Source organism: Streptomyces sp. NPDC001194, from assembly GCF_042896985.1.
Classification (GTDB): domain Bacteria; phylum Actinomycetota; class Actinomycetes; order Streptomycetales; family Streptomycetaceae; genus Streptomyces.
Genome location: NZ_JBIAXU010000022.1, coordinates 79,653 through 130,810, shown reverse-complemented (window position 1 = coordinate 130,810; position 51,158 = coordinate 79,653). Strand labels below are relative to the sequence as shown.

General features: G+C 72.5%; 43 protein-coding genes (1 of these 43 only partly in view). 15 read left to right on the top strand and 28 right to left on the bottom strand.

Annotation, left to right across the window (positions count from 1 at the left end; translation table 11 throughout):
- Window positions 1-191: hypothetical protein (locus tag ACFY1T_RS31510; RefSeq protein WP_390791183.1), on the top strand; the 191-nt coding region annotated here is incomplete at its 5' end.
- Window positions 192-375: 184 nt separating this feature from the next.
- Here ACFY1T_RS31510 and ACFY1T_RS31505 read toward each other — a convergent pair.
- Entirely contained in the window at window positions 376-1,383 is a 1,008-nt protein-coding gene (locus tag ACFY1T_RS31505) for a stage II sporulation protein M (RefSeq protein ID WP_390791182.1), read from the bottom strand.
- A gap of 115 nt (window positions 1,384-1,498) precedes the next feature.
- Here ACFY1T_RS31505 and ACFY1T_RS31500 point away from each other — a divergent pair, with 115 nt between their 5' ends.
- On the top strand, window positions 1,499-2,464 hold the full coding sequence (locus tag ACFY1T_RS31500; protein ID WP_390791181.1) for an RDD family protein: 966 nt from the start codon (window positions 1,499-1,501) through the stop codon (window positions 2,462-2,464).
- Between the two features lie 18 nt (window positions 2,465-2,482).
- The gene (locus ACFY1T_RS31495) at window positions 2,483-2,788 is read left to right on the top strand and encodes a hypothetical protein (protein WP_390791180.1); all 306 of its coding nucleotides are present in this window, start codon (window positions 2,483-2,485) and stop codon (window positions 2,786-2,788) included.
- 27 nt (window positions 2,789-2,815) lie between these two features.
- Here the strand turns inward: ACFY1T_RS31495 and ACFY1T_RS31490 are convergent, their stop codons facing one another.
- Window positions 2,816-3,436 carry a hypothetical protein gene (locus ACFY1T_RS31490; protein WP_390791179.1) on the bottom strand — a complete coding sequence of 207 codons (621 nt, stop codon included), beginning with the start codon at window positions 3,434-3,436 and terminating at the stop codon, window positions 2,816-2,818.
- 158 nt (window positions 3,437-3,594) lie between these two features.
- Window positions 3,595-5,049 (bottom strand): adenosylhomocysteinase, encoded by a 1,455-nt coding sequence (ahcY, locus tag ACFY1T_RS31485; RefSeq protein ID WP_390791178.1) that lies wholly within the window; start codon window positions 5,047-5,049, stop codon window positions 3,595-3,597.
- Window positions 5,050-5,362: 313 nt separating this feature from the next.
- On the opposite strand from ahcY, the gene ACFY1T_RS31480 reads away from it, so the two are divergent.
- Window positions 5,363-7,420 carry a fructose-specific PTS transporter subunit EIIC gene (locus ACFY1T_RS31480; protein ID WP_390791177.1) on the top strand — a complete coding sequence of 686 codons (2,058 nt, stop codon included), beginning with the start codon at window positions 5,363-5,365 and terminating at the stop codon, window positions 7,418-7,420.
- A gap of 143 nt (window positions 7,421-7,563) precedes the next feature.
- On the opposite strand, the gene ACFY1T_RS31475 is transcribed toward ACFY1T_RS31480, so the two are convergent.
- The 6 genes from ACFY1T_RS31475 to ACFY1T_RS31450 form a co-directional block, all read right to left on the bottom strand.
- Window positions 7,564-8,493, bottom strand: a complete 930-nt coding sequence (locus ACFY1T_RS31475; RefSeq protein ID WP_390791176.1) for a cation diffusion facilitator family transporter — start codon at window positions 8,491-8,493, stop codon at window positions 7,564-7,566.
- A gap of 94 nt (window positions 8,494-8,587) precedes the next feature.
- Window positions 8,588-9,745, bottom strand: a complete 1,158-nt coding sequence (manA, locus tag ACFY1T_RS31470) for a mannose-6-phosphate isomerase, class I (RefSeq protein ID WP_390791175.1) — start codon at window positions 9,743-9,745, stop codon at window positions 8,588-8,590.
- Between the two features lie 43 nt (window positions 9,746-9,788).
- Entirely contained in the window at window positions 9,789-10,922 is a 1,134-nt protein-coding gene (locus tag ACFY1T_RS31465) for an SIS domain-containing protein (protein WP_390791174.1), read from the bottom strand.
- 116 nt (window positions 10,923-11,038) lie between these two features.
- Window positions 11,039-11,224 (bottom strand): Trm112 family protein, encoded by a 186-nt coding sequence (locus tag ACFY1T_RS31460; protein WP_030156407.1) that lies wholly within the window; start codon window positions 11,222-11,224, stop codon window positions 11,039-11,041.
- Window positions 11,225-11,310: 86 nt separating this feature from the next.
- Window positions 11,311-12,681 (bottom strand): phosphomannomutase/phosphoglucomutase, encoded by a 1,371-nt coding sequence (locus ACFY1T_RS31455; protein WP_390791173.1) that lies wholly within the window; start codon window positions 12,679-12,681, stop codon window positions 11,311-11,313.
- Window positions 12,682-12,756: 75 nt separating this feature from the next.
- A complete protein-coding gene (locus ACFY1T_RS31450) occupies window positions 12,757-13,137 on the bottom strand; it encodes a DUF3499 domain-containing protein (RefSeq protein WP_390791172.1) in 381 nt (126 codons plus the stop codon).
- Between the two features lie 138 nt (window positions 13,138-13,275).
- On the opposite strand from ACFY1T_RS31450, the gene ACFY1T_RS31445 reads away from it, so the two are divergent.
- Window positions 13,276-13,755, top strand: coding sequence for a metallopeptidase family protein (locus ACFY1T_RS31445; RefSeq protein ID WP_051805611.1), 480 nt, complete (start codon window positions 13,276-13,278; stop codon window positions 13,753-13,755).
- 73 nt (window positions 13,756-13,828) lie between these two features.
- On the opposite strand, the gene ACFY1T_RS31440 is transcribed toward ACFY1T_RS31445, so the two are convergent.
- The 3 genes from ACFY1T_RS31440 to ACFY1T_RS31430 form a co-directional block, all read right to left on the bottom strand.
- A complete protein-coding gene (locus ACFY1T_RS31440; protein WP_390791171.1) occupies window positions 13,829-15,307 on the bottom strand; it encodes a DUF5719 family protein in 1,479 nt (492 codons plus the stop codon).
- Window positions 15,304-18,948, bottom strand: a complete 3,645-nt coding sequence (locus ACFY1T_RS31435; RefSeq protein ID WP_390791170.1) for a glycosyltransferase family 2 protein — start codon at window positions 18,946-18,948, stop codon at window positions 15,304-15,306. Before ACFY1T_RS31435 ends, ACFY1T_RS31440 begins: the two co-directional genes overlap by 4 nt.
- Window positions 18,949-19,237: 289 nt before the next feature.
- Complete coding sequence (locus ACFY1T_RS31430) at window positions 19,238-19,501, bottom strand: WhiB family transcriptional regulator (protein ID WP_003983763.1); 264 nt, start codon at window positions 19,499-19,501, stop codon at window positions 19,238-19,240.
- A gap of 695 nt (window positions 19,502-20,196) precedes the next feature.
- Here ACFY1T_RS31430 and ACFY1T_RS31425 point away from each other — a divergent pair.
- The 3 genes from ACFY1T_RS31425 (at window position 20,197) to ACFY1T_RS31415 (ending at window position 23,066) form a co-directional block, all read left to right on the top strand.
- Window positions 20,197-20,691 (top strand): cysteine dioxygenase family protein, encoded by a 495-nt coding sequence (locus ACFY1T_RS31425; RefSeq protein ID WP_030866024.1) that lies wholly within the window; start codon window positions 20,197-20,199, stop codon window positions 20,689-20,691.
- A 93-nt stretch (window positions 20,692-20,784) separates the two neighbouring features.
- Window positions 20,785-21,744, top strand: coding sequence for a 2-phospho-L-lactate transferase (gene cofD, locus ACFY1T_RS31420; RefSeq protein WP_390791169.1), 960 nt, complete (start codon window positions 20,785-20,787; stop codon window positions 21,742-21,744).
- A 2-nt stretch (window positions 21,745-21,746) separates the two neighbouring features.
- Window positions 21,747-23,066, top strand: a complete 1,320-nt coding sequence (locus ACFY1T_RS31415; protein ID WP_390791195.1) for a coenzyme F420-0:L-glutamate ligase — start codon at window positions 21,747-21,749, stop codon at window positions 23,064-23,066.
- Window positions 23,067-23,072: 6 nt separating this feature from the next.
- On the opposite strand, the gene ACFY1T_RS31410 is transcribed toward ACFY1T_RS31415, so the two are convergent.
- Window positions 23,073-24,098 carry a DNA-3-methyladenine glycosylase family protein gene (locus ACFY1T_RS31410; RefSeq protein ID WP_390791168.1) on the bottom strand — a complete coding sequence of 342 codons (1,026 nt, stop codon included), beginning with the start codon at window positions 24,096-24,098 and terminating at the stop codon, window positions 23,073-23,075.
- A gap of 28 nt (window positions 24,099-24,126) precedes the next feature.
- Window positions 24,127-25,554 (bottom strand): peptidoglycan recognition protein, encoded by a 1,428-nt coding sequence (locus tag ACFY1T_RS31405; protein ID WP_390791167.1) that lies wholly within the window; start codon window positions 25,552-25,554, stop codon window positions 24,127-24,129.
- A 139-nt stretch (window positions 25,555-25,693) separates the two neighbouring features.
- Here ACFY1T_RS31405 and ACFY1T_RS31400 point away from each other — a divergent pair, with 139 nt between their 5' ends.
- Both ACFY1T_RS31400 and ACFY1T_RS31395 read left to right on the top strand, forming a co-directional pair.
- On the top strand, window positions 25,694-26,446 hold the full coding sequence (locus ACFY1T_RS31400; protein ID WP_390791194.1) for a TIGR03089 family protein: 753 nt from the start codon (window positions 25,694-25,696) through the stop codon (window positions 26,444-26,446).
- Between the two features lie 120 nt (window positions 26,447-26,566).
- A complete protein-coding gene (locus ACFY1T_RS31395) occupies window positions 26,567-27,649 on the top strand; it encodes a sugar phosphate nucleotidyltransferase (protein WP_390791193.1) in 1,083 nt (360 codons plus the stop codon).
- A gap of 93 nt (window positions 27,650-27,742) precedes the next feature.
- Here the strand turns inward: ACFY1T_RS31395 and ACFY1T_RS31390 are convergent, their stop codons facing one another.
- Complete coding sequence (locus tag ACFY1T_RS31390; protein ID WP_390791166.1) at window positions 27,743-29,098, bottom strand: LCP family protein; 1,356 nt, start codon at window positions 29,096-29,098, stop codon at window positions 27,743-27,745.
- A gap of 106 nt (window positions 29,099-29,204) precedes the next feature.
- Between ACFY1T_RS31390 and ACFY1T_RS31385 the strand changes: the two genes are divergently transcribed.
- Window positions 29,205-29,756, top strand: a complete 552-nt coding sequence (locus tag ACFY1T_RS31385) for an acyl-CoA thioesterase (RefSeq protein WP_390791165.1) — start codon at window positions 29,205-29,207, stop codon at window positions 29,754-29,756.
- A gap of 16 nt (window positions 29,757-29,772) precedes the next feature.
- Here the strand turns inward: ACFY1T_RS31385 and ACFY1T_RS31380 are convergent, their stop codons facing one another.
- Window positions 29,773-31,275 carry an LCP family protein gene (locus ACFY1T_RS31380; RefSeq protein WP_390791164.1) on the bottom strand — a complete coding sequence of 501 codons (1,503 nt, stop codon included), beginning with the start codon at window positions 31,273-31,275 and terminating at the stop codon, window positions 29,773-29,775.
- 204 nt (window positions 31,276-31,479) lie between these two features.
- On the opposite strand from ACFY1T_RS31380, the gene ACFY1T_RS31375 reads away from it, so the two are divergent.
- On the top strand, window positions 31,480-32,508 hold the full coding sequence (locus tag ACFY1T_RS31375; protein WP_030865993.1) for a glycosyltransferase family 2 protein: 1,029 nt from the start codon (window positions 31,480-31,482) through the stop codon (window positions 32,506-32,508).
- A 73-nt stretch (window positions 32,509-32,581) separates the two neighbouring features.
- On the opposite strand, the gene ACFY1T_RS31370 is transcribed toward ACFY1T_RS31375, so the two are convergent.
- From ACFY1T_RS31370 to ACFY1T_RS31355, 4 genes are all read right to left on the bottom strand, one after another.
- The gene (locus ACFY1T_RS31370; protein ID WP_390791163.1) at window positions 32,582-34,252 is read right to left on the bottom strand and encodes an LCP family protein; all 1,671 of its coding nucleotides are present in this window, start codon (window positions 34,250-34,252) and stop codon (window positions 32,582-32,584) included.
- Window positions 34,253-34,460: 208 nt separating this feature from the next.
- Window positions 34,461-36,203 carry an LCP family protein gene (locus ACFY1T_RS31365; protein ID WP_390791162.1) on the bottom strand — a complete coding sequence of 581 codons (1,743 nt, stop codon included), beginning with the start codon at window positions 36,201-36,203 and terminating at the stop codon, window positions 34,461-34,463.
- A 225-nt stretch (window positions 36,204-36,428) separates the two neighbouring features.
- Window positions 36,429-37,646, bottom strand: coding sequence for an LCP family protein (locus tag ACFY1T_RS31360; protein WP_390791161.1), 1,218 nt, complete (start codon window positions 37,644-37,646; stop codon window positions 36,429-36,431).
- A gap of 221 nt (window positions 37,647-37,867) precedes the next feature.
- Window positions 37,868-39,025, bottom strand: coding sequence for an acyl-CoA dehydrogenase family protein (locus ACFY1T_RS31355; RefSeq protein WP_390791160.1), 1,158 nt, complete (start codon window positions 39,023-39,025; stop codon window positions 37,868-37,870).
- 194 nt (window positions 39,026-39,219) lie between these two features.
- On the opposite strand from ACFY1T_RS31355, the gene ACFY1T_RS31350 reads away from it, so the two are divergent.
- A complete protein-coding gene (locus ACFY1T_RS31350) occupies window positions 39,220-40,563 on the top strand; it encodes a UDP-glucose/GDP-mannose dehydrogenase family protein (RefSeq protein ID WP_030865979.1) in 1,344 nt (447 codons plus the stop codon).
- A 30-nt stretch (window positions 40,564-40,593) separates the two neighbouring features.
- Here the strand turns inward: ACFY1T_RS31350 and ACFY1T_RS31345 are convergent, their stop codons facing one another.
- From ACFY1T_RS31345 to ACFY1T_RS31330, 4 genes are all read right to left on the bottom strand, one after another.
- Entirely contained in the window at window positions 40,594-41,745 is a 1,152-nt protein-coding gene (locus tag ACFY1T_RS31345) for a membrane dipeptidase (protein ID WP_390791159.1), read from the bottom strand.
- A 103-nt stretch (window positions 41,746-41,848) separates the two neighbouring features.
- Window positions 41,849-43,027 carry a dipeptidase gene (locus ACFY1T_RS31340; RefSeq protein ID WP_390791158.1) on the bottom strand — a complete coding sequence of 393 codons (1,179 nt, stop codon included), beginning with the start codon at window positions 43,025-43,027 and terminating at the stop codon, window positions 41,849-41,851.
- Window positions 43,024-43,560 carry a 5-(carboxyamino)imidazole ribonucleotide mutase gene (gene purE / locus ACFY1T_RS31335; protein ID WP_390791157.1) on the bottom strand — a complete coding sequence of 179 codons (537 nt, stop codon included), beginning with the start codon at window positions 43,558-43,560 and terminating at the stop codon, window positions 43,024-43,026. Before purE ends, ACFY1T_RS31340 begins: the two co-directional genes overlap by 4 nt.
- A complete protein-coding gene (locus ACFY1T_RS31330; protein WP_390791156.1) occupies window positions 43,557-44,696 on the bottom strand; it encodes a 5-(carboxyamino)imidazole ribonucleotide synthase in 1,140 nt (379 codons plus the stop codon). The genes purE and ACFY1T_RS31330 overlap by 4 nt, the downstream gene beginning before the upstream one ends.
- Window positions 44,697-44,919: 223 nt before the next feature.
- Between ACFY1T_RS31330 and ACFY1T_RS31325 the strand changes: the two genes are divergently transcribed.
- Entirely contained in the window at window positions 44,920-45,456 is a 537-nt protein-coding gene (locus ACFY1T_RS31325) for a GtrA family protein (RefSeq protein WP_051805607.1), read from the top strand.
- A gap of 51 nt (window positions 45,457-45,507) precedes the next feature.
- Here ACFY1T_RS31325 and ACFY1T_RS31320 read toward each other — a convergent pair whose 3' ends face one another.
- Together ACFY1T_RS31320 and ACFY1T_RS31315 are read right to left on the bottom strand one after the other, a co-directional pair.
- Complete coding sequence (locus ACFY1T_RS31320; RefSeq protein ID WP_030865959.1) at window positions 45,508-46,773, bottom strand: ATP-binding protein; 1,266 nt, start codon at window positions 46,771-46,773, stop codon at window positions 45,508-45,510.
- A 15-nt stretch (window positions 46,774-46,788) separates the two neighbouring features.
- Window positions 46,789-47,466 (bottom strand): response regulator transcription factor, encoded by a 678-nt coding sequence (locus ACFY1T_RS31315; protein WP_030865957.1) that lies wholly within the window; start codon window positions 47,464-47,466, stop codon window positions 46,789-46,791.
- Between the two features lie 476 nt (window positions 47,467-47,942).
- Here ACFY1T_RS31315 and ACFY1T_RS31310 point away from each other — a divergent pair, with 476 nt between their 5' ends.
- Window positions 47,943-49,460, top strand: coding sequence for a peptide MFS transporter (locus ACFY1T_RS31310; RefSeq protein ID WP_390791155.1), 1,518 nt, complete (start codon window positions 47,943-47,945; stop codon window positions 49,458-49,460).
- Window positions 49,461-49,537: 77 nt separating this feature from the next.
- Here the strand turns inward: ACFY1T_RS31310 and ACFY1T_RS31305 are convergent, their stop codons facing one another.
- Window positions 49,538-50,836 (bottom strand): hypothetical protein, encoded by a 1,299-nt coding sequence (locus ACFY1T_RS31305; protein WP_390791154.1) that lies wholly within the window; start codon window positions 50,834-50,836, stop codon window positions 49,538-49,540.
- 14 nt (window positions 50,837-50,850) lie between these two features.
- Window positions 50,851-51,158, bottom strand: the end of a protein-coding gene (locus tag ACFY1T_RS31300; protein ID WP_390791192.1) for a neocarzinostatin apoprotein domain-containing protein. Its footprint extends 745 nt past the window's final position; only the last 308 of its 1,053 coding nucleotides appear in the window; its start codon lies beyond the right edge, outside the window; its stop codon occupies window positions 50,851-50,853.

Genomic DNA, 51,158 nt, shown 5'->3' with positions numbered 1-51,158 from the left:
GAACGGACGCTTCCTTTGTACTCACCCTCTCGGGCTTTCCTCCGGGCTTTCGTTCTTCGTTCTTGCGTTTCCGACTCTATCAGAGTCAGTTCCGCCTGCTTTCCGGGGTCTTCGCTTTCGCGTTTTCCCTTTCCGGCGAGTCCGACTCTATCAGAAGTTTTCCACCGGATTTCCCGGCTTCGGATTCCTGAATGAGGAGTCGATTGTGCCCCACGGGAATTCAATTCCTGTTGGGGGCGAGAGAGACTTTAAACCATCGCTGCCGAACTTGTCCAGTTCGAGGCAACCGTTCGAATCTACCTCCCCACCGCGACGGTGTCAACAGTCGCTGCGGGACGACGAGGAGACTAGCAGCTGAACGGGGTCCGACGCACATCAGGCCGCCGTGGGCAGGGTGGCCGTCTGGTCCGCGGCTTCCACGTCGCCCGCCTCGCCGGCGCGCGCGGCCCGGCCGCCGAGGACGTAGACGTACGTCAGGAACAGGGCCTCGGCGGCGACGCCGATCGAGATGCGGGCCCAGGTCGGGAGGCCGGACGGGGTCACGAAGCCCTCGATCAGGCCCGATGCGAACAGCACCACCGCCAGGCCGATCGCCATGCCCAGCGCGGCGCGGCCCTGCTCCGCGAGGGCAGCCCGCCGGGTGCGCGGGCCCGGGTCGACGACCGTCCAGCCGAGGCGCAGGCCCGTGCCCGCGGCCACGAAGACCGCGGTCAGTTCGAGCAGGCCGTGCGGCAGGATCAGCCCGAGGAAGACGTCGAGGCGGCCGGCCGAGGCCATCAGGCCGATGCCCGTGCCGAGGTTGAGCATGTTCACGAAGAGGATCCAGAGCACCGGTATGCCCAGGAACGCGCCCAGGACCAGGCAGACCGCGGCCGCCTGGGCGTTGTTCGTCCAGACCTGGGCGGCGAAGGATCCCGCCGGGTTGCTGGAGTAGTACGTCTCGTACCCGCCGCCCGGCTTCGTGAGCGCCTTGAGGTCGTCCGGGGCCCCGATGGCGCCCTGGACCTCGGGATGCGTGGCTATCCACCATCCGAGCAGGACGCCGACCGCCGTGGAGATCAGGGCCGTCGGTATCCACCAGCGGCGGCTGCGGTAGACGGCGGCCGGGAAGCCCTCGGTGAAGAAGCGGGCGGCGTCGCGCCAGCCGGCCTTGCGGGCACCCGTCACCGTGGCGCGGGCGCGGGCGACGAGCTGCGTCAGGCGGCCCGTGAGCATCGGGTCCGGGGTGCTGGACTGGATCAGCGAGAGGTGGGTGGAGGCCCGCTGGTAGAGCGCGACGAGTTCGTCCGCCTCGGCTCCCGTCAGCCGGCGGCCGCGGCCGAGGAGCTGTTCCAGGCGGTCCCATTCCGCCCGGTGGGCCGTCACGAAGACGTCGAGATCCATCCGGTTACCGCTCCCCTGCCCCAGGACCTGCCTGCTTCTGCTTACTTCTACCGTGGTCAGCTTGGCAGACTGGATGAACCAAGGGGCGGGTCCGGTCACGGGAAAGGTGTGCAGGGTGAGCGATCTGGTGACGGGGGACGCGGTCGTCCTGGGGTTGCGGCCGGCGAGGCTGCCGAGCCGGGCGCTGGCGATCCTTCTCGACCTGCTCGTCTACCTCACCGGGTACCTGCTCATCTCGATCGGGCTGACCCTGGCGACCGCCTCGCTGGATCCGGCCGCGCAGGCCGCGGTGTCGGTGGCGAGCTTCCTCCTGGTGCTGGTCGGCATACCGATCGCGGTGGAGACGCTGTCCCACGGGCGATCGCTCGGCAAGCTCGCCTGCGGGCTGCGCGTCGTACGCGACGACGGGGGGCCGATCCGGTTCCGGCACGCGCTGGTGCGCGGCGCGATGGGGGTCGTGGAACTGCTGGCCACCTTCGGTGCCATCGCCTGCATCGCCTCGCTGGTCTCCGCGCGGGGCCGGCGGCTGGGTGACGTGTTCGCCGGGGCACTGGTCGTACGGGAGCGGGTGCCGGGGGCGCGGGTGATGCCGGTGCCGCCTCCGCCGCCGTGGCTGGCCGGGCGGTTCTCGGGGCTGGACCTGTCGGCCGTACCGGACGGGCTGTGGCTGGCGATACGGCAGTACCTGACGCGGATGAACCAGCTGGACCCGCAGGTCGGCGCCGCGATGGCGGTGCGGCTCGCCGATGATCTGGTCGCGCGTACGGGGACTCCGCCGCCGGTGGGGGTCCCGGCTCCCGCGTTCCTGATGGCGGTGGTGCACGAGCGGCAGTCCCGGGATGCGGCCCGCGCCTTCGGCCAGGGCGCGCCCGCGTACGCTCCGCCCGCCGCGCCCGTTGCGTACGCGCCGCCCGTCATGCCCGCCGCGTGGGGGCACCCGAGCCCAGGGGCGTACGCACCGCAGGCCGCACGGCCCGCGGCCACGCCGGTCCCGGTCGCGGTCCCGGTCGCGGTCCCGGGCGAGCTGCCCGCGACTCCCGAGCCGCCGCGGCCCGCGACGGGGTTCGCACCCCCGGCGTGATCGCCTAACCTGCGCGGCATGTCAGCCAACGTCGCATTCACCTTCCGCGTCACGGGCATCGAGGACGAGGCCCGGGCGCGAGCCGTCGCCGAGGAACTCCGGGAACTGATGCGGGACGAGAGCATCGGCCGCCAGGTCACGATCGGCGTCCGGGAGGAGGACGGCGTGCACGTCGTCACCGGCGGGACCGACTTCCCGGTCTCCGTCAGCCGCGCCCACCTGTGGTGCCCGGACTTCGAGAAGTCCGTCGCCTGGTACGCGAAGGAAGCCGCACCCTCGGCGATCTGCGCCGTCGAGTGGAGCCACCCCGACGAGCGGCGCTGATCCGGGGCCGGGGAGCCGCTCGAGGCCTCAGTCCTCGGGGAAGGCCGAGGGCGGGGTCTCCAGGTGCTCCAGCTCGATGCCCGGGGCCGCGAGGACCACGTCCCCCGCGATGTGGACCGTGTGGACCTCGCCCGTGTCCAGGGCGGTGACCTGGTACTCGTCCACCACGAGCGGTCCGCTGTCCGTCGCGTGCCCGGCCCGGTCCCGCAGCGCCCAGGCCTGGTCGACCGTACGGGGCGCCAGCACCGGGTCGGTGAGCGCGACGAGCCGGACCCGGGTCGCGGGGGCGCCGGGGGTCAGCCGCAGCAGGCGGGCCGTCGCGACGAGGAAGGCCGGCGAGGTGCCGGTGAAGCCCGCGGCGGGGACGTTGCCCTCGGTGGCCTCGGTCCCGGCGGGGTCGGAGCGCACCCAGGTCACCCCGTCGATGGCGGCGCCGCGGACCTGCCAGCTCGAAGCGTTGGCTTCGAGGCGGATGGGGCGGCCGAGTTCGTCGATCGCGAGGTCGACCGAGCCGCGGTGGCCGCCGTCCGGGCCGGTGAGCTGGGAGACGTAGCGCCAGCCGGAGGGGCCGGGCGCGCAGTGGAAGTGCTCCTCGCCGAGGGGCGTGTGGTCGTGCGGATCGTGGAGCGAGTAGCGGCCGCGGGGCATGGGGTGCCGTCCTTGCGTGCGTGGTGCCGGGTCGTGCGGGTCGTACCGGTCGTGCGGGTCGTACCGGTCGTGCGGGTCGTGCTCATGGGGCAGGCCCCCGGCGACGTACGTGCCGGGGGCCTGCTCGGTGCTGCGGATCCGCGGGGACCGGTGCGGGATCAGTAGCGGTAGTGGTCCGGCTTGTACGGGCCCTCGACCTTGACGCCGATGTAGTCGGCCTGCTCCTGGCGGAGCGTCGTGAGCTTGACGCCGAGGGCGTCAAGGTGGAGGCGGGCGACCTTCTCGTCGAGGTGCTTGGGCAACACGTAGACGTCGGTCGGGTACTCCGAGGGCTTGGTGAAGAGCTCGATCTGGGCCAGCGTCTGGTCCGCGAAGGAGTTCGACATCACGAACGACGGGTGGCCGGTCGCGTTGCCCAGGTTCAGCAGACGGCCCTCGGAGAGGACGATCAGGACCTTGCCGTCGGGGAACTTCCAGGTGTGGACCTGCGGCTTGACCTCGTCCTTGACGATGCCCTCGACCTTGGCCAGGCCGGCCATGTCGATCTCGTTGTCGAAGTGGCCGATGTTGCCCACGATCGCCTGGTGCTTCATCTTGGCCATGTCGGCGGCCATGATGATGTCCTTGTTGCCCGTGGTGGTGATGAAGATGTCGGCGGTCTCGACGACGTCGTCCAGCGTCGCGACCTGGAAGCCGTCCATGGCCGCCTGGAGCGCGCAGATCGGGTCGATCTCGGTGACGATGACGCGGGCGCCCTGGCCGCGGAGCGACTCGGCGCAGCCCTTGCCGACGTCGCCGTAGCCGAAGACGACGGCGACCTTGCCGCCGATGAGGACGTCGGTGGCGCGGTTGATGCCGTCGATGAGGGAGTGGCGGCAGCCGTACTTGTTGTCGAACTTCGACTTGGTGACCGCGTCGTTCACGTTGATCGCCGGGAAGAGCAGGGTGCCCTCGGCCATCATCTCGTACAGGCGGTGGACGCCGGTGGTGGTCTCCTCGGTGACGCCGCGGATCTCGGACGCGAGCTGCGTCCACTTCTGCGGGGTCTCGCCGAGGGTGCGGTTCAGCAGGGTGAGGATGTGGCCGTACTCCTCGGAGTCCGCCGTGGACGGGTCCGGGGCGGAGCCGGCCTTCTCGAACTCGACGCCCTTGTGGACGAGCAGGGTGGCGTCACCACCGTCGTCGAGGATCATGTTCGGGCCGCCGGTGGGGGTGTTCGGCCAGGTCAGCGCCTGCTCCGTGCACCACCAGTACTCCTCCAGCGTCTCGCCCTTCCAGGCGAAGACGGGTACGCCCTGCGGGTTCTCCGGGGTGCCGTTCGGGCCGACCGCGATGGCGGCGGCCGCGTGGTCCTGGGTGGAGAAGATGTTGCAGGAGGCCCAGCGGACGTCGGCGCCGAGGGCGACGAGGGTCTCGATCAGGACGGCGGTCTGCACGGTCATGTGCAGCGAGCCGGTGATGCGGGCGCCGGCCAGCGGCTGGGCCGCGGCGTACTCGCGGCGGATCGACATCAGGCCGGGCATCTCGTGCTCGGCGAGGGTGATCTCCTTGCGGCCGAAGGCGGCGAGGGAAAGGTCGGCGACCTTGAAGTCCATGGGTGCTGCTCTCCTCATGGGTCGAGAGGGTGGGTACGGCTGAGCCGCGCATCGCCTGTGCGGGCGGTGCACCGGGCACTCAGTCCGTCGGGGGTCCTCTCTCCCCTCGGCCGGTCGCGGAGACCGCCCGACCGCCATCAGCAGCGACGCCTGACACTGATGACGAATCTACACCGATCGGCCGAGCGCGCCCCAGTGGGCCGGGGAAGAAGTCGCCCTCCGAAGGGGCCGTCCGGCGGGGCGCATTCAGGCCTTTTGGACTTTTGATCGGGCCCTTGCGTGGTGGACGATTTTCCGGAGGATCGTTCGTACGCGCGTGAAGGAGATTGCAGTGACCACTCCGGCCGACTCTCCCGGTGGCGGGAGCGCGAACGGCGGCGAGCGCCCGAAGCTGCTCGCCGTGACCGCGTGCCCCACCGGGATCGCGCACACGTACATGGCCGCGGAGAAGCTCCAGCAGGCCGCCGCCCGCCTCGGCATCGACATGAAGGTGGAGACGCAGGGCTCCATCGGGGCCGAGAACGTGCTCACTGACAACGATGTCAGAGAGGCGGACGGCATCATCATCGCCGCCGACAAGGAGGTCGACCGCGCGCGGTTCGCCGGAAAGCGGGTGCTGTCCACCGGAGTCGCCGACGGCGTCCACCGGCCGGAGGAGCTGATCGAGCGCGTGCGGAGCGCGCCGGTGCAGACCGGGAGCGCGGCGGCCCCGGGCGGCGGCGGTGGTGGCGGTGGCGGCAAGGAGCGCAGCCTCGCGTACAAGGCGCTGATGAACGGCGTCTCGTACATGATCCCGTTCGTGGTGGTCGGCGGTCTGCTGATCGCCATCTCGCTGGCCCTCGGCGGGCACGCGACGCCCGAGGGCTACGTCATCCCCGAGGGCACCTTCTGGGCCCATGTGAACGCCATCGGCGGCATCGGTTTCCAGCTGATGATCCCGATCCTGTCCGGCTACATCGCGTACGCCATCGGCGACCGGCCGGCCCTCGTGCCCGGCATGATCGGCGGCTTCATCGCGAACACCGGGGCGTTGTACGACTCGAAGGCGGGCGCGGGCTTCATCGGCGCCATCGTGACCGGCTTCCTGGCCGGCTACCTGGTCCTGTGGATCAAGAAGGCCGAGGTCCCCAAGGCCGTGCAGCCGATCATGCCGATCATCGTGATCCCGATCGTCGCGACGACGGCGCTGGGCCTGTTCTTCGTCTACGTCATCGGCAAGCCGATCTCCTGGGTGTTCGAGAACCTGACGAGCTGGCTGTCCGGCATGACCGGCACCAGCACGATCCTGCTCGGCGCGATCCTCGGCCTCATGATCGCCTTCGACATGGGCGGTCCGGTCAACAAGACGGCGTTCCTCTTCGGTACGGGACTCATCGCGTCCGGGAACCACGCGGTCATGGGCATGTGCGCGGCGGCCATCCCGGTCATGCCGCTGGGCCAGGGCCTGGCGACGCTGCTGCGCCGCAGGCTGTACTCCGACCAGGAGCGCGAGACGGGCATGGCGGCGCTCTTCATGGGGATGTTCGGCATCTCGGAGGGCGCGATCCCGTTCGCGGCGGCGCGGCCGGCGATCGTCATCCCGGCGAACATGCTCGGTGGTGCGGTGGCCGGTGCGATCGCCGGTGTGGCGGGCGTGGGCGACCACGTGCCGCACGGCGGTCCGGTCGTGGCCGCGCTGGGCGCCGTCAGCGGCTGGGCCGGGTTCCTGATCGCCATCGCGGCCGGCACCGTGGTGACCGCCCTGGCCACCAACGCGCTCATCGGCCTCAAGGCGCGCCGGGGCCGGGTCGCCGCCGTGGTGCCCGTGACCGTCCGCGTCCCCGACCCCGAGCCCGAGCCCGCGCTCGCGGGGGTCGCCGCGGCCGCCGGTTCGGGTGCGGGTGCGGATGCGGGTGCGGATGCGGATGCGGGTGCGGGTGCGGCCGGTGCGCCCGAGGTGCTCTGCGGATACCTGACCGCGCAGACCGTGAAGACCGAGCTGGCCTCGGACTCCAAGGAGGCGGCCATCCGCGAGATGGCCGCGATGCTGGCCGCGACCGGCAACGTACGGGACGTGGACGAGCTCGTACGGGTCGCCCTGGCCCGCGAGGCCCGGGGCACGACGGGCCTCGGCGAGTCCATCGCGATCCCGCACGCCAAGACGGACGCGGTGTCCCGGCCGACGGTGGGCTTCGCCCGCTCCGACACGGGCATCGAGTGGGGCTCGCCGGACGGGACGAGGGCCCGGCTGGTCTTCATGATCTCGGTGCCGGAGGCCGCCGCCGGCGACGAGCACCTGCGCATCCTCGCGCTGCTGTCGCGCCGGCTCATGGACGCGGACTTCCGGGACCGGCTGCAGTCGGCCCCGGACGTCCCGGCGGTCCTGGACCTGCTCGGCGAGATCCGGTAGCCGGCGCGACCGTCACGGGGAAGGCCCCGTGACGGAGAAGGCCCCCGCCGCGCGCGGTCTGCGCTCGGCGGGGGCCTTCGTGCGTGGTGCGGGGGCATTCCCGCGCGGCGGGGGCGGCCTTCGTGCGTGGTGCGGGAACCGCGTCAGCCCTGCGCGGCGGCTTCCGCCTTGTAGATGTCGGGCTCCAGGTAGATCACGCGGGCGATCGGGACCGCCTCTCGGATCCGGGCCTCGGCGGCGTTGATCGCGTCCGCCACCTGGGTCGCCGTGTCGTCGCCCTCGACGGCGATCTTCGCGGCGACCAGGAGCTCCTCGGGGCCGAGGTGCAGGGTGCGCATGTGGATGACGCGGGTGACGACGTCCCCGTCGACGAGCGCGGCCTTGATCTTCTCGACGTCCTCCGTGCCGGCGGCCTCGCCGAGCAGCAGGGACTTGGTCTCGGCGGCCAGCACGATCGCGATGAGGATCAGCAGGGTGCCGATGCACAGGGTGCCGATGCCGTCCCAGACGCCGTCGCCGGTCGCGAGCGCGAGGCCGACGCCGCCGAGGGCGAGGACCAGGCCGACGAGCGCGCCGAAGTCCTCCAGCAGGACCACGGGCAGCTCGGGGGCCTTGGCGCGCCGGATGAACTGGCTCCAGGAGAGGGCGCCGCGGATCTCGTTCGACTCCTTGATCGCCGTCTTGAAGGAGAAGCCCTCGGCGATGATCGCGAACAGGAGCACGCCGATCGGCCAGTACCAGTCCTCGATGGGATGCGGGTGCTGGACCTTCTCGACGCCCTCGTAGATGGCGAACATGCCACCGACGGTGAAGAGCACGATGGATACGAGGAAGGCGTAGATGTAGCGTTCGCGCCCGTACCCGAAGGGGTGTTGCGGCGTCGCCTCCCGCTGGGCCTTCTTCCCGCCCAGCAGCAGCAGCCCCTGGTTCCCGGAGTCGGCCAGCGAGTGGACGCTTTCCGCGAGCATCGACGACGAGCCGCTGAAGACGAAGGCCACGAACTTGGCTACAGCGATGGCGAGGTTGGCGGCGAGTGCCGCCACGATCGCCCTGGTACCGCCCGACGCGCTCATGGGTTTTCGGAGTCCCTTCCTCGGTACGGCGCCCCTGCCCGGGGCGCCGCGCTACGGCGGCACATTGTTGCAGTCGTAGCGGCGGACGCCATGTTCACACCGACACGGTGGCCCGGAAAACGGTGCCGATACCGGACAGTTCGACCTTTTCGCCGGCAGGTACGAAGACCGACTCCCCGGGGGACAGGGTCAGTTCCCCGGCCTTCGGGCGGCCGGCCGTGCAGAGCAGGATCTGCGGGGCGGCGTCCGGGAGGAGGTGGGGGGCGGCGCCGGGGGCCAGGGCGAAGCGGGAGAGCCTGAATTCGTCGACGGGACTCTCGTAGACCTCCTCGCCGTTGCCCTCGGGACGCTGTACGGCCGGGTCGCCGGGCTCGAAGCGCACGATCTTCAGGAGTTCGGGCACGTCCACGTGTTTGGGGGTGAGCCCGGCGCGCAGCACGTTGTCGGAGTTGGCCAGCAGCTCCACGCCGAGGCCGTCGAGGTAGGCGTGCGGCACTCCGGCGCCGAGGAACATCGCCTCGCCGGGCTGGAGTCGCACGTGGTTGAGCAGCATGGCCGCGATCACGCCCGGGTCGCCCGGGTAGTGGTGGACGAGCGAGGCGTACGGGGCGTACGGGCCCGCGAGGCGCTCGATCGCGGCACCCGCCTCGGCGACCGTACGGGCCATCTCGGCACGGTCCGCGGTCAGTACGGCGGTGAGCATCTCGCGCAGGGCCGCCTCCTGCGGGTGGGCCCGCAGCAGGTCGGCGTACGGCTTGAGCGAGTCCACCCCGAGGCCTTCGAGGAGTTCGGCGGCGTCCAGCGGCGGGCGGAAGCCGCACAGGCCGTCGAAGGGGGTGAGCGCGCAGATCATCTCGGGCTTGTGGTTGGGGTCCTTGTAGTTGCGGTGGGGCGCGTCGGCCGGGATCCGGCGGTGCTCCTCGTCGGCGTAGCCCGCCTCGGCCTGCTCCAGGTCGGGGTGGACCTGGAGGGAGAGCGGGGCGCCGGCCGCGAGGAGTTTGAGGAGGAAGGGCAGCCGGGGGCCGAACTTGGTGACGGCGGCCGCGCCGAGCTCGCGCTCGGGGTCGGCGGCGATGACGTCCGCGAGCGTGGTCACGCCGGCGCCGCGGTCGAGACGGGAGGGGGCGCCGGGGTGGGCGCCCATCCACATCTCGGCCTGGGGCTCCCCGGTGGGTTCGACTCCGAGGAGCCCGGGGATCGCGGTGGTCGATCCCCAGGCGTAGGGGCGGATCGTATTCGTCAGGCGGTCCATCTTCGTCCGTCTTCCTGGATGAAGGGCCGGCACGGTGGTGTGCTCAGCCGTGTCCCCTGGTCGCCAGCGCCAGGTAGGCGGTGGCGAAGTCCGTGACGGCGAGGAGTTCGGCGAGCTGTTCCAGTTCGCTGCCCTCCTCCGGTTCGAGCTCGCTGATGGCCGTGTCGTGGCTGAGGGCGAGCTCGCGCGCGGCCGGGGCGGCGGTGAGGCCGCCCGCGGGCCGGTCGCGCAGCAGGACGATGCGGGCACGGAGGGCCTGGGGCTCCTCCACCCGGTCACGGAAGAAGCCTTCGGGGTCGGCGCCGGCGGCGAAGGAGCCGGCGAGCAGGACCCCGTGGGCGGGCAGCGCCTCGGGCAGGTCGGCGGCCAGTGCGGGCCGGCCGGCGAGCTCGGCGAGGGTGGCGGCGAAGCGGCGGCCGGCCGGTCCGGCGCCCGCGCCCTCGCTCCAGATGAGCGGGAGGGAGTCGGCGAGCTCGGCGGCGAGGGTCTTGGCCGGGTTGGAGTACGTGGCGATGGCCGGCCCGCAGCGCTCGGCGGTGCGGTCGAGGCGGTCGGCGACGCCCTGGAGGGTCTCGGGGGCGGCGGTGATCAGCCCGACCTTGTCGAGGAGTACGAGCAGCGGGGTCAGCAGGGCCCACAGGGCGCCGGGTCCGGCCGCGGCGGACTCGTCGTACTCCTGGTACGGGGCCTTCGCCATCGGCACGAGGAGCCCGTGGGCGCCGTCCACGGCCTCGCTCAGCGGCGACCGCTCGGGCGCGACGGCGACGACGGTGCAGCCGCGCCGGTAGGCCTGCTCGACGAGGAGACCGAGCCCGGGCTCGCTGCCGTCGGTGGTGGCGAGGAGCAGCAGGTCGACGGAGCCGGCCCAGCCGGGCAGCGACCAGCGCAGGGCGCCGGCGGCGTGGGCGACGCCGGTGGGGTGCAGGCGGGTGACCGGTGCGGAGGCGCCGGCGAGGGCGCCGAGCAGGTCGGCGACGCCGGTGGCGGCGGTGCCGGACCCGGCGATGAGGACGGCTCGGGGCCGGCCGTCGGGGCGCAGGTCGGCGAGGCCGGCGTCGGTCGCGTGCCGGGCCGCGGTGCGGACTCTGGCTCCGGCCTCGGCGGCGCCGCGGAGCAGTCCGCGGCGGTCGGCGCGGGCGAGCTCGTCCGGTGCGTCGAGGAGCGACTCGTCGAGCATTGCGGCCTCCGGCTGATTCAAAAGGGCGGGCGACTCGGTTGCTCGGGCGCCCGGCGCTGCGACGGGCGCCCCTTGATGCCTGTGCGTCCCGGGGCCTGCGGCCCGGGGTCGCGGCCTCAGGCGGGGCGGCGGGCCTCGTCGACGAGGAGGACCGGGATGCCGTCGCGGACCGGGTAGGCGAGGCCGCAGTCCTGGCCGGTGCAGATCAGCTCGGGAGCCGCTTCGTCCGCCGACTTGTCCTCGAGGGGCGAGTGGCAGGCGGGGCAGGCGAGGATCTCCAGAAGGCCGGCTTCGAGCGGCATGGGGCGGTTCCCTTCGAACATGCGGATTGGGCGAGGTCAGCGTACCGCCGGGCCGCACCTGGCGCGGCCCGGCGGTGACACGGGCTTTATGCCCGGACGAGGGCGAGGACCTCGTCGCGGACCTTGGCGAGGGTCTCGGGGTCGCGGGCCTCGACGTTGAGGCGCAGCAGCGGCTCGGTGTTGGAGGCGCGCAGGTTGAACCACCAGTCGGCGGAGGTGGCGGTCAGGCCGTCGAGCTCGTCGAGGGTGATCCCCTCGGCGGAGCCGTACGCGGCCTTGACGGCGGCGAGCCGGCCGGCCTGGTCGGCGACGGTGGAGTTGATCTCGCCGGAGCCCGCGTAGCGGTCGTACGAGGAGACCAGCTCGGAGAGCGGTCCCTCCTGGCCGCCGAGGGCCGCGAGGACGTGGAGCGCGGCGAGCATGCCGGTGTCCGCGTTCCAGAAGTCCTTGAAGTAGTAGTGCGCCGAGTGCTCGCCGCCGAAGATGGCGCCGGACGTGGCCATCTGCTCCTTGATGAAGGAGTGGCCGACGCGGGTGCGGACGGGGGTGCCGCCGTGCTCGCGGACGACCTCGGGGACCGACCAGGAGGTGATCAGGTTGTGGATCACCGTGCCGGTGCCGCCGTTGCGGGCCAGTTCGCGGGCCGCGACCAGGGCGGTGACGGCGGACGGGGAGACGCCCTCGCCCCGCTCGTCGACGACGAAGCAGCGGTCGGCGTCGCCGTCGAAGGCGAGGCCGAGGTCGGCGCCCTCGGCCCGCACGCGGGCCTGGAGGTCCACGATGTTCTTCGGGTCGAGGGGGTTGGCCTCGTGGTTCGGGAAGGTGCCGTCGAGCTCGAAGTACATCGGGACGAGCTCCAGCGGCAGGCCCTCGAACACGGTCGGGACGGTGTGCCCGCCCATGCCGTTGCCCGCGTCGACGACGACCTTGAGCGGGCGGATGGCGCCGAGGTCGACCAGGCCCTTGAGGTGCTCGGCGTAGCCGGCGAGGGTGTCCCGCTCGGTGATCGTGCCGGGGGCGGTGCCTTCGGCGACGGCCGGGGCGCCCTGCTCGGACCACTGCTCGACGAGCTCGCGGATGGTGGAGAGGCCGGAGTCCTGTCCGACGGGGGCGGCGCCGGCCCGGCAGAGCTTGATGCCGTTGTAGCGGGCCGGGTTGTGCGAGGCCGTGAACATCGCGCCGGGCAGGTCCAGCGTGCCGGAGGCGTAGTACAGCTGGTCGGTGGAGCAGAGCCCGATCAGGGTGACGTCCACGCCGCGGGCGGCCGCGCCGCGCGCGAAGGCCCCGGACAGGGCGGGGGAGGAGGGCCGCATGTCGTGGCCGACGACGATCGCGGTGGCACCGGTGACCTCGACGAAGGCGGCCCCGAACAGCTCGGCCAGCGACTCGTCCCACTCGTCGGGTACGACACCGCGTACGTCGTACGCCTTGACGATGTTCGAAAGATCTGCGGCCACTGCCTGCCCTCCTGAAGTGCTGTGCGGTGGAGCAAACCTACCTGCACGGAGAACGGCTTTTCAGACCATGTGATGTCAGGAGTCGGGCGAACGCAGGACGCGCAGGTGTCCGCGGCGCGTCTCCCCGGTGCCGTTGCCGCCGTTGGCCGGACCGGATCCGCCGGCCTGCGCCGTGCGGTCGTGCGGACGGGCCGCTTCACGGACGGCGTTGGCGAGCGCTTCGAGGTCGTCGCCGCTGGGGCGCGAGGGCGCGGAGCCGTCGGTCAGGCGCACGACGTCCCAGCCCCGCGGGGCTGTCAGGCGCTCGGAGTGCTCGGCGCACAGGTCGTAACAGTGGGGTTCCGCGTAGGTGGCGAGCGGGCCGAGGACTGCGGTCGAATCGGCGTAGACGTACGTCAGTGTCGCGACGGCAGGGCGGCCGCACGCGGTGCGCGAACAGCGACGTACAAGGCTCACGACGTTGGACGGTACCGCACTCTTGACCGGGCCGCGACGACTCTCCCCCGGCCCACTCCCCCGTGTCGTGCCCGCGGAGGGGCGCGGCGGGTCCGGAAACGCCCGGGTGGGAGGGGCCGCGAGGGCTACGCTGCGGGGGTGACCGACAGCCCCCTGCCCCCCGGCCCGCCCCGCCCCGCCGAGCCTCCCGCCGAGCCGCGGCCGCGCCGCCGCGACCGGCACGGGCGGGGGATGCGGGGGCCGCTGGCCCCGCCGCAGGTGCCGTTGTCGGCGAGCCGGGCGGAGCTGTTCGGGGACCTCGTACGGGACTCGGTCGAGCGGCTGGAGCGGCGGTTCCCGCAGCTGGCCGAGGTGGAGTTCGTGGTCGCCGACGTGCCGGGGCCGCCGGGCGGGCCCGACACCGGCTGGAACGACGAGGCGGTGCCGCTCGGGGCGCTGGCGGAGCCGGACGGAGCGGGGCGGCCGGCGCGGGTCGTGGTGTTCCGGCGGCCGGTGGAGATCCGGACGAAGAGCCGGGACGAGCGGGCTCTGCTGGTGCACGAGATCGTGGTGGAGCAGGTGGCCGAGCTGCTGGGGCTGTCCCCGGAGACGGTGGACCCGCGGTACGGGCAGGACTGACGGGCGGCCGGGGCTCGCGTACGGGCGGCCGGACCGTCCCGGCCGCCCGTACGGCGCTGCTTCGCGGACGTCCCTAGTCGGTCAGGACCGTGAGGTCCTGGGCGGCCTTGGGGACCGAGACCATCGCGTGATCGTCCGACAGCGGCTGGATCGTGAACATCGGGATCCCCTCGTGCGGCAGGGTCAGCGTCCGTGCCGCGTACACGGGCCCGCCGGAGACCGTCTCGACCGTCAGCGCGTACGCGCCCTTGGCGCCCGCCGGGGCCAGCGTCACCGCCTGCGTCGTGCCCGCCTTGACCGTGACCTCCTTCGAGGCCGGCTCCCCGGCCTCCGTGCCCGCCGACGCCGTCACCTTGACCTTCGCGTCCGTGCCGCCCGCCGCCGTCAGCGAGAGCACCGTCGCGTTCTCGTCGGCCCGGTTGTCGGCGACCGTGGCCCGGGTGCCCACCGCGGCGGTCGCCGGGACGAAGCCCAGCTCCTGCTTGGCCCCGCTGCCGCGGACCACGCGTACGGCGGCCACCACCGGTACGGCCTTCTTGCCGTCCGCCGGGGCCAGCACCAGCGAGCCCGCCTCGCCGCGGGTCACGTCCTTGAGGTCGACGCTCGCGGTCATCCCGCCCTTGACGTGCAGCTGTTCGTTGCCGGCCGGGCTGATCGAGCCGTTCGGCCCGGCCAGCTTGAGGGTGAGGTCCGCGTCCTCCTCGCCCGGCGCGAAGGCCACCAGCCGTACGGAGGCGGCGTCCGCGGGGATACCGGGCAGGACCAGCGAGCCCGCCGGGTCGGCGGAGGCCGGCAGCCAGTCCGAGCCCACCCCCTCCTCGCCGACCTGCACGGAGGCGCCGACCCGGCCCGCACGGGTCGTCACATGGGCGGTGACGTCCGGGAGCTGCGTTCCGGGGGCCAGCGAGGCCAGTGAGACGGCCTTGGTGGACTTGGGGTCGATCCGGATGTTCTCGCCGGTGCCGCCGTCGGACTTCACCGCCCCGTCCGGGCCGAACATCTTGATGTCGATCACGGCCGCGGTGTCGTCCGGGTTGGTGAGGTGCACGTAGTCCTCGCGTCCCTTGGCCGTGCTCGCGCCGGGGAACCAGAAGTCGGTGCCGGGCGTGGTGCAGCCGACGCCGAGGACCCCGCGCGCCCGGCCGACCGCGACCTTCGTGGTCTGCTGCGCGGTCCAGCCTGGGGCCAGGATCCCGTCGGCGACGCCCGTCAGCGCGGGCGCCTCCGCTCCGGAGGCGGTGGCTCCGGCCGGTTTGCCGCGCTCCTTGAGCTCCAGCACCGGCTTGGCCTCCTTGGTCGCGCCGAGGAGGCGGGCCGCGCCCTTGCCGCCCCCGGCGGCGCCGGGGGTGATCGCCGTGTACGTGGTCTCCGCGATGTCCGAGGAGCTGGGCGCCGGGCACACCAGCGCGGACCGCTCCACGGGCATCCGGGCCGCGGCGGCCGTCTTGGCCTCGGCGGCCGGGGCGGCGGGGGCGGTGAGGTACCCGACGCCGGTGACGGCCGCGAGGGCCGCGGCCACCGCCGCCAGCGTCAGGGGTGCGCGCTGCTTCACTGCTGGGGGCTCCCGTCGGGACGCGGCTCGTGGCTGCCGTAGCCGTCGTACGGCTGCTCGTACGGCGGGTAGGGGTACGGCGGCTGCTGGGGCGGCTGCTGCGGGTACGCCGGCTGGGCCTCGTAGCCCTGCTGCGGGTAGGGGTACTGCTCGTACTCGGGGGCCTGCGCGGGCGCCGGCACGTACGGCTGCTGGGGCTGCTGGGGCTGCTGCTCGTACGCGTAGCCCTGGTCCCCGTACGCCTGGTACGTGTACGCGTCCTCCCCGTACACCGGCTGCGCCGGGATCTGCGCGTACGGGTCGGCCACCGCGCCCGCGGGCTCCTCGGCGGGGGCCGTCGCGGTCTGCGCGGACTGGGCCTCCGCGCGCAGCCGGCGGGCCCTGCGGCCCTCTCCGGCCTCGCCCGCGGCGGAGCGCTCGGCGGTCTCCGCCTCCTCCTCCGGCAGGTCGTCGTCGAGGCTGGCCCGGCGGCCCGGCAGGGCCATCACGAGCAGGACGAGCGCGAGCAGGCCCTGGGCCCAGTGCCAGGCGGTCCGGGTCAGCGCGTCCTCGTGGACGAGGTCGAGGCGGCCGCCCGCGGCGGGCAGTTCGAAGCCCTGGGCCCAGCCGTCGAGCGTCTTCGGCTTGAGGGGCTTGCCGTCGAGGGTGGCCTCCCAGCCGGGGGCCGCCCGGTCGGCGATGCGCAGCACCCGGCCGGCGCCGCCCGCCTCGCTTGCCGGGATCTTGGTGTGGACCTCGACGGGGCCGGAGGCGACGGGGATGGGGGCTTCGCCCGGCTTGCCGGAGACGATGGTGGCGCGGGCGACCTGGCGGTCGACCCGCCACAGCGCGCTGCCGTCGAGCTGGCTCAGGCGGCTGAGGCCCGGGGTGGCGTCGAGGACCTTGCGCGTCTGCTGCGGGGCACCGTCGCGGACCAGGATGTAGCGGATCGCGAACCCGCTGAGCTGGTCGCTCTGGTCGGCGCCGGAGCCGGCGACGAGGCTGGAGACGACCTTGTCGAGCTGGGGGCTGCTGCCGGCCGCGGCGGCGAGTTCGGCGTCGCCGAGGCGGCCGCCGGAGCCGCGGACCAGGGTGTAGGAGACGGTGGCGGGCGAGGTGCCGCCGAGGACGAGGGTGCGGGCCTGGTCGCGGGTGCCGCTCTCCTCCGCGACGAACGCGGGGACCTGGACCGGGTCGCGCCGCTCCAGCGGGCCGTCGGCGCCGCTGATCATCCAGCCGGCCGCGCCGAGCAGCGGGCCTGCGGCCGCGCCGAGCGCGATCAGCGCGGCGAGCGGCTGGCGCCAGCCGAAGCTGCTGGCGGCGACCCGCTCCTTGGCCCCGTCGGCGCCGACCACGGCGGCGGCGAGGAGGGCGAGTCCGTAGACGAGGGTGGCGGGCCCGGCCCAGCCGGTGCGGTTGACCACGACGGCCAGCAGCAGCGCGGCGAGGGCGGCGGCCCAGGCGGTGCGGACGGCGAACTGCCGATCGGAGCGCAGCAGGGCGGCCAGGGCGGCGAGGACGACGCCGATGAGCAGCAGTCCGCCGGCGGTCCGGGGGCCGCCGGGGCTGATGCCGAGCAGGTCCAGGGCGGTGGCCGAGCCCGATCCGTAGGGCAGGCCGGCCTCGTGCAGCAGCCGGCCGGGGTGCGTGAGCAGGCTCAGCGACCAGGGGGCGAGCACGAGGAGCGGGACGGCGAGCGTGGCGAGCAGCCGCAGGCCGTACGCCTTCCACTCGGCGCGGCGCAGGACCAGCGCGGCGGTGCCGAGGGCGGCGGCGAGCGGCCAGACGACCGGGGTGAAGGCGGTGGCCAGTGTCAGCAGGAGGGTGTACGTCCACACCGGGCGCCAGCCGGACCGTTCGCTTTCGGCTCCGCCGAAGCCGAAGGCGGCGACGGCCGAGCGGGCGATGAGCGGGAGCACGATCGCGAGGACGGCGGTGCCGAGGCGGCCGCCGGCGAGGGCGCCGGTGACGGCGGGCAGGAAGGCGTAGGCGACGGCGGCCCAGGCGCGCAGCAGCCGGGATTCGACGAGCGGCCGTGAGGCGAAGTACGCGGTGAGCCCGGAGAGCGGGACCGAGCAGACGAGCAGCAGGGTCAGTGCGGCGCTGGTGGAGCCGAACAGCACGGTGGCGAGGGCGCCGAGGACCGCGAGGTAGGGGGGCGCTCCGGCGGTGGAGCCGACGGCGACGGGCTGCCAGTCGTCGGTGTAGGCGCGCCAGAGGGCGAGTCCGCTGTCGGGGGCGGGCAGCAGGGCGCCGCCCATGAGGGAGCCGCCGCCGAGCAGGGCGCGGCAGGCGATGACGGACACGAGCAGGAGGAGGGCGAAGAGGACGGGCGCGGGGTTGCGGGCGATCCGCTTGAGGCGCGCGAACTGTTCGATCTCGAGGTAGTCGGCGTCGTCGCCGCCGGGGCCGGATTCGACGGCTCCGCCGTGTCGGCCGACGGCGGCCGTGTCGGTTTCGCGGTCGGCGCCGATGTAGCCGGCGAGCTGTTCGGCGTTGGCCCGCAAGCTCGCGCCCGGGGGCGGGAACAGGGGGCGCAGTTCCTTGGCGGGGACGGCGGGGCGGCCGCGTCTGCGGCGGGCGCCGAGGATCCGGCCGGGGCGCAGCAGGGTGGCGAGGAGGCCGGTGATCTCGTCGACGGCCTGGCCGGGGGCCTTGCCGACGAGGTAGGCGAGGGTGCGCAGCACGGTGCCGACGAGCAGGCGGAGCAGGACGTACGGCAGGGCGCGGCCGGAGCTGTTGGCGAGGACCGTGTAGACGGCGCCGGCCTTGTCCACGCGGTGCGGGCTGGAGCTCGTACGTCCGGCGCAGTCGACGGTGCGGCGCTCGCGGGCGGCGGCCTCGGCGTGGCGCAGGACGGCGTCGGGGGCGACGAGGACGGTGTGGCCGGCGCTCTGGGCGCGCCAGCAGAGGTCCACGTCGTCGCGCATGAGCGGCAGGCGGCGGTCGAAGCCGCCGAGGGCCTCGTACACGTCGCGGCGTACGAGCATGCCGGCGGTGGAGACGGAGAGGACGGGGCGGATCTGGTCGTGCTGGCCCTGGTCCTGTTCGCGGCGGTCGAGTCCGGTCCAGCGGCGGCCGCTGCGGGCGATGGTGACGCCGGCTTCGAGGAGCTGCTTCTTGTCGTACCAGCCGCGCAGTTTGGGGCCGATGACGGCGGCGTCGGGGTTCTCGTCGGCTACGCGGAGCAGTTCGGTGAGGGCGTCGGGCTCGGGGGCGCTGTCGTCGTGGAGCAGCCAGAGCCACTGGACGGGTTCGCCGTGGGGGAGTTCGGGGAGGTCGTAGGCGTCGTCGCGCCAGGTGCGCCCGACGGGGTCCCAGCCGCTGGGGCGCTTGAGGTACGGGAGGTCCTCGGGGGTCAGGGTGCCGGCGTTGCGGACGGCTTCGTCGACGGCGGTGCCGAAGCCGGTGCGGCGGGCGAGGTGGAGGACGCGGTCCTCTCCGAGGGCCTCGCCGAGCAGGCGCGCGGAGTCGTCGGCGCTGCCGGTGTCGGCGGCGACGTGGCTCTGCGCGGGGCGTTCCTGGCCGAGGAGGCCGGCGAGCGTTTTGGGCAGCCAGCGGGCGCCGTCGTGGGCGACGAGGACCGCGGTGACGACGTGCCGGGGGAACTCGGGTGTGGCGGCAGCCTGGTGGGAGGCCGTCGACTGGCTGTGCAGGGACATCGCTCTACTGGCCCTCCGGCCTGGGGGTCCCCCCGGACGCGGTCCGGGGAGTGGATCCGGGGGTGGTGTGCTCCCGGAGGCTGCTGGACAGCGCCCCACACTAACGGCTGGAAACACAGCGGTCCGCCTCCTGCGGGGAAGGTGCAGGAGGCGGACCGTTTGCTCTGCTCGTTGCTCTGTTCCGTGCAGTGTTGCGTGCGGTGTCGCGCACGGTGCGCCGCGCGATGTTCCGCGTACCGCCGTGCCGTGCCGCGCGTTGCCGTGCGTCGCGCGGTGTTGCGCTGCGTGCTCAGACAGCCGCCTTTTTCAGCCGTCGGCGCTCGCGCTCGGAGAGGCCGCCCCAGATGCCGAATCGCTCGTCGTTGGCGAGTGCGTACTCGAGGCATTCGGAGCGGACTTCGCAGGCGAGGCAGACCTTCTTGGCCTCGCGGGTGGAGCCGCCCTTCTCGGGAAAGAAGGACTCGGGGTCGGTCTGGGCGCACAGAGCGCGCTCCTGCCATCCGAGCTCTTCGTCCGCCTCCTCGACCAGCAGTTCCTGAAACAGCTCGGTCATGTGCGCCCCTCGCTCTGTCTGTGCGTCCCCGTGGTGATGCCGTTACTCATCGCTACGTAACGACACGAGTGAAATTACAAGTGGGCCGCTCCCGGGCAGTCAAGCCGAGATCTGCTATTGGGCCCCTTATTCACTCTGCGGAACCAAGCGTATGCAGAAAGTGTTCATATCGCCAAAAATCGTGACACATGCATCCGGTGCCCCACAGGGCGCGTGTTCACCCGCAATCGACGTGCCACTCCGGGGTGCGGTTGCGATCAAGCCAAAGAAGCGGCGCAGATCACATTTAGATCACGGGGCGGCGCGTCGGGTTTGGGCGGGGCCTGTGCGGCATCGGCGCGATGTGAGCGCCACCTCCCCTCCATCGGTTTGCACAAACCTTTCTTCCAGCGCGGCAACCGGATCAGATGAAACTTTTGCGGCCATACGAGGCATTGGGTTGACAGTCGGGCCTTCGACCCGGTCTCCTTGTCTCCATGTCAGTGACCTCGACCGCCGCCCGGACCCCCATTCGTGGGTTCCTGAGCGCTGTCCAGGTTCGCTGTCGCTGTTGCAGCTGTTGATGCCTTCGGAGCTTCGGCTCCCCTGAGCTCCGGCCACCCCCACAGCGACCGCCAGCACGACTGACATCCGTCGAGGACACCCCCACGATGAACAGCACCGCCGCCACCCCCACCGCCCCCGCCGCCGCCCCCGTGGCCGTCGAGAGCGACCTCCAGATCGCCGGCGACATCCTCTCCGTCCAGCACCTCCTGCAGCCCGCCGGCGAACACCCGGCCACCGTCGCCGAGTTCGTCGGCCTGGCCCGCTCCATCGCCGCGAACCGCGCCGAGTGGGAACACCTCGTCGAGTACGACGCCACCACCCGCTGGTACCACCGGCTGCGCACCGGCCCCGGCTACGAGGTCTGGCTGCTCAGCTGGGTCCCCGGCCAGGGCAGCGGCCGCCACGACCACGGCGCCTCCTCCGGCGTCCTGACCGTCCTCGAAGGCGAGCTCACCGAGCACGGCCCCCGCGGACCGCTCACCCTCCGCGCCGGCGCCCAGCGCGTCTTCGCCCCCGGCTACGCCCACGAGGTCGTCAACGACGCCCTCGAAGGAGCCGTCAGCCTGCACGTCTACTTCCCGGGTCTGACCGCGATGCCGATGCACGGCTGCTCCCCGGCCGTGTCCGGGGCCGTCTCCGCCTGACCGCCCCGGCGGTCCCACACGCCCGGCAGACCCGCACCCCGCCCGGACGCCACCCCTCAACGACGGCCCGCGGCCGACTGACAGACTGTCCGCATGCGCATTGTTGTTCTGGCCGGCGGCATCGGCGGCGCCCGTTTCCTGCGCGGCCTCCAGGCCGCCGTCCCCGACGCGGACATCACGGTCATCGGGAACACCGGTGACGACATTCACCTGTTCGGGCTGAAGGTGTGCCCCGATCTGGACACGGTGATGTACACCCTCGGCGGTGGCATCAACGAGGACCAGGGCTGGGGCCGCACCGACGAGTCCTTCACCGTCAAGGAGGAGCTCGCGGCGTACGGGGTCGGACCGGACTGGTTCGGCCTCGGCGACCGCGACTTCGCCACCCACATCGTCCGCACGCAGATGCTCGGCGCGGGCTACCCGCTCAGCGCCGTCACCGAGGCGCTCTGCGACCGCTGGCAGCCCGGCGTCCGGCTGCTGCCCATGTCCGACGACCGCGTCGAGACGCACGTCGCGATCACCGACCCCGAGACCGGCGAGCGCCGCGTCGTCCACTTCCAGGAGTACTGGGTCCGGCTGCGCGCCTCGCTCGACGCGGAGGCCGTCGTACCCGTCGGCGCCGAACAGGCCAAGCCCGCGCCCGGCGTGCTCGAGGCCATCGCGGCCGCCGACCTGATCGTCTTCCCGCCGTCCAACCCGGTCGTCTCGGTCGGCACCATCCTCGCCGTGCCCGGCATCCGCGAGGCCGTGGCCGCCGCCGGTGCGCCCGTCGTCGGCCTCTCCCCCATCGTCGGGGGCGCGCCCGTGCGCGGGATGGCCGACAAGGTGCTCGCCGCCGTCGGCGTCGAATCCACCGCGGCGGCCGTCGCCCGGCACTACGGCGCCGAACTGCTCGACGGCTGGCTCGTGGACACCTCCGACGCGGACGCGGTCGCCGAGGTGGAGGCCGCCGGGATCGCCTGCCGCGCGGTGCCGCTGATGATGACCGACCTGGCCGCCACCGCCGAGATGGCCCGGGCCGCGCTGGCGCTGGCGGAGGCCGCCCGGTGAGCGTGCCGCCGTCCGTGCCCTCCCCGCCCTCCGTGCCCTCGTACGAGGTGCGCGCCGTCGCCGGGATCCCGGAGGTCCTCCCCGGCGACGACCTCGCCGCCCTGATCGCGGCGGCCGGGCCCGGACTGCGGGACGGGGACGTCCTGCTGGTCACCTCGAAGATCGTCTCCAAGGCGGAGGGCCGGATCGTCCGCGCCGAGTCCCGCGAGGACGCCATAGACGCCGAGACCGTGCGGGTCGTCGCCCGCCGGGGCGCGCTGCGGATCGTCGAGAACCGGCAGGGGCTCGTCATGGCGGCGGCCGGCGTCGACGCCTCGAACACCGAGCCGGGCACCGTGCTCCTGCTGCCCGAGGACCCCGACGCCTCGGCCGCCGCGATCCGCGCCGGTCTGCGCGGGCTGCTCGGCGTCGACGTCGGCGTCATCGTGACCGACACCTTCGGGCGGCCCTGGCGCTCCGGGCTCACGGACGTGGCGATCGGCGCGGCCGGGGTGCGGGTCCTGGACGACCTGCGCGGCGGCACGGACGACCGGGGCAATCCGCTGAGCGCGACGATAGTGGCCACGGCGGACGAACTGGCGGCGGCCGGGGACCTGGTCAAGGGGAAGGCGAGCGGGCTGCCCGTGGCCGTCGTACGGGGCCTGGGCCACGTGCTCGGCGAGGGTTCGGCGGCGGCCGACCTGGTGCGCGCACCGGCCGACGACATGTTCCGGCTGGGCACCTCGGAGGCGGTACGGGAAGCCGTGACGCAGCGGCGTACCGTACGGGCCTTCACGGACGAGCCGGTGGACCCGGGCGCGGTCCGCCGCGCGGTGGCGGCGGCCGTGACGGCCCCGGCCCCGCACCACACGACGCCGTGGCGGTTCGTCCTGCTGGAGTCGGCGCAGGCCCGGCTGGAGCTGCTGGACGCGATGCGCGACGCCTGGATCGAGGACCTGCGGCGCGACGGCAAGTCCGAGGAGTCCGTCGCCAAGCGGGTCCGGCGCGGCGACGTGCTGCGCAATGCCCCGTACCTGGTGGTGCCGTGCATGGTGACGGACGGGGCGCACGACTACGGGCACGCCCGGCGCGATGCGGCGGAGCGGGAGATGTTCGTGGTCGCGATGGGCGCGGGCGTGCAGAACTTCCTGGTCGCGCTGGCCGGGGAGCGGCTGGGCTCGGCGTGGGTTTCCTCGACGATGTTCTGCCGGGACGTGGTGCGCAAGGTGCTCGGGCTCCCCGAGGGCTGGGATCCGATGGGGGCGGTGGCGGTGGGCCACGCCGCGTCGGCTCCGCCGGAGCGGCCCGCGCGCTCGGCGGAGGCGTTCGTCGAGGTCCGCTGAGGCCCCCTAGAGCCTTCCGATGTCCGTCTTGGGCATCTTCGGGGTGCGTCGGGGCGGTACGCGGCCCGCCAGGAGGACGAGGCGGGCCGCGCGGTGGCGCTGGCCGGCGTACGGGGCGAGCAGCTCCAGCATCTCGGCGTCGTCGGCGTCCCGGTTCCCGGCGAGGGCGAAGCCGATGATGCCGGGCAGGTGCAGATCGCCGGTGGTGACGGCGTCGGCTGCGCCGTTGCTGCGCTGGAGGGTCTCGGCGGAGGTCCACGGGCCAATGCCGGGGACCGCCTCCAGCCGGGCGGCCGCCTGCGGGAGCTCCATCGCGGCGGCCTCCTCGAGACGGTTCGCCACGCGGGCGCAGCGGATGATCGCGGCGGAGCGCTTGGCGTCGACGCCGGCCTTGTGCCAGTCCCAGGACGGGATCAGTGCCCAGGTCCGGGCGTCGGGTACGACGTACAGGCCCTGCGGGAGGCCGCCCCGGGGGCCGGGCGCCGGCTCCCCGTACCCGCACACCAGCCGTCGCCAGGCCCGGTACGCCTCGTCACTGGTGACCTTCTGCTCCAGGACGGTCGGGATCAGGGACTCCAGGACCAGTCCGGTACGGGTGAGGCGCAGCCCCGGGCGGCGGCGGTGGCTGGCGTGCACGAGGCGGTGGCGGGGGACGAAGGCCGCGGGGTCGTCGCCGTCGCCGAGCAGGGCCGGGAGGGCGTCGAGCATCCACTCGGCGCCGGGGCCCCAGGCTTCGGCGTGGGCGGTGCCGGTGCGCGGGGCGAGGGCGACGCGGAGGGTGGCGGGGCCCTCGGGCGTCCGGCTGGTCTTCCAGACGGAGCCGTCGGGGGTGGTGCGGAAGGTGGGGTCGCCGGGTCCGCGCCGCAGCGGCCCGAGCGTGAGCCCGAGATCGACCCCCCGGCCGGGCGCCCACTCCCGGGACCGGACGCCCGCGGTGGCGGCGGCGCCCGCCCCGGCCCCGGTGGGCGCGGGCACGGTGGTGCGGCCGCCGCGGACGGCGGCGCGGGTGAGGGGGTCGAAGCGGCCGGCCATGCCTCGAGCGTAGCCCCGCCGACGCCGCCTAGGGGCGGCCCTGGAGCTTGGCCGAGGAGGTGCGGGTGGGCGGGAGCTGCGCGTACAGGAGCTTGCCCGGGCATTCCGTGGCGAAGCCGTCGCGGTGGCCCGAGATCACGTTGAGCTTGACGTTCGTGCCCTTCTTGAAGAGGTTGCCGCCGCCCGACTTCAGGGTCGTCTTCGCCCTCGGGTCCCGGTTGAACAGCCCGAGCTTCCAAGCCGTGAGCTGCGCCACCGCCTTGACGGCGGCCGCCGGCGGCGCGGTCTTCGAGTACGTGCCGAGCACGGCGACGCCCATGCTGTCCGTGTTGAACCCCATGGTGTGCGCGCCGAGCACCGCCTTGGCGACTCCGCCCGCCCTGCCCTCGTACACCGTGCCGCACTTGTCGACGGCGAAGTTGTAGCCGAGGTCGCGCCAGCCGCTGCTGACGACGTGGTAGCGGTACAGGCTGCGCAGCACCGCCGGGGCGTCCTTGCAGGCGTAGTTGTTGCCGGAGGCGCTGTGGTGGACGAAGGCCGCCTTGACCGTGCCCGTGTAGACGAAGCCCGACTCGCGCAGGGACTCGTCCGCGCCCCAGCCCAGCCGCGTCACGATCCGCGGCCGCGGGCCGATGTACGGGCGGGCCGCCGCGCTGAGGGTGCCGTCTCCGGCCATGACGGCGTCGGCGGTGGAGTCCGCCTTGTCGAGTGCGGTGATCTCCTTCGCGCCGAGTGCGGCCAGCGGGACGTTGACGGAGGAGGACTCGGCCGTCTCCATGGTCATGCCCGGCAGGGCCACGACGTCGCCCTTGTCGTCGCCCGCGGGCTCGTCGGCGGTGCCCGGCTTGCCGTTCTTGGCGTCGACCACCGTCACCGGGTCGGTCGCGCCCGGATCGACGAGCTCGATCCGCATGCCCGACGGGAGCCGGGCCCCCGCGCGGGTGGCCGGGGCTCCGGGTTCCGCCTGGACGCGGACCTCGATGCCGTCGGAGTCGCCGACCCAGAGCGGGGCGGTGCTGCCGCGGACCCGGCCGGAGTCGCTCTCCCGGGTGCCGAGGTCGGGGGCGTGTTCGCTGTTGTGGGTCTCGATGTCCTGCCAGTCGGACCAGTTTTTGGTCGTCACCGCGCGGGTGCGGACCTGGACCCGGCCGAACAGCCGGCTGCTCGCGTCGTCCCAGACGACGCCGACCAGCGAGAACCTCTTGACCTCGCGCGGGGGCAGCCCCCGGGTCTCGGGCAGCCGCGGTGAGGTGCTCATGCCGGGGAGGCCGGGCGAGCGGTCGGCCGCGGGCCCCAGGGGGGCGAGCGGCAGCGACTGGGTCGACCCGGCGGGGGTCACGGGGGCGGCGGCCGCGCCCAGCGAGGGCGCGGCCAGGGCCGGAGCGGAGAGGGCGAGCGGCAGGGCCAGGGCGGCGGCCGTCGCGACACCGATCGAGGAAGCAAGGAATCCACGCATGGAAGCGATGCTGGGCACAGTCACCACCGCGCGCCATCGGAGAACTGACGGTCCGTCCGATCCGGTCGGCGCGTCCCTCGCCCGTACGGAGGAGCCGGTGCCCGCCGTACGGGCGAGGGGCCCGCGTAGGCTGGGCCGGGTGAACGCCACCGACCGCACCCCTGCCGACCTGCTGCGATCCGCGCTCGCCGCCGATCCGGGCCGCCCGCTCATCACGTTCTACGACGACGCCACGGGCGAACGGGTCGAATTGTCCGTCGCCACCTTCGCCAATTGGGTGGCGAAGACCGCCAATCTGCTCCAGGGCGACCTCGGTGCCGAGCCCGGCGACCGGCTCGCGCTGCTGCTCCCCGCGCACTGGCAGAGCGCCGTGTGGCTGCTCGCCTGCGACTCGGTCGGGGTCGTGGCCTCGGTGGGCGGCCGCCCGGACGACGCCGATCTCGTCGTCAGCGGGCCGGACACGCTGGAGGAGGCCCTGGCGTGCGACGGCGAGCGCGTGGCGCTCGCACTGCGGCCGCTGGGCGGCCGTTTCCCGCAGCCGCCCGCCGGCTTCGCGGACTACGCGGTGGAGGTGCCGGGCCAGGGCGACCGCTTCGCCCCCTTCGTCCCGGTGGAGGCCGACGGTCCGGCGCTGATCGTCGACGGTGAGGAGTTCACGCACGCGCAGCTCGTCGAGCGCGCCCGCGCGGACGCGGCGGAGCGCGGCCTCACCGCCGGCTCCCGCCTCCTCTCCGGCCTGGGCTACGACACCTGGGAGGGCCTCTCGGCCGGTCTGTTCGCCGCCCTGGCGGCGGGCGCCTCGGTGGTCCTGTGCCGCAATCTGGACCGCCTCGCCCCGCAAGCCCTGACGGCCCGCACCGAAACCGAACGCGTCACCCACACCGCCGCGTAGAGCGGCTGCCCGAAAGGAGTCGAGTGGTGTGGCTCTCGTCTCTTTCGGGCGTGGGCTGGTGCTTACGCGGATGGGCTAACTTGGGACCCTCATAGGGCCCGAACCGGGTGGGGAGAAACAATTTTGGAAGCCATCCTGCTGGTCGGGGGGCAGGGGACGCGTCTGCGCCCCGTCACGGTCAACACCCCCAAGCCGATGGTGCGCGCGGCCGGTGTTCCGTTCCTCGCCCACCAGATAGCCAGGGCCGCCGCCGCCGGTGTCACGCACATCGTGATGGCCACCTGCTACCTCGCCGAGGTCTTCGAGCCGTACTTCGGCGACGGATCCGCCTTCGGCGTCTCGCTCGAGTACGTCGTCGAGGACGAGCCGCTGGGCACCGGCGGGGCCATCCGCAACGCCGCGCAGCGGCTGACCGGCGGGCCGGACTCGTCCGTGCTCGTCTTCAACGGCGACATCCTGACGGGCCTCGACATCGCCGCGCTCGTCGATTCCCACCGGGCGGCCGCCGCCGACGTCTCCCTGCACCTGGTGCAGGTCGAGGACCCGCGCGCGTTCGGCCTGGTCCCCACGGACTCCGAGGGGCGGGTGCTGGCCTTCACCGAGAAGCCGCAGACCCCCGAGGAGATCATCACCGACCAGATCAACGCCGGCTGCTACGTCTTCCGCCGCAGCGTGATCGACTCCATTCCGGCCGGGCGCCCCGTCTCCGTCGAACGCGAGACCTTCCCCGGCCTGCTCGCCTCCGGGGCCCGGCTCCACGGCGTCACCGAGAACACGTACTGGCTGGACCTCGGCAAGCCCGAGTCCTTCGTCCAGGCCTCCGCCGACCTCGTGCGCGGAGTCGTCTCCTCCCCGGCCGTGCCGGGCCCGCGCGGCGAGTCCCTCGTGCTCCCGGGCGCCGAGGTCGCGGACGGGGCGAAGCTGTCCGGAGGCACCGTCGTGGGCGCCGGAGCCCGGATCGGGGCGGGGGCCGTGGTCGACGGCTCCATCGTGCTCGACGGCGCGGTCATCGCCCCGGACACCCGGGTGCGCGCCAGCCTGATCGGCGTCGGCGCCACCGTGGGCCCGCGCACCGTGCTGGACGGCGCGGTGCTCGGAGACGGGTCCGTCGTCGGCTCGGACAACGAACTGCGCGCGGGCGCGCGGGTGTGGTGCGGGGCCGAACTCCCCTCCGCGGCCGTCCGTTTCTCCTCCGACCGCTGACGGAACGCCGTCACGGACGCACGGCGCCGTCACGGACGCACGGATGCCGCCGGTCCCTCGGAGGGGCCGGCGGCATCCGCACGTCCGTGACGGCTAGTTGGCCGTGACGGTGACCTTCTCGTCGTTCTGGATCTGCTTGACGAGCTGCTGCACCTTCGCCTTGTCCCACAGCAGGTTGCCGCCGCGCTCGCCCGAGATCGGCATGTTCATCGACACGCCCTCGCCGCCGCTGATGCCCTTCATCGCGAAGAACATGTCGGCCAGGTCCCACAGGGACATGTCCTTGTCCACGATCAGCGTGTCCAGGCCGGCGCCCAACACCGGGTACAGCTTGAAGGGGTTGAGGATCGTGCCCGGCGTCGCCGCCTGGTTGGCCAGCGTCGACAGGAACTTCTGCTGGTTCTTCGTACGCGCCAGGTCCGACTCGGCGAACGCGTACCGGGTCCGGACGAAGGCCAGTGCCTGGCTGCCGTTGAGGGTCTGCTCGCCGGCCTTGAAGTCGGCGCCCGACTTCTCGTCCTTGAAGCCCTTCTCGATGTTCATGTCGACACCGCCGAGCGCGTCCACGATGTTCGCGAACCCGGCGAAGCCGATCTCGGCGTAGTGGTCGATGCGCAGGCCCGTGTTGTGCTCCACGGTGCGCACGAGCAGTTCGGGGCCGTCGTCCGCGTACGCCGCGTTGAGCTTGGTGTGCTTGCCCGTGCCCGGGTACTTCTTCCCGGACTCGGAGCCGACGAAGGACGGGATCTCCACGTCCGAGTCGCGCGGCAGCGAGATCATCGTGTTGCCGCCGGAGCACGCCGCCAGGATCATCATCGAGTCGGTGCGCTTGCCCTCGGCCGAGCCCGTGTGGAGCTTCTTCTTGTCCTCGTCGGACAGGCCCTCGCGGCTGTCGGAGCCCACGACCAGGTACGTCGTGCAGTCGCCCTCCTTCGGGCGCTCGATGACCTTGGAGAGGTCGACCTCGCGGCGCACCTTGGAGTCGGCCCAGAAGTAGGTGCCGATGGTGGTCGCGAGCAGCGCCGTGACGAGCACGATGGAGCCGATCTTGATCCGCTTGCGCCAGTCCGGGGCCGGTCCGGCCGGTCGCCCCGGCCGCCCGCCGGGACCCCCCGGGCCACCGGGACCGGCCGGCGCGCCCGGGCCGCCCGGACCCGCCGGGGTGCTCTGCGGCCGCCCGTAGACCTGGCCGGTGCTGTAGCCGCTGTCGTAGCCGCCGTACGTGTCGTGGCTCGGGGCCTGCTGCGGAGGGACCCCGTACGCGGGCGGCTGCCCGGGCCGGGCCGGCGGCTGCGCCGGTCGCTGCGGTTGCTGCTGCGGCGGCACCGGCCGCTGCTGCCGGCGCTGGACGTGCGGCATCCGCCGGGCACCCTCGGGCTGCGCCTGCGCGCTGCCGCGTCCGTACCGGTCGTCGCCGTTGTCGTTGCGCCCCTCGGGCCACTCACTCATGCCGCCTAGGATGCCTGGCCGGAAGGGGTGCCCGACAGTCCGGGCGGCGCTTCGTTCCGGTGCTGTTGCAGAGCTGATGCCTGCGCGTCGGCTTTAAGGTGGGCGCATGACAGTGATACCGGACGTGACGGCCGGCGAACCCCAGGGCAAGCCGATCTCGGCCTCGCGGACCACCCTCAGCCACATCATGACGGCCAACGACACCAACCTCCTCGGCACCGTGCACGGTGGCGTGATCATGAAGCTGGTGGACGACGCCGCGGGCGCCGTCGCCGGGCGCCACTCCGGCGGCCCCGCCGTCACCGCGTCCATGGACGAGATGGCCTTCCTCGCCCCGGTCCGCGTGGGCGACCTCGTCCACGTGAAGGCACAGGTCAACTGGACCGGCCGCTCCTCCATGGAGATCGGCGTACGGGTCCTGGCCGAGCGGTGGAACGAGTCCACCCCCGCCACCCAGGTCGGCAGCGCCTACCTGGTCTTCACCGCCGTGGACGCCGAGGGCAAGCCGCGCACGGTCCCGCCGGTGCTCCCCGAGACCGACCAGGACCGCCGCCGCAACCAGGAGGCCCAGATCCGCCGCACGCACCGGCTCGCCCGGCGCCGGGCGATCATGGCGCTGCGCGAGGAGCGCGCGGCCCAGGGCTTCGACGACGACTGAGGCTCCCGCCGTCCGGCTACGTGCCGCAGATCACCTGGTCGCCCGTGACCACCCCGAACCGGCCCTGGTGCGGATCCTCGGGCCGGACCGGCACCACCTTCCGGTAGTCCGCCCCGGCGATCACCAGGACGGTCCGCCCCTGGCCCGCCACCGCCCGCAGCTCACTGCCGGGCAGCGCGGTCGACACCGTACGGGCCGAGCGGTCCCAGCGCGGGTCGTACGCGATCACCGTGCGCTTGACGTCGCGGCTCGCGCCGTTGCCCGGGGACCGGGTGGTGTCGAAGCCGGTGGCGCGCAGCGCCGTGTCCACGCGTCCGCCGAGCCCGTCGATCCGGGTGCCGTTCTCCACCTGCACCCGGATCTGCCCCGGCGGCACGTCCACCGGCACCGCGGGCTGCCGCTGCGGCGGGCTCGCGGGCTGCCGTCCGGGCGCGCCGGGGGCCAGGGGCCGGTCCAGGCGCAGCGCCTCGAAGAGCTTCGACGCCTTCGGCTCGTCCCACTTCACCGTCGAGCCGATGCCCTTGACGGCGTACGAGGGGTTCCCGATCGGGACCGAGGCGAACTCCGAGGACGACGGGGTGAAATCGCGCAGGGCCTGGCCCAGGGCCAGCATCTGCTCCGAGCCGAAGCCCCGGTCGGCCCGGACCGAGCCGAGCAGGGTGGAGCTGACCTCCTTGAACTTCACCGGGTTCAGCAGCACCCCGCCGCCGGTCGCCTGCTTGATCAGCGCGGCCACGAACCGCTGCTGGCGCTGCATCCGGCCGAGGTCGGCGGCCCCGTCCACATGGCGTGAGCGCACGTACTGCAAGGCCTGTCCGCCGCTGAGCCGGTGGCTGCCCGGCAGCAGGTCCAGGCCGGTGTTCTGGTCGTGCAGGGCCTTGGCCGTGCAGATCTCGACGCCGCCCATCGCGTCGACCGTCTTCATGAAGCTGGCGAAGTCGACCTCCAGGTAGTGGTCGATCTTCACCCTGGTCATGTTCTCGACGGTCCGTACGGTCAGCTGCGGCCCGCCCTCCGCGTACGCCGCGTTCAGCTTCACGGGGTGCGGCCCGTGCTGTTTCCCGCTGGACTCGTCCCGGTGCTCGGGCAGCTCGGCGTAGCTGTCGCGGGGCAGGCTGACCACGCTGGCCCGCTGCCGGTCGGCGGAGAGGTGCACCAGCATGACGGTGTCGGTGCAGTGACAGGGGGCGCCGCCGAGGCGGTACGCGCTCTTGTCCGCGGGGGTGATCTTGTCCCGGCCGTCGGTGCCGACCAGCAGGAAGTTCAGCCCGTGCCCGGCCTGGGGCCGGTTCTTCATGTCCTTGAAGGGGTCCACCCGCTCGATCCCGGTGTCCAGGCCGGTCATCACCGCGTGCCCGATCGCCCCGGAGCCCAGTACCGCCACGGCCAGCCCGGCCGCCAGCCGTACTCCCCACCGGGGCCGGTCCTTCCCCCGGCGCGGGCCCGGAGCACCGCCGCGCCGCGCGCGCTGCGGCCGCGGGGGCCGGGCGGGTCGGGTGGGACGGTGCGGCTGGGGCACGGGGGACACCTCCGCGGGGGCAGCAGGGCCTGCAGGAACGAACCAGACACATCAGGGGCCGGACGCTTCGGACCGGACACATCGGGCAGATCGTCAGAACAGTAGGCCCATACGATCAGCCTCTGTCCCTACCGATCATGCGGCGCGCACCCGTTTCCCCCGTACGCGGTAACGTGACACCGATACCCGACCTTGAAGGACCACATGCCCGCCCAGCAGCCCGCAGTCTCGGTGATCATGCCGGTGCTCAACGAGGAGCGCCATCTGCGTGACTCCGTCCGCCACATCCTCGGACAGGAGTACGCCGGTGAGATGGAGGTGGTGATCGCGCTGGGGCCGTCCAAGGACCGCACCGACGAGATCGCCGCCGAGCTCGTACGCGAGGACCCCCGCGTCGTCACCGTTCCGAACCCCTCCGGCCGCACCCCGGCCGCCCTCAACGCCGCCATCAAGGCCTCGCGTCACCCGATCGTGGTACGCGTCGACGGCCACGGCATGCTCTCGCCGAACTACATCGCCACCGCGGTCCGCCTCCTGGAGGAGACCGGTGCGCAGAACGTCGGCGGCATCATGCACGCCGAGGGCGAGAACGCCTGGGAGGACGCCGTCGCCGCCGCGATGACCTCCCGGATCGGCGTCGGCAACGCGGCCTTCCACACCGGGGGCAAGGCCGGTCCGGCCGACACCGTCTACCTCGGCGTCTTCCGCCGCGAGGCGCTGGAGCGGGCGGGCGGCTACAACGAGGAGTTCATCCGCGCCCAGGACTGGGAGCTGAACTTCCGCATCCGCGAGGCCGGCGGGCTCATCTGGTTCTCGCCCGAGCTGAAGGTCCAGTACCGGCCGCGCCCCTCCGTACGGGCGCTCGCCAAGCAGTACAAGGACTACGGCCGCTGGCGGCACGTGGTGGCCCGCTACCACTCGGGTTCGATCAACCTGCGCTACCTCGCCTCGCCGACCGCCCTGTGCGCGATCGCCGCGGGTGTCGTGGTCGGTGCGGCCGTCAGCCCGTGGGGCTTCGTGGTCCCGGCCGGCTACCTCGCGGCGATCACCGCGGGCTCGGTCCCGGCCGGCAAGGGGCTCTCCCTCAAGGCGCGGGCACAGATCCCGGTGGCCATGGCCACCATGCACATGTCCTGGGGCTTCGGCTTCCTGACCAGCCCGCGCTCGCTCGCGGCCAAGGTCATCGCGAGCCGCCGCCCGGCGGTGCAGCGGGACTTCGCCGGCGAGGTCTGACGCGGAGCGCGTACGTACGCACGAAGGGGCCCGGTGGCGCTGACGCCACCGGGCCCCTTCGTGCGTACGGGTCCTACCAGGTGAAGCCCGGCTGGATCGCCATGCACTCCTTGTCGTCGTCCCCGTTGAGCGGACGGGCGGAGTCCGGGGCCTTGGTCGGGGCGGGCGGCGGCGGGGTCGGCGCGTTGCCGGTCCGCCAGTCCTTGCCGACGAACAGCACGATCCCGGTGACGTCCTCGGACTTCTCCACGGCGCTCGCCGGCAGGCCGAGCGCGGTGGCCACGGCCGCCGCGTCACCCGCCTGGCCGGGGCTGGAGAAGCGGACCACGGTGGTGTCCTCGGCCCCGGTCTGCTGGGTGGCCTGGGCCTTGGTGAAGCCCTTGCCGACCAGGATCGCGGCGACGTCGTCGGCCCGGCCCTTGACCCGGGTCTGGGCGCCGTCCTTGCCTCCGGTCGCGTTGCGCACGGCGACGGCGATCTTCGCCGGGGGCGCGGCCGGATCGGCGGCCGGCTGCGACGGGACCGCGGCCGAGGGGGAGGCGGCCGCCGACGGGCTACCGCCCGCAGTGGCGGCCGGGTCCCCGGAGCCCTTGCCGTCGAGCGCGATGTCCTCGCGGACCATCCGGAACAGGGCCTCGGCCTCGACCGGCTTGGGCTCGACCCGGCCCTCCTCGCGGGTGCTGTACACCCACGGCATGGTGGTCATCGTGATCCGCCCGGTGGGGACCTTCTTGAGCTCCATGCTGAGGTCGTACAGCTTGTCGATCTTGTTCAGGCCGGGGTCCACGACCATGGCCTTGATGGCCGCCTGCGCCAGGCTGTTGAGCTTCACCGGGTTGCTGAGCTTGGCGTTCTTGCGGAACTCGCGGGCCATCGAGTTCATGTACATGTGCTGGGCGTGGGTGCGGCCGAGGTCGGTCCCGTCCTCGAAGCCGTAGCGGGTGCGCAGCCACTGCAGGGCCTGCTCGCCCTGGATGGTGTTGGTCCCCGCGGGCAGCTTCAGGCCGGAGCCCTTGCCGTCCTTGGTGCGCGACTCCACGTTCTGCTGGACGCAGACCGGGACGCCGCCGATGGCGTCCGCCATCGTCACCACGCCCTTGAAGTCGATCATCATGAAGTGGTCGATCGGGATGTGCGTGAGCTCCGTCCAGGCCGCGACCGTGCAGCCCGGCCCGCCCCGGCCGAGGGACTCGTTGGTCTGCACGAGGCCCTTGCTGGCCTGGTGGACCTTGCCGCCCGGCTCCGTGCACTTCGGCATCATCAGCATCGTGTCGCGCGGCATGGACACGACCGACATGTTGCTGCGGTCCGCCGACAGGTGCAGCAGCATCTGCACGTCCGCGAGGGGCGGGCCGTCGAAGGTGTCCTTGGCCCCGCCGAGGGCCTGGTTGGCCGCGTCGTCACGGGCGTCGGAGCCGATGAGGAGGATGTTCAGCGGGGTCTGGCCGAAGGCGTTGGGCTTGGAGCCGCCCAGCTTGTTCTCGCCGAGGTTCAGGACGTCCGTCTTGATGCTGCCGTTGAGGTGGCGGTAGTACAGGTAGCCGCCCGCCGCCGTCGCGAGTATGAGGAACGACAGGACGGAGGACACCCAGCGCAGCACCCGCCGGCGGCCGCGCCGCTTGGGAGCGCCGTCGCCGGACCCGTCTCTTGGTGGGGGGACGGTGCCGGACTCGCCGGATCCGCCGCCGGATATCTCACCGGACCGGGCGGGCGCCCCCTCCCCTCGCACGTTGCTGTGCCTCACACGTCCCCCTCAAGATTCACTTCGTGTCGTGGTGTGCCGGTGTTGCCGGTGTCGGTTCCCCCGGCACCTGCCGGCCCGGCTGCTCGCCTTGCTCGGTCGTGCTCGGCTCGCCTGCCCTGCCGTGGTGCGGCGCCGCGGCCGGCGGGCCGGCTCCCGGCCGGCCCGTCTGCGCGCCTGCGTCCTTGCGTTCCTGCCTGCCCCGGCCGCCCTACTTGGCGCAGATCGCCTTGTCGGCCTCGACCCGCTGGATGTCCTCCGGAGCCTTCTGCGGTGCGTTCAGCGAGATCCCCGCCCCCTTGAAGTCGGCGCCGAGCGTCAGCTTCATCGGGGTCTTGGGCGCGGCGTCGGCCGGGCCCATCTTCAGTGCCGTGGCCGGCAGCCCCATCATGTCGGCCAGCGCCCGGGCCTGGTCGGCCTGGTTGGGCGCGTACTCCAGCTGGGTCGTGTCGACCTTGGCGGGCGCGTTGCCGCGGTTGCTGGCCTTGTTCACGCCCTTGGTGTTCTGCAGCCAGGCCAGCGTGGTGGAGGCGGAGCCGCTGGGGCCGCCGCCGTTGTAGACGTCCACCCGTACGTCGCCGGCCGGGGCCCGGTTGCCCTGGAGCAGGGCGTCCGCCTTGCTCTTGGCCTCCGCGTCGGCCGCGTCCTTCGCCGCCTGCTCCTTCTGCTCGACCTCCGTCAGGGAGACGTCCCCCTGGATCATCTTCAGCAGCGGATCGGCCGACCCGTGCTCGACGACTACGGTCGCCTTCTTGCCCTCGGGCTCGGCCGGGTTGTCGAGCACCGGCAGCGTGGTGAAGGTGATGTTCTTCAGGTCCATGTCCTTCAACTCACCGGCGAGGTTGGTGAGTTTGTCGATGGAACCTATGCCCGAGTCCACGTTCAGCGACTTGGTGGCCGCCTCCGCGAGGGAGAAGAACTTCTTCGGACTGGTCAGCGTCTCCTTGGACTTCATCTCGCGCATCATCGAACCCAGGAACTGCTGCTGGGTCTTGATCCGGTCGAGGTCGCCGTGGTTGCCGAACGAGTGCCGGGTCCGTACGAAGGCCAGGGCCTGCTCGCCCTGGAGCCGGTGCTCGCCGGCGTCCAGCTTCAGCTTGGAGTCCTTGTCGTCCACCGCCTTGGCCAGGCAGACCGGAACACCTCCGACCGCCGTGCTCAGCACCTTCACCGCGTTGAAGTCGACCATCATGAAGTGGTCGACGGTGATCCCGGTGATCTCCTTCACGGTGCGCATCGTGCAGCCCGGGTCGCGGCCCTCCTGGCCGAGGCTGATGTTGAACCGGGTCCCCTTCTCGCCGGGGATGGTCTTCGTCGAGCCGTCGGGCTGCTTCGTCGGGCAGGCCGGGATGTTCGTGATCAGGTCGCGCGGGATGGACAGCGCGGTCGCGTTGCTGCGGTCCTTGGAGACGTGGAAGAGGATCGTCGTGTCGGCGTGGCCGACGCTCTCCGCGTCCCCGTAGCCCTCGTTGCCCGCGCCGCTGCGCTTGTCGGTGCCGATGACCAGGATGTTGATGGGCTGGTCCTTCTTGAACCCGCCCGTGCCCGCGTCGCCGACGTCGGTGACCTTGAGGTTGTTGTTCAGGTGGTCGTAGTACAGGTACGCGCCCACCGAACCGGCCACCAGGAGGAAGGCCAGGGTGCCGCCGGTGACGACGAGGATCCGCTTGCGCCGGCCGCCGCCACCGCCGCCCTTGCGCGGCCGGCCGCCGCGCCGCCCGGGCGGACCGTCGCCGCGCCGCGGCCCGGGAACCGCCGGGGACGGGGCCTTGGGGGCCGCCGGCGCGCCCGCGCCGGTGCGGCCCGGGGACGGTCTGCGGGGAGCGGCGACGGAGGGCTGCTGCTGCGCAGCGGAACGGTCCAGTCGCAGTTCGTAGTTGCCAGTGCGGGGGTTGAGCACCCACTGGTCTGCGGGGTCGATTTCTTCCGCCCGCCCACGGCTTTGCGCATCCACGGTTGCTCGAATCCTCCGTCGGTGCCTCGCGACGCGCCTCCCCCAAGACGCTCGGTCAACGATCCGGCTGCTGGTGCACGGCCTCATGGTCTGGCCGGGGCACCGGATCGCTCACCTTATCCGCCCCAGTTGACCGCAAACCATGGTGGTGACAAATTCCACTCCCCTTATAACGGCCCAAACCCCCCAAGGCCTTCGGATCGGGTACCGCCTTTTGGGATTGCTTTACCGGCAATCGGCCGTGCCCGCCGTGGTTCCCGTGAAGGTGGGGACGGGCGCGGGGGTGGTTCCGGTTCCCTCCGAGGGCTTCGGGGCCTCCCCTTCGGCGGCGCGGGCGCTCTGCGCGGGCTGTGCGGTTTCGGCCGCCGCCGGGCTCGGCGGGGTCACCTTGAGCGGCTTGTCCGTCCGCAGCTGCTCGAAGAGTTGGGCCGCCTCCGGCTGCACCAGCTCGTCCCGGTTCGGGTCGGCGGCGTACGGGCGGCGGGGCACCGTCAGGAACTTGACCTGCTCGGCCGGTATGTCCCGGATGCTCCGCACCAGTTCGTACAGGCCCCGCAGCGAGGCCAGTCCCGGGTCCGTGGTCACCGAGGAGGTCGCCGCGTCCAGCAGCGGGTACAGCCTTCCGGGGTTCAGCAGCACCCCGGTGCTCTGCACCTTCTTGACCAGCGAGCCGAGGAACTGCTGCTGGCGCTCCATCCGTTCGGTGTCGCTGCCGTTGCCCAGGCTGTAGCGGGCGCGGACGAAGCCGAGGGCCTGCTCGCCGTGCAGGGTCTGCCGGCCGGCCCGGAGCTTCAGTTTCGCCTCGGCGTCGTCCATCGGCTGCTTGAGGCAGACCTCCACCCCGCCGACCGCGTCGACCATCTTCTTGAACCCGATGAAATCCACCACCATGTGGTGGTCTATCCGTATTCCGGTGAGCTTCTCCACCGTACGGATCGTGCAGGCGGCCCCGCCCCACTCGTACGCCCAGTTGAACTGCGCGAGCCGCTCGGCGCTGCGGCTCCCGTCCGCCGTCAGGCAGGCCGGGATCGGTGTCATCAGGTCCCGGGGTATCGACACCGCCGTCGCGCTCCTGCGGTCCGCGGGCAGGTGCAGCAGGATCGCGGTGTCCGAGCGCTCGGTGCCGCGGTCCCGGCCGTAGCGGGCGTTCTCCTTGCCGGAGCGCGAGTCGGAGCCGATGAGCAGGATGTTCTGCGAGCCGCCCACGGCGTGCGTGGGGCGCTCGCGCTCGTAGCGCTCCAGCTCGGCCGCCGCGGAGGTGTCCTCGGTGATGTTCCCGTCGAGCTTGCGGTAGAGCCACCAGCCGACCGCGGCCCCGCACAGGACCAGCAGGGCCAGACCGAGCGCGATCCAGCGCAGGAGACGGCGCCGGCGGCCGCGCGGGGGCTTCGAGGAGCCTCCGGCCGCTTCGGTGCCGCCCGGTATGCCTGCGCTGTCGGTCACTGGCGTTTCCGTCCCCTCACCACGCACGTGCGGGCCGTACGGCTGAAACCACGGCCCCTGCCGATCGTGCCCCCACCTCACACCCGCGGCCCGGGGACAGCCCCCTGTCTAGGCCCGTCCGGGTGACAAATCGCCGCTCATCGCCCACACCTGCCGCTCGGACGCGAAACGGCCCCCGGCGGGTGCCGGGGGCCGTTCTCGGGACTGCGGGGCAGGCCGTGCTACGGGAGGTTGCGGGCCATCACGATGCGCTGGACCTGGTTCGTGCCCTCGTAGATCTGGGTGATCTTGGCATCGCGCATCATGCGCTCGACCGGGTAGTCGCGGGTGTAGCCGTAGCCGCCGAGGAGCTGGACGGCGTCCGTGGTGACCTCCATGGCGATGTCGGAGGCGAAGCACTTCGCCGCCGCGCCCAGGTACGTCAGGTCGGCGTCGCCGCGCTCGGAGGCGGCGGCGGCCTGGTAGGTCAGGGCGCGGGCGGCCGAGACCTTCATGGCCATGTCCGCGAGCATGAACTGCACGCCCTGGAAGTCGCCGATCGGCTTGCCGAACTGCTTGCGCTCCTGGACGTACCCCTTGGCGTAGTCCAGGGCGCCCTGGGCGATGCCGAGCGCCTGGGCCGCGATGGTGATGCGGGTGTGGTCGAGGGTCTTCATCGCCGTGGCGAAGCCGGTGCCCTCGGCGCCGATCATGCGGTCGGCCGGGATCCGCACGTTGTCGAGGTAGACCTCGCGGGTCGGGGAGCCCTTGATGCCGAGCTTCTTCTCCGGGGCGCCGAAGGAGACGCCCTCGTCGGACTTCTCGACGACGAACGCGCTGATGCCCTTGGAGCGCATCGAAGGGTCCGTCACGGCCATGACCGTGTAGTACTCGGAGACGCCCGCGTTGGTGATCCAGCGCTTGACGCCGTTGAGGACCCAGAAGTCCCCGTCGCGCACGGCGCGGGTCTTCATGCCGGCCGCGTCCGAGCCCGCGTCGGGCTCGGAGAGGCAGTACGAGAACATGCCGTCGCCCTTGGCCAGCGGGCCGAGGTACTTCTTCTTCAGGTTCTCGGAGCCGGAGAGGATCACCGGGAGCGAGCCGAGCTTGTTCACGGCCGGGATCAGGGAGGAGGACGCGCAGACGCGGGCCACCTCCTCGATCACGATCACGGTGGCCAGCGCGTCCGCGCCGGCGCCGCCGTAGACCTCGGGGACGTGGACGGCGTGCAGGTCGTTGGCGACGAGCGCGTCGTGGGCCTCCTGCGGGAAGCGGGCCTCCTCGTCGACCGCCGCGGCGAACGGCAGGATCTTCGCCTCGGCGAGCGAGCGGACGGACTCGCGGAGCATGTCGTGCTCCTCGGCCGGGCGGTACAGGTCGAAGTCGGCAGAACCCGCCAAGACTCTCACTCCCCAAGTGTGATGCGTGATGCTAACTACCGTTAAGTAACCCAAATCTTAGTGTCCGGCGTCCCGGCAGCGATATGTACGGCGTACGTGAGCTGCGTGACAGCCGGGTCTCCTGGGGAACGTCCCCCCGGACCGGCCCGACTATGCTCAGTGGCCGCAAACGGCCCCGCACCTCTGGAGCATCCATGGCCCCCCTCAGGATCACTGTGATCGGCACCGGCTACCTCGGCGCCACCCACGCCGCGGCGATGGCGGAGCTGGGCTTCGAGGTGCTCGGGCTGGACGTGGTGCCGGAGAAGATCGAGATGCTCTCCGCGGGCCGGGTGCCGATGTACGAGCCCGGCCTGGAGGAGCTCCTCGCCGCGCACGTCGAGGGCCTGCCGGGCTCCACCGGGCGGCTGCGCTTCACGCAGTCCTGGGAGGAGGTCGGCGCCTTCGGCGACGTCCACTTCGTCTGCGTGAACACCCCGCAGAAGCACGGCGAGTACGCCTGCGACATGAGCTACGTCGACTCGGCGATCGAGTCCCTCGCCCCGCACCTGACCCGCCCGGTCCTGGTCGTCGGCAAGTCCACCGTGCCCGTGGGCTCGGCGGAGCGGCTCGCCGCGAAGCTGGCCGGGCTGGCCCCCGCGGGCGACGAGGTCGAGCTGGCGTGGAACCCGGAGTTCCTGCGCGAGGGCTTCGCCGTACAGGACACCCTGCACCCCGACCGGATCGTGATCGGCGTCCACGGCGAGCGCGGCGAGAAGGTGCTGCGCGAGGTGTACGAGACCCCGATGGCGGAGGGCAGCCCGCTGGTGGTGACCGACTTCCCGACCGCCGAGCTCGTCAAGACCGCCGCCAACTCCTTCCTCGCCACCAAGATCTCGTTCATCAACGCGATGGCGGAGGTCTGCGAGGCGGCCGGCGGCGACGTGGTCAAGCTCGCCGAGGCCATCGGCCACGACGACCGCATCGGCAAGAAGTTCCTGCGCGCCGGCATCGGCTTCGGCGGCGGCTGCCTGCCCAAGGACATCCGCGCCTTCATGGCGCGCGCCGGCGAGCTCGGCGCGGACCAGGCGCTGACCTTCCTGCGCGAGGTCGACTCCATCAACATGCGCCGCCGCGGCCACATGGTCGAGCTGGCCCGCGAGGCCGTGGGCGGGTCCTTCCTCGGCAAGCGGGTCGCCGTGCTCGGCGCCACCTTCAAGCCGGACTCCGACGACGTCCGCGACTCCCCCGCGCTGAACGTGGCCGGACAGATCCACCTCCAGGGCGGCCAGGTCACCGTCTACGACCCGAAGGGCATGGACAACGCCCGCCGCGTCTTCCCGACGCTCGGGTACGCGGACTCGGCGCTGGAGGCCGCCCGCGGCGCGGAGGTCGTCCTGCACCTCACCGAGTGGCGCGAGTTCCGCGACCTCGACCCGGTGGAGCTGGGCGCGGTCGTCACCGACCGCCTGATCCTCGACGGCCGCAACGCCCTGGACACCGACCGCTGGCGCGCGGCCGGCTGGACCTACCGCGCGATGGGCCGCCCGCGCGCGTGAGCCCCGGGCCGCCCGCCGCGGCCGCAGCGCTCAGGCAGGTCTGCGGTGCTGGGCGGCACGCGCGGTGAATTCCGCGTCGCGCAGCACCCGCTGGGCGTTGCCCCAGGTCAGCAGGGCCAGGTCGGCCTCCGACCAGCCCCGGTCCAGCAGTTCCGCGATCAGCCGCGGATAGCCCGAGGGGTCGGTCAGGCCCGCCGGACGGGGGACGCCCGGCTCGGTGCCGAAGGCGGCTCCGAGGCCGACGCAGTGCGGGCCGGCGACGGCCCGTACGTGTTCCACGTGATCGGCCACCGCGTGCAGGGAGTCCCCGGTCTGCGCGGTGTCGAAGGTGACCATCGCCAGGCCCTGAGCGGCCCGCAGGGCCAGCAGGACCTCGTCGGTGACGTTCCCCGGATGCGGGTTCAGCGCCGCGGCGGCGGTGTGCGAGGCGATCACCGGCGCCTTGGAGGCCCCCGCCAGCTGGCAGGCCACCTCCGGCGTGCAGCCGGTCAGGTCCACGAGCATCGAAAGCCGGTTCATCTCCTTGACCACCTCGTGGCCGAAGGGCGTCAGCTCCGCCGCGGCCCAGGGCGCCCCCGCCGGCGCGAGGATCCGTACACCCAGCGCGTGGAAGGCCCGCAGCGCGCCCAGCGAGTCGGTCAGCGTACGTCCGGGCACGGGGCCCAGGAAAGAGGCGATCCGGCCCCGGTTGCGGGCGTCCGCCATGTCGTCGGCGGTCAGCGCGAGGCACAGGCCGTCCGGGTACCGGCGCATCAGGGCGAGCGCCACGTCGATCTGGTCGAGGGTGTCGGACAGCACGTGGTCGGCGGCCCCGGCCCCGCCCGGCGGCAGCAGGGACCAGAACTGGGCGCCCACCCCGCCCGCGCGCAGCCGCGGGATGTCGGTGTCGACGCCGCTGTCGGGGGTGTCGATGTCGTGGTACGGGCTCTGGCGCAGGGTCCGTACGAGGGTGTTGTGCCCGTCGGCGACGGGGTGCACGGACAGCATCGCGACGGCCCGTTCCAGCGCGGTGCCCGTCACCGGGGCGGGCGCGTCCTCGGCTCCCGCGGAGCCGGGGCCCGCGGGCACCGTGTCGGCGGTGTACGCGGTGTGCGCCGCAAAAGCGGTGTGCGGTTCATCCTGCAGGTCGGCCATGGCGTTCGGCTCCGGTCTCGGCGGCAGCAGGGAGAGAGATGCTGCCACGGTGACACGCGGGGCGGCCGGGCCGCCCGGCGGATGAGGCGTTCGGGTGTCACCCGCAGGTCACACCCCTCGCCGCAGCCGCCGGGAGAGCCGGCTCCGAGCGCTACAGCACCGCGTTCGAGGGGCCGCGGGACGCCGAGAGCTCGCGCGCCACCGCCTCCGCGTCGCGCAGCGCCCGTACCGCGTTGGACCAGGTCAGCTTGGCCAGGTCGGCCCTCGACCAGCCGCGCGCGAGGAGCTCCGCGATCAGGTTCGGGTAGCCCGCGACGTCGTCCAGCCCGGCCGGGGTGAAGGCCGTGCCGTCGTAGTCCCCGCCGATGCCGATGTGGTCGACGCCGGCCACCTCGCGCATGTGGTCCAGGTGGTCGGCGACCGTGGCGGCCGTGGCCACCGGGCGCGGGCGCCCGGCCTCGAAGGCCCGGTGCAGGGCCATCGCCTCGGGCGTGGTGTCGAGGTGGTGGAAGCCGTGCGCGCGCAGGTTCTCGTCCGCCGCCAGGGTCCACTCGACGGCTGCCGGGAGGATGAACTTCGGTACGAACGTGGCCATCGCGACGCCGCCGTTGGCCGGCAGCAGCTCCAGCACGTCGTCCGGGATGTTGCGCGGGTGTTCGCACACCGCCAGCGAGGACGAGTGCGAGAAGATCACCGGCGCGGCCGAGACGGCGAGCGCGTCGCGCATCGTCGTCGCGGCGACGTGCGAGAGGTCGACGAGCATGCCGATGCGGTTCATCTCGCGGACGACCTCGCGGCCGAAGTCGCTCAGACCGCCGTGGCGCGGCTCGTCGGTCGCCGAGTCCGCCCAGTCGATCGTGTCGTTGTGCGTGAGCGTCATGTAGCGCACGCCCAGCCGGTGCAGGGCGCGCAGCGTGGCGAGCGAGTTGTTGATGGAGTGGCCGCCCTCGGCGCCCATCAGCGAGGCGATCCGGCCGTCGGCGCGGGCCGCCTCCATGTCGTCGGCCGTCAGGGCCCGTACGAGGTCCGCCGGGTAACGGTCGATCAGCTGGGCGACGGCGTCGATCTGCTCCAGGGTGGCGCTGACCGCCGTGTCGCCCGCGTAGTCGGAGCGCACGTACACCGACCAGAACTGCGCGCCGACCCCGCCGGCGCGCAGCCGGGGGATGTCGGTGTGCAGCCGGCCGCGCTGGTCGTCGGCGATGTCCCGCCGGGCCAGGTCGTAGCGCACCTGCTCGCGCAGCGCCCACGGCAGGTCGTTGTGCCCGTCGACGACCGGGTGCTCGGCGAGCAGCTCCCGCGCCTCGCTCAGGCGCTGCGCGGCGCTCACTTGCCGAATCCGAAGGAGTCGGCGCCCGCGACCTTCGTCCGCAGCCGCTTGCCCTTCTCGGTGGCCTGGTCGTTCAGCTCCTGCTGGAAGTCCTTCATCCGGCCGAGCAGCTCCGGGTCGTGGGCGGCCAGCATCCGTACGGCCAGCAGCCCGGCATTGCGCGCCCCGGCGACGGAGACGGTGGCGACGGGGACCCCGGCGGGCATCTGGACGATCGACAGCAGGGAGTCCATGCCGTCGAGGTACTTCAGCGGCACCGGGACGCCGATGACCGGCAGCGGGGTGACGGAGGCGAGCATGCCGGGCAGGTGGGCGGCGCCGCCGGCCCCGGCGATGATCGCCTTGAGGCCGCGCTCGGCGGCCTGCTCCCCGTACGCGACCATCTCGCGCGGCATCCGGTGCGCCGAGACCACGTCGACCTCGTAAGGGATCTCGAACTCGTCCAGGGCCTTGGCGGCGGCCTCCATGACGGGCCAGTCGGAGTCCGAACCCATGACGATGCCGATGACGGGACCTGCGGTGGAGTTGCTCATGTGGTGATGGTTCCCCTGAGGTAGCCGGCTGCGTGGCGTGCGCGTTCCAGCACATCGTCCAGGTCGTCGCCGTAGGTGTTGACGTGGCCGACCTTGCGGCCGTGTTTCACGTCCTTGCCGTACATGTGGATCTTGAGCTGCGGGTCGTGGGCCATGCAGTGCAGGTACGCCGCGTACATGTCGGGGTAGTCCCCGCCGAGCACGTTCGCCATGACGGTCCAGCGGGCCCGGGGGCGCGGGTCGCCCAGGGGGAGGTCCAGGACCGCGCGGACGTGGTTGGCGAACTGGGAGGTGATCGCACCGTCCTGGGTCCAGTGGCCGCTGTTGTGCGGGCGCATCGCCAGTTCGTTGACGAGGATCCGGCCGTCGGGGGTCTCGAACAGCTCCACGGCCAGGTGACCGGTCACGCCGAGCTCCTTGGCGATGCGCAGGGCGAGGGCCTGGGCCTCGCCCGCGAGGGCCTCGGAGAGGTTCGGGGCGGGGGCGATCACCGTGTCGCACACGCCGTCGACCTGGACGGACTCGACCACGGGGTAGGCCACGGCCTGGCCGTGCGGGGAGCGGACGATGTTGGCCGCGAGCTCGCGGACGAAGTCGACCTTCTCCTCCGCCAGGACGGGCACACCGGCCTTGAAGGGCGCCTCGGCGTCCTCGGGGGTGCGGACGAACCACACGCCCTTGCCGTCGTAGCCGCCGCGCACGGTCTTGAGGATGATCGGGAAGCCGCCCCCCTCGGCCGCGAAGGCCGCCGCGTCCGCCGGATCGCTCACGATCCTGTGGCGGGGGCTCGGGGCGCCGATCTCGTCGAGCTTCGCACGCATCACCCCCTTGTCGGCGGCGTGCATCAGCGCGTCGGGCCCCGGGCGGACGGGGATGCCGTCCGCTTCCAGGGCCCGAAGGTGTCCGATGGGCACGTGCTCGTGGTCGAAAGTGATCACATCGCAGCCGCGCGCGAAGGCGCGCAACGTCTCCAGATCGCGATAGTCGCCGATGACGACGTCGCTCACGACCTGGGCCGCCGAGTCCTGTGGGGTGTCACTGAGGAGCTTGAATCTGATGCCGAGGGGGATACCCGCCTCGTGGGTCATGCGGGCGAGCTGACCGCCGCCGACCATGCCGACTACCGGGAACGTCACCTCTCCAGGGTATCCGCCGGTATTCCGCCATCCGGACGTGACCCTGGCCCGTTCTGGTCGACGCGCGTAGCATTTCCGCCCCCGTGTGCCGTGCGTCGCACGGTGTGCGAAGGCACAGACGGGCCCGTGGGGCGACACTTAGCATGGCCGGGTTGACCGAAGGCGGCAGACGCCTCCGCGGACGCCCCCGAGCGGGGCGGTGACGACAGGACTGATCCATCACATGAGTACGCCGCAGCAGGGTTCCGCGCTCGAACGCGTACGGGGCCTCGCCCGCGAGGTCGCGAAGTTCGGGGCCGTCGGCGGCATCGGTGTACTCGTCAACCTGGGCGTCTTCAACCTGATCCGCCACACGACCGACCTCCAGGTCGTCCGGGCGAGCGTCATAGCCACCGTCGTGGCCATCATCACCAACTACCTGGGCTTCCGGTACTTCACCTACCGCGACCGCGCCCGCACCGGCGGCTCCCGCGAGCTGCCGCTGTTCGTGGCCTTCAGCGTGATCGGCCTGGTGATCGAGAACGGCGTGCTGTACACCGCCACGTACGGGTTCGGCTGGGACGGTCCGCTCGCCACGAACGTGTTCAAGTTCATCGGCATCGGCACGGCCACCGTGTTCCGCTTCTGGTCGTACCGGACGTGGGTCTTCAAGGCCCTGCCGGAACCGGAGTCCGCGGGGGCCCCGCTCCCCGCCTCCGTCGTCTCCTCGCCGCGCGGCCTGGCCGCCGGGAGCCGGGCCCCCGAGCCCGCCCGCAAGTAGCGGCCCGCCCGCGAGGGGCGCGGACCGCCGCCCGCTCGGCGCACCGTTCGCTCAGCGCACCGTCTGTTCCGGCTCGGGCCGCTCCGGCGCCGTCCGGCTCAGGAACAGGGCGAACACCGGCGGCTGCGTCTGCAGCAGCTCCAGGCGCCCCCCGTCGGCCTCCGCGAGGTCCCGGGCCACCGCCAGCCCGATCCCGGTGGAGTTGCGCCCGCTGATCGCCCGCTCGAAGATCCGGTTGCCGAGGTCCGGCGGAACGCCCGGACCCTCGTCCGTGACCTCCAGCACCGCCTGGTTCCCGATCACCCGGGTACGCAGCGCCACGGTGCCGCCCCCGTGCATCAGCGCGTTCTCCACGAGGGTCGCCAGCACCTGCGAGACCGCACCCGGGGTGCCGACGGCCCGCATGCCCGTCTTGCCGGAGCGCACGATGGCCCGCCCCGCGCTGCGGTAGGCCGGCCGCCACTCCTCCACCTGCTGCTTGACGACCTCGTCCAGGTCGAAGGGGACCGCCGAGCCCGTCCGCGGGTCCCGCGAGTTCGTCAGCAGCCGCTCGACCACGTCCGTGAGCCGCTCCACCTGGGTCAGGGCGATCGTCGCCTCTTCCCGTACGGTCTCCAGGTCGTCGGTGACCGTGATCTCCTCCAGCCGCATCGACAGCGCCGTGAGCGGGGTGCGCAGCTGGTGCGAGGCGTCCGCGGCCAGCCGCCGCTCGGCGGTCAGCATCCGGCCGATCCGCTCCGCGCTGGAGTCCAGTACGTCCGCGACCCGGTCCAGCTCGGGGACCCCGTACCGCTTGTGCCGGGGCCGCGGGTCGCCCGATCCGAGCCGCTCGGCGGTCTCCGCCAGGTCGGTGAGGGGCGAGGCCAGCCGGTTGGCCTGGCGTACGGCGAGCAGTACGGCTGCCACGACGGCGAGCAGCGCCACCGCCCCGACCACGGCCAGGGTCCGGCCGACCTCCCGGGTCACCGTGGAGCGGGACTCCTCGACGACGACGGTCTCCCCCTGTTCACCCTTGGCGGTGCCGCGGATGACGCTGTCGGGGATCCGGTCGCCGACCTCCACGGGCGGCTGCCCGGGGACGGTGATCCGGGCGTAGCCGCCCATGTCCAGCTGCTCGGCGAGGGCCCGGGCGTCGATGGGCTTGCGCTCCAGGACGCTCGACTCGACCATGCCGACCAGGCGCAGCGCCTCGGACTCGATGCGGTCCTGGGCGCTGCTGGTGATCGTCCGGGTCTCCACGATCACCAGGGAGACCCCGAAGACGGCGATCACGACGAGCACCACGGCGAGCGTGGAGTTGATCAGGCGACGGCGCATGGCTGCGGGGGCCGCTCAGCTCTTCTCGAAGCGGAAACCGACCCCGCGGACGGTGGCGATGTAGCGGGGGTTCGCGGCGTCGTCGCCGAGCTTCTTGCGCAGCCAGGAGATGTGCATGTCGAGGGTCTTGGTGGAGGACCACCAGGTGGTGTCCCAGACCTCGCGCATCAGCTGGTCGCGGGTGACGACCCGGCCGGCGTCGCGGACCAGGACCCGGAGCAGGTCGAACTCCTTGGCCGTGAGCTGGAGCTCCTCCTCCCCCATCCACGCGCGGTGCGATTCGACGTCGATCCGCACGCCGTGGGTGGCGGGGGCCTGGGTGGCGTCGTTCGCCCCGCGCCGCAGCAGGGCCCGGACCCGGGCCAGCAGCTCGGCGAGGCGGAAGGGCTTGGTCACGTAGTCGTCGGCGCCGGCGTCCAGGCCGACGACCGTGTCGACCTCGTCCGCCCGGGCGGTGAGTACGAGAATGGGGAAGCCGTGGCCCTCGGCGCGCAGCCGGCGGGCGACTTCGAGGCCGTCCATGCCCGGCAGGCCCAGATCCAGGACGACGAGATCGACGCCGCCCTGAAGTCCCGCGTCCAGGGCGGTGGGTCCGTCCTCCCGGACCTCGACCTCGTACCCCTCCCGGCGCAGGGCGCGGGCCAGGGGCTCCGAGATGGATGCGTCGTCCTCGGCGAGCAGTACACGCGTCATGTGGGTGATGGTAGTCCGCGGCAGGTGCGTGCAGGGGCGTGCCTGAAGACCCCTTTCGATCTGGGCTTATGAACTACTAACGGCCTTCGAATACGATCAAACGGTTCCCCGGAATCCTGTGATCCATATCTCAAGTCCTTCCATATGCCGCAGTGTCCTGTCGTATGGTGGCGAGACGCCTGATGCACTACCCAGGGGACCTTTGTGCCGAAAAGCGAGCCAAAGACCTCAAATTCTGCTCTGGTCGGTTTCATCCGGCCCAGATGACAGTGAATGACCTGTGGGCCGGGCCCCGCGTGCGAAAGCTTCGCGCCGGGGCGTGGATCCCGGTTACGGACATCCCCTGCCCCCCTCCTTCGAGGACGGGGGCAGACCCCTGGGCGTGGGGTGGGGCGTTCGTCGCCGGTGCCGGCCACCCCCCACCGGGCGCTGTTCCGCTCACGAAGCGAAGCGTCCCGAGCAAGCAAGGATCGACCATGGCTTCCAGCCTGACGAGGGACTCGGCGGACCCGTCCACCGAGAAGACCTTCTTCGGCCACCCCCGTGGCCTGGCCACTCTGTTCATGACCGAGATGTGGGAGCGCTTCTCCTACTACGGCATGCGTGCACTCCTGGTGTACTACCTGGTCTCGGGCGGCGCCGACGCCGCCACGGGCAGCCAGGGTGGCGGTCTGGCCATGACCGCGGCCACCACCACGGCCATCTACTCCGTGTACGTCTCCATGGTCTACCTGATGGCCATGCCGGGCGGCTGGTTCGGTGACCGTGTCTGGGGCGCCCGCAAGACGGTCGCCATCGCCGGCTTCGTGATCATGGCCGGTCACCTCTCCCTGGCCGTCCCCGGCCAGGCGATGTTCTTCGTCGGTCTGATCCTCGTCGCGGCGGGCTCCGGTCTGCTGAAGGCCAACATCTCCACGATGGTCGGTCACCTGTACAACGGCCCGGAGGACCCGCGCCGTGACGGTGGCTTCACGCTCTTCTACATCGGCATCAACCTCGGTGCCTTCGTCGCCCCGCTCGTCGTCGGCACGGTCGGCAAGGAGCACAACTGGCACCTGGGCTTCGCCCTCGCCGCCGCCGGCATGGGCCTGGGTCTGACCCAGTTCCTGCTCGGCACCAAGCACCTGAGCCCGAAGAGCAGCATCGTTCCGAACCCGCTCTCGGCGGAGGAGCGCAAGGCCGTCCTGACCAAGGTCGTCCTCGCGGTCGTCGGCATCGCCGTCTTCTACGGCGCGGTCGTCGCCCTCGGCGCGTACACGCTCAACTGGGCGCTGGTCCCGCTGACCCTCGCCGGTCTGTTCATCCCGATCGCCGTCCTGACCCGCATCAAGCGCGACAAGGACCTCTCGGGCTCCGAGCAGTCGAAGATGACCGCGTACATCTGGTTCTTCATCGCCGCGGCCGTCTTCTGGATGATCTACGACCAGGGTGGCTCCACGCTGTCCCTGTTCGCGGACGACAAGACCGCCGACACCGTCTTCGGCCTCGGCTTCTCGGCCACCTGGTACCAGTCGCTGAACCCGCTGTTCGTGATGGCGCTGGCCCCGGTCTTCGCCTGGCTGTGGGTGTGGCTGGCGCGCAAGAACCAGGAGCCGAACACCATCGTGAAGTTCGCGATGGGCCTGGTCCTGATCGGTGCCTCGTTCTTCGTCTTCATCATCCCGATGAACATGGCGGGCGGCGACGTCAAGGTCTCCCCGATGTGGCTGGTCTCGATCTACATGATCCAGACCATCGGCGAGCTGTGCGTCTCCCCGGTCGGCCTCTCCGTCACCACGAAGATGGCTCCGCAGAAGTACGCCTCCCAGATGATGGGTGTCTGGTTCCTCGCGGTCACCGCCGGTGACTGCATCACCAGCCTCCTCTCCATCGGCGGTGTGGACCTGAACGGTCTCGGCGTGATCGCCCTGCAGGCGGCGGCCGCCGTCGTGGCCGGCTTCGCGGTCTACGCGTACCGCAAGAAGGTCCAGGCGCTCATGGGCGACGTGCACTGACGCACCCCCTCTGACGCACGCGGCGGCCCGGCACACCTCCTGGTGTGCCGGGCCGCCGTGTCGTTCCCCCGTACGGGTTACCGCGTACCGCGCAGCCGGCGCCACGGGGTGAAGGTGAAGACCGCGCCGCCGAGCAGGATCACCGTGCCGGCGACCAGGGCCAGGGCCTTGATGCCGCCCTCGTCCTCGGCACCCGTTTCGGCGAGGCCGCCCGAGGCGGAGGTGGAGCCGGTGGTGGACGGCGAGCCGGAGCCGCCCGCCTGGGCGGTGGTGTCGAGCTCCAGCGAGACGCCGCTGCTGGCCGCCTTGCAGGGCACGTTGATCGGGGTGGCCCCCGGGGCCATCGTGACGTCGATCGTCAGCTGGTCCGGGCTGAGCGTGACCTTCCCGGTCTTGCCGGGCTTGTAGGTGCCGGTCATGTCGCTGAGGCTGACCGGGGCCTTGTCCGGGATCGGCTCGGCGTTGGCCGGGCCGGAGACCTTGACCATGCCGCTGTCGGCGCCGCCGAGCTTGATGTTCATCGAGGGCTTGAGGGCGCCCGCCGGCAGGGCCATCGGGCTGGCCATCGCGCCCTTGGCGGTCTTGACGGTGAGGTCGTAGCTGCCGCCGTTCTTCTTGGCGTTGATGGTGACGGGCGTCTTGATCCCGCCGGGCACGACCGGACCGCAGTCGAAGGCGACCTCCACGGGCTTGCCGGGGAAGTCGGTCTGGCCCCCGGCTCCGCCGCTGGTGGCACCACCGTTCGTCACGCCGCCATTGGTGGCACCGCCGTTCGTGGCACCGCCGTTCGTGGCACCGCCGTTCGTGGCACCGCCATTGGTGGCGCCGCCGTTCGTCGTGCCGCCGCTGGTGCCGTCCGCCACGTCGATGGTGGCCCCGACGCCCACCTCACCCGTGGGTGCGCACTTGGTCACGAAGGTGCCGAAGGAGAAGGTGACCGCGACGTCGTACTTCCCGGGCGTCAGCGTGATCTTGCCCGCCTTGGTGAGCTTCAGCTTCCCCTTCATCGTGGACATCTGCATGGGGGCCTTCTTGGGGATCGGCGGGTTCTTCTTCTCCCCGACGACCTTCAGCTCGCCGCCCCCGCCGCCGACCGTGATCCAGCCGGTGGGCTGGACCGAGTCCTGCGGGATGTCCATCAGGTCCGTGTTGTTCGAGGCGGGCTTCACCGTCTCCCACGACACGTCGACCTCGTCACCGACCTTCGCCGAGGCCGGGGCGCTGACCTTGGCGGTGGTCTCGCCCTGGACCGGGTCGCCGCCGCCCGCCGGCGGTACGCACTTGACGTTGAACTTGGTCTCGGCCGCCTGGGCGGGAGCGGCCCCGATGGCGATGCCGGCGCCGCCGAGCAGCAGCGCGATCACGGCCGCGCTCACCCTCCGTTGGGTCTTCACAAAGGTCCCTTCGTCGTCGGACTGTTCTCAGACGGTGCGGACGCCTGTGGTACGTGTGGTGATCTCGGCCCCGGCGCGCTGTCCGGGGTGAACCACGGCAGGACCGCCGTGGTGGCTTGGGGGGAGGCCGGCGCGGCCGGCCGGGCGGCCTCCTGCTCCGGGAACGGCGCCTTCGCGCCCCGGTGGCGGCCACCGCCCGGCGCCGCCGAACGCGGCCGGACCCTGTCCACGACGGCCATGCCGATGCGGAAGACCGCGGCCGGGACCACCAGCAGGAGCAGGCCCCAGAACAGCAGCACCCCGT

Excerpts from the sequence above, each read along its gene's own strand:
- ACFY1T_RS31505 (WP_390791182.1), bottom strand. The coding sequence starts at position 1,383 with ATGGATCTCGACGTCTTCGTGACGGCCCACCGGGCGGAATGGGACCGC.
- ACFY1T_RS31435 (WP_390791170.1), bottom strand. The coding sequence starts at position 18,948 with ATGTCCCTGCACAGCCAGTCGACGGCCTCCCACCAGGCTGCCGCCACA.
- purE (WP_390791157.1), bottom strand. The coding sequence starts at position 43,560 with ATGAGCAACTCCACCGCAGGTCCCGTCATCGGCATCGTCATGGGTTCG.
- manA (WP_390791175.1), bottom strand. The coding sequence starts at position 9,745 with ATGGACCGCCTGACGAATACGATCCGCCCCTACGCCTGGGGATCGACC.
- ACFY1T_RS31390 (WP_390791166.1), bottom strand. The coding sequence starts at position 29,098 with ATGAGTGAGTGGCCCGAGGGGCGCAACGACAACGGCGACGACCGGTAC.
- ACFY1T_RS31385 (WP_390791165.1), top strand. The coding sequence starts at position 29,205 with ATGACAGTGATACCGGACGTGACGGCCGGCGAACCCCAGGGCAAGCCG.
- ACFY1T_RS31320 (WP_030865959.1), bottom strand. The coding sequence starts at position 46,773 with ATGCGCCGTCGCCTGATCAACTCCACGCTCGCCGTGGTGCTCGTCGTG.
- ACFY1T_RS31375 (WP_030865993.1), top strand. The coding sequence starts at position 31,480 with ATGCCCGCCCAGCAGCCCGCAGTCTCGGTGATCATGCCGGTGCTCAAC.
- ACFY1T_RS31315 (WP_030865957.1), bottom strand. The coding sequence starts at position 47,466 with ATGACGCGTGTACTGCTCGCCGAGGACGACGCATCCATCTCGGAGCCC.
- ACFY1T_RS31465 (WP_390791174.1), bottom strand. The coding sequence starts at position 10,922 with ATGCTCGACGAGTCGCTCCTCGACGCACCGGACGAGCTCGCCCGCGCC.
- ACFY1T_RS31350 (WP_030865979.1), top strand. The coding sequence starts at position 39,220 with ATGGCCCCCCTCAGGATCACTGTGATCGGCACCGGCTACCTCGGCGCC.
- ahcY (WP_390791178.1), bottom strand. The coding sequence starts at position 5,049 with ATGAGGAGAGCAGCACCCATGGACTTCAAGGTCGCCGACCTTTCCCTC.
- ACFY1T_RS31475 (WP_390791176.1), bottom strand. The coding sequence starts at position 8,493 with ATGAGCGCGTCGGGCGGTACCAGGGCGATCGTGGCGGCACTCGCCGCC.
- ACFY1T_RS31310 (WP_390791155.1), top strand. The coding sequence starts at position 47,943 with ATGGCTTCCAGCCTGACGAGGGACTCGGCGGACCCGTCCACCGAGAAG.
- ACFY1T_RS31430 (WP_003983763.1), bottom strand. The coding sequence starts at position 19,501 with ATGACCGAGCTGTTTCAGGAACTGCTGGTCGAGGAGGCGGACGAAGAG.
- cofD (WP_390791169.1), top strand. The coding sequence starts at position 20,785 with ATGCGCATTGTTGTTCTGGCCGGCGGCATCGGCGGCGCCCGTTTCCTG.
- ACFY1T_RS31410 (WP_390791168.1), bottom strand. The coding sequence starts at position 24,098 with ATGGCCGGCCGCTTCGACCCCCTCACCCGCGCCGCCGTCCGCGGCGGC.
- ACFY1T_RS31495 (WP_390791180.1), top strand. The coding sequence starts at position 2,483 with ATGTCAGCCAACGTCGCATTCACCTTCCGCGTCACGGGCATCGAGGAC.
- ACFY1T_RS31325 (WP_051805607.1), top strand. The coding sequence starts at position 44,920 with ATGAGTACGCCGCAGCAGGGTTCCGCGCTCGAACGCGTACGGGGCCTC.
- ACFY1T_RS31405 (WP_390791167.1), bottom strand. The coding sequence starts at position 25,554 with ATGCGTGGATTCCTTGCTTCCTCGATCGGTGTCGCGACGGCCGCCGCC.
- ACFY1T_RS31490 (WP_390791179.1), bottom strand. The coding sequence starts at position 3,436 with ATGCCCCGCGGCCGCTACTCGCTCCACGATCCGCACGACCACACGCCC.
- ACFY1T_RS31460 (WP_030156407.1), bottom strand. The coding sequence starts at position 11,224 with ATGCCGCTCGAAGCCGGCCTTCTGGAGATCCTCGCCTGCCCCGCCTGC.